The organism is Streptomyces sp. NPDC051105, from assembly GCF_040682795.1.
Classification (GTDB): Bacteria; Actinomycetota; Actinomycetes; order Streptomycetales; family Streptomycetaceae; genus Streptomyces.
On sequence record NZ_JBFBBR010000003.1, the window covers coordinates 114,194 to 155,556 of the forward strand.

37 protein-coding genes are annotated in these 41,363 nt (G+C 70.8%); 21 read left to right on the forward strand and 16 right to left on the reverse strand.

The genetic code is table 11. The annotated features are described in order from the left end of the window. Nucleotides 1-125 precede the first annotated feature (125 nt). Nucleotides 126-2,153 carry a thioredoxin domain-containing protein gene (locus AB0N16_RS07960; protein WP_365794266.1) on the reverse strand — a complete coding sequence of 676 codons (2,028 nt, stop codon included), beginning with the start codon at nt 2,151-2,153 and terminating at the stop codon, nt 126-128. Beyond that, nucleotides 2,134-2,760, reverse strand: a complete 627-nt coding sequence (locus tag AB0N16_RS07965) for a helix-turn-helix domain-containing protein (RefSeq protein ID WP_365794268.1) — start codon at nt 2,758-2,760, stop codon at nt 2,134-2,136. The genes AB0N16_RS07960 and AB0N16_RS07965 overlap by 20 nt, the downstream gene beginning before the upstream one ends. A 197-nt stretch (nt 2,761-2,957) precedes the next feature. Here AB0N16_RS07965 and AB0N16_RS07970 point away from each other — a divergent pair, with 197 nt between their 5' ends. Then, nucleotides 2,958-3,356 carry a hypothetical protein gene (locus AB0N16_RS07970; RefSeq protein WP_365794270.1) on the forward strand — a complete coding sequence of 133 codons (399 nt, stop codon included), beginning with the start codon at nt 2,958-2,960 and terminating at the stop codon, nt 3,354-3,356. A 93-nt stretch (nt 3,357-3,449) separates the two neighbouring features. Next, nucleotides 3,450-6,650, forward strand: a complete 3,201-nt coding sequence (locus AB0N16_RS07975) for a tetratricopeptide repeat protein (protein ID WP_365794272.1) — start codon at nt 3,450-3,452, stop codon at nt 6,648-6,650. Nucleotides 6,651-6,656: 6 nt separating this feature from the next. Here AB0N16_RS07975 and AB0N16_RS07980 read toward each other — a convergent pair whose 3' ends face one another. Then, nucleotides 6,657-6,896, reverse strand: a complete 240-nt coding sequence (locus AB0N16_RS07980) for a hypothetical protein (RefSeq protein ID WP_365794274.1) — start codon at nt 6,894-6,896, stop codon at nt 6,657-6,659. Beyond that, nucleotides 6,889-7,770: a mycothiol conjugate amidase Mca gene (gene mca / locus AB0N16_RS07985; RefSeq protein WP_365794276.1), complete on the reverse strand. Its 882-nt coding sequence runs from the start codon at nt 7,768-7,770 to the stop codon at nt 6,889-6,891. Before mca ends, AB0N16_RS07980 begins: the two co-directional genes overlap by 8 nt. A 138-nt stretch (nt 7,771-7,908) precedes the next feature. On the opposite strand from mca, the gene AB0N16_RS07990 reads away from it, so the two are divergent. Then, complete coding sequence (locus AB0N16_RS07990) at nt 7,909-8,307, forward strand: DUF4307 domain-containing protein (RefSeq protein ID WP_365794278.1); 399 nt, start codon at nt 7,909-7,911, stop codon at nt 8,305-8,307. A gap of 168 nt (nt 8,308-8,475) precedes the next feature. Next, nucleotides 8,476-8,976: a transcription elongation factor GreA gene (greA, locus tag AB0N16_RS07995; RefSeq protein WP_365794280.1), complete on the forward strand. Its 501-nt coding sequence runs from the start codon at nt 8,476-8,478 to the stop codon at nt 8,974-8,976. A gap of 200 nt (nt 8,977-9,176) precedes the next feature. Here greA and AB0N16_RS08000 read toward each other — a convergent pair whose 3' ends face one another. The 3 genes from AB0N16_RS08000 to ilvA all read right to left on the reverse strand — a co-directional run bounded on the left by AB0N16_RS08000 (nt 9,177) and on the right by ilvA (nt 12,482). Further along, nucleotides 9,177-10,028: an ABC transporter permease gene (locus tag AB0N16_RS08000; protein ID WP_365794282.1), complete on the reverse strand. Its 852-nt coding sequence runs from the start codon at nt 10,026-10,028 to the stop codon at nt 9,177-9,179. Further along, the gene (locus tag AB0N16_RS08005) at nt 10,025-11,038 is read right to left on the reverse strand and encodes an ATP-binding cassette domain-containing protein (RefSeq protein ID WP_365794284.1); all 1,014 of its coding nucleotides are present in this window, start codon (nt 11,036-11,038) and stop codon (nt 10,025-10,027) included. The genes AB0N16_RS08000 and AB0N16_RS08005 overlap by 4 nt, the downstream gene beginning before the upstream one ends. Before the next feature lie 214 nt (nt 11,039-11,252). Then, nucleotides 11,253-12,482, reverse strand: a complete 1,230-nt coding sequence (gene ilvA / locus AB0N16_RS08010) for a threonine ammonia-lyase (RefSeq protein ID WP_365794286.1) — start codon at nt 12,480-12,482, stop codon at nt 11,253-11,255. A 161-nt stretch (nt 12,483-12,643) separates the two neighbouring features. Here ilvA and AB0N16_RS08015 point away from each other — a divergent pair, with 161 nt between their 5' ends. From AB0N16_RS08015 to AB0N16_RS08025, 3 genes are all read left to right on the forward strand, one after another. Further along, nucleotides 12,644-13,144 carry a MarR family transcriptional regulator gene (locus AB0N16_RS08015; protein WP_365795197.1) on the forward strand — a complete coding sequence of 167 codons (501 nt, stop codon included), beginning with the start codon at nt 12,644-12,646 and terminating at the stop codon, nt 13,142-13,144. A 525-nt stretch (nt 13,145-13,669) separates the two neighbouring features. Continuing rightward, the gene (locus tag AB0N16_RS08020; RefSeq protein WP_365794288.1) at nt 13,670-14,176 is read left to right on the forward strand and encodes a sigma factor-like helix-turn-helix DNA-binding protein; all 507 of its coding nucleotides are present in this window, start codon (nt 13,670-13,672) and stop codon (nt 14,174-14,176) included. Continuing rightward, nucleotides 14,173-14,421, forward strand: coding sequence for a hypothetical protein (locus AB0N16_RS08025; RefSeq protein ID WP_365794290.1), 249 nt, complete (start codon nt 14,173-14,175; stop codon nt 14,419-14,421). The genes AB0N16_RS08020 and AB0N16_RS08025 overlap by 4 nt, the downstream gene beginning before the upstream one ends. A gap of 6 nt (nt 14,422-14,427) precedes the next feature. On the opposite strand, the gene AB0N16_RS08030 is transcribed toward AB0N16_RS08025, so the two are convergent. Then, nucleotides 14,428-15,582 (reverse strand): cystathionine gamma-synthase, encoded by a 1,155-nt coding sequence (locus AB0N16_RS08030; protein WP_362563321.1) that lies wholly within the window; start codon nt 15,580-15,582, stop codon nt 14,428-14,430. Between the two features lie 153 nt (nt 15,583-15,735). On the opposite strand from AB0N16_RS08030, the gene AB0N16_RS08035 reads away from it, so the two are divergent. The 6 genes from AB0N16_RS08035 to AB0N16_RS08060 all read left to right on the forward strand — a co-directional run bounded on the left by AB0N16_RS08035 (nt 15,736) and on the right by AB0N16_RS08060 (nt 23,348). Continuing rightward, complete coding sequence (locus AB0N16_RS08035) at nt 15,736-16,854, forward strand: hypothetical protein (protein WP_365794292.1); 1,119 nt, start codon at nt 15,736-15,738, stop codon at nt 16,852-16,854. Nucleotides 16,855-17,149: 295 nt separating this feature from the next. Further along, entirely contained in the window at nt 17,150-18,784 is a 1,635-nt protein-coding gene (locus AB0N16_RS08040) for a M48 family metallopeptidase (RefSeq protein WP_365794294.1), read from the forward strand. An 18-nt stretch (nt 18,785-18,802) separates the two neighbouring features. Then, nucleotides 18,803-19,930, forward strand: a complete 1,128-nt coding sequence (locus AB0N16_RS08045; protein WP_365794296.1) for a hypothetical protein — start codon at nt 18,803-18,805, stop codon at nt 19,928-19,930. 320 nt (nt 19,931-20,250) lie between these two features. Next, nucleotides 20,251-21,528 carry a GNAT family N-acetyltransferase gene (locus tag AB0N16_RS08050; RefSeq protein ID WP_365794298.1) on the forward strand — a complete coding sequence of 426 codons (1,278 nt, stop codon included), beginning with the start codon at nt 20,251-20,253 and terminating at the stop codon, nt 21,526-21,528. 94 nt (nt 21,529-21,622) lie between these two features. Next, the gene (locus AB0N16_RS08055; protein ID WP_365794300.1) at nt 21,623-21,766 is read left to right on the forward strand and encodes a hypothetical protein; all 144 of its coding nucleotides are present in this window, start codon (nt 21,623-21,625) and stop codon (nt 21,764-21,766) included. Between the two features lie 184 nt (nt 21,767-21,950). After that, nucleotides 21,951-23,348, forward strand: coding sequence for an FAD-binding oxidoreductase (locus AB0N16_RS08060; protein ID WP_365794302.1), 1,398 nt, complete (start codon nt 21,951-21,953; stop codon nt 23,346-23,348). Between the two features lie 419 nt (nt 23,349-23,767). Here the strand turns inward: AB0N16_RS08060 and msrA are convergent, their stop codons facing one another. After that, nucleotides 23,768-24,280, reverse strand: a complete 513-nt coding sequence (gene msrA / locus AB0N16_RS08065; RefSeq protein WP_351741452.1) for a peptide-methionine (S)-S-oxide reductase MsrA — start codon at nt 24,278-24,280, stop codon at nt 23,768-23,770. Between the two features lie 391 nt (nt 24,281-24,671). On the opposite strand from msrA, the gene AB0N16_RS08070 reads away from it, so the two are divergent. Together AB0N16_RS08070 and AB0N16_RS08075 are read left to right on the forward strand one after the other, a co-directional pair. Continuing rightward, nucleotides 24,672-25,778: a serine hydrolase domain-containing protein gene (locus tag AB0N16_RS08070; protein ID WP_365794304.1), complete on the forward strand. Its 1,107-nt coding sequence runs from the start codon at nt 24,672-24,674 to the stop codon at nt 25,776-25,778. Beyond that, complete coding sequence (locus tag AB0N16_RS08075) at nt 25,775-25,987, forward strand: hypothetical protein (protein ID WP_365794306.1); 213 nt, start codon at nt 25,775-25,777, stop codon at nt 25,985-25,987. Before AB0N16_RS08070 ends, AB0N16_RS08075 begins: the two co-directional genes overlap by 4 nt. On the opposite strand, the gene AB0N16_RS08080 is transcribed toward AB0N16_RS08075, so the two are convergent. Then, a complete protein-coding gene (locus AB0N16_RS08080; protein WP_365794308.1) occupies nt 25,969-26,352 on the reverse strand; it encodes a VOC family protein in 384 nt (127 codons plus the stop codon). The two genes, AB0N16_RS08075 and AB0N16_RS08080, sit on opposite strands and share 19 nt — an antisense overlap. 630 nt (nt 26,353-26,982) lie before the next feature. Here AB0N16_RS08080 and AB0N16_RS08085 point away from each other — a divergent pair. From AB0N16_RS08085 to AB0N16_RS08095, 3 genes are all read left to right on the forward strand, one after another. Further along, a complete protein-coding gene (locus AB0N16_RS08085) occupies nt 26,983-27,492 on the forward strand; it encodes an ABC transporter substrate-binding protein (protein ID WP_365794310.1) in 510 nt (169 codons plus the stop codon). Continuing rightward, nucleotides 27,493-28,479, forward strand: a complete 987-nt coding sequence (locus AB0N16_RS08090; RefSeq protein WP_365794312.1) for an iron ABC transporter permease — start codon at nt 27,493-27,495, stop codon at nt 28,477-28,479. It abuts the gene before it with no gap. Between the two features lie 251 nt (nt 28,480-28,730). After that, a complete protein-coding gene (locus tag AB0N16_RS08095) occupies nt 28,731-29,774 on the forward strand; it encodes an iron ABC transporter permease (RefSeq protein WP_365795199.1) in 1,044 nt (347 codons plus the stop codon). A 1-nt stretch (nt 29,775) separates the two neighbouring features. Here AB0N16_RS08095 and AB0N16_RS08100 read toward each other — a convergent pair whose 3' ends face one another. Further along, nucleotides 29,776-30,819 carry an NAD(P)-dependent alcohol dehydrogenase gene (locus AB0N16_RS08100; protein WP_365794314.1) on the reverse strand — a complete coding sequence of 348 codons (1,044 nt, stop codon included), beginning with the start codon at nt 30,817-30,819 and terminating at the stop codon, nt 29,776-29,778. A gap of 170 nt (nt 30,820-30,989) precedes the next feature. Here AB0N16_RS08100 and AB0N16_RS08105 point away from each other — a divergent pair, with 170 nt between their 5' ends. After that, complete coding sequence (locus AB0N16_RS08105; protein WP_365794316.1) at nt 30,990-31,883, forward strand: helix-turn-helix transcriptional regulator; 894 nt, start codon at nt 30,990-30,992, stop codon at nt 31,881-31,883. Nucleotides 31,884-31,967: 84 nt separating this feature from the next. Here the strand turns inward: AB0N16_RS08105 and AB0N16_RS08110 are convergent, their stop codons facing one another. From AB0N16_RS08110 to AB0N16_RS08130, 5 genes are all read right to left on the reverse strand, one after another. After that, nucleotides 31,968-35,261, reverse strand: a complete 3,294-nt coding sequence (locus AB0N16_RS08110) for a S8 family serine peptidase (RefSeq protein ID WP_365794318.1) — start codon at nt 35,259-35,261, stop codon at nt 31,968-31,970. Nucleotides 35,262-35,519: 258 nt separating this feature from the next. Continuing rightward, nucleotides 35,520-36,203, reverse strand: coding sequence for an ABC transporter ATP-binding protein (locus tag AB0N16_RS08115; protein ID WP_365794320.1), 684 nt, complete (start codon nt 36,201-36,203; stop codon nt 35,520-35,522). 264 nt (nt 36,204-36,467) lie between these two features. Beyond that, a complete protein-coding gene (locus tag AB0N16_RS08120; protein ID WP_365794322.1) occupies nt 36,468-37,958 on the reverse strand; it encodes an ABC transporter permease in 1,491 nt (496 codons plus the stop codon). A 135-nt stretch (nt 37,959-38,093) separates the two neighbouring features. Further along, a complete protein-coding gene (locus AB0N16_RS08125; RefSeq protein WP_365794324.1) occupies nt 38,094-39,338 on the reverse strand; it encodes an Ig-like domain-containing protein in 1,245 nt (414 codons plus the stop codon). A gap of 223 nt (nt 39,339-39,561) precedes the next feature. Then, on the reverse strand, nt 39,562-39,906 hold the full coding sequence (locus AB0N16_RS08130) for a hypothetical protein (protein WP_365794326.1): 345 nt from the start codon (nt 39,904-39,906) through the stop codon (nt 39,562-39,564). Between the two features lie 109 nt (nt 39,907-40,015). Between AB0N16_RS08130 and AB0N16_RS08135 the strand changes: the two genes are divergently transcribed. Then, nucleotides 40,016-40,333, forward strand: a complete 318-nt coding sequence (locus tag AB0N16_RS08135) for a hypothetical protein (RefSeq protein ID WP_365794328.1) — start codon at nt 40,016-40,018, stop codon at nt 40,331-40,333. Between the two features lie 41 nt (nt 40,334-40,374). Then, on the forward strand, nt 40,375-41,172 hold the full coding sequence (locus tag AB0N16_RS08140) for a hypothetical protein (RefSeq protein WP_365794330.1): 798 nt from the start codon (nt 40,375-40,377) through the stop codon (nt 41,170-41,172). The last annotated feature ends 191 nt before the right edge of the window (nt 41,173-41,363 follow it).

Here is a 41,363-nt window from a genome sequence, read left to right on the forward strand (position 1 = left end):
AAGGGCGGCAGCCGTTCCGATAAATAGCATGTTTCGGAACGGCGCCGTAGTAAGCGGCATCTACCCGAACAGACGCACAATTCCGGCGACTTGTTCTACCCGATGGGTGGGCTTGTCCCTGTTCCTCAGCCTCTGAGCACCGCTTTCAGCCGCTCCGGGTCGGTGGTCGGGGCGTCGCACGTGAAGTTACGGCAGACGTACGCGGCCGCCTCGCCGCCGACGAGCGGCCGGCCCGCGAGGAGCGGGAATTCGTCACTCTCCGGAGTACCCACGGCCACGACCGCACCGGGGGCGACGCCCAGAAGTGCGGTGCGGTGCAGAGCGGTGGTGCGGCTGTCCCGCTGGTCGGGTCCCACGATCGCGATCTCACGCGGACCGTCGAGGAGCGCCTCGGCGACGGCGAGCCCCCACCCGATGAAGCGCGGCACCCGCGGCCCGAGCGTCCTGACGACGCCCAACGCCCGTTCCGCGGCGGTGCGATGAGGCTCCGACCCGGTGTGGGCCGCATAACCGAGCAGGGCACCGGCGGCCGCGGTCCAGCCCGAGGGCGTGGCGTTGTCGGTCGGGTCCTGCGGCCGGCGGATCAACTGCTCCGCGTCGGAGGCGGTGTCGTAGAGGGCGCCGGTCTCCGGGTCGGCGAAGCGGACCCGGACATGGTCGAGCAGCAGCCCGGCGAACTCCAGCCAGACGCCCTCGCCGGTCACGGACGCGAGCGCCAGGAAGCCCTCGGCGACGTCGCCGTAGTCCTCCAGGACACCCGCGTTGGCGCCGGCCCTGCCGTCCCGGCTGGTGCGGGCGAGGCCTGCGTGGTCGTCGAGATGCAGCCGCACGAGGAGATCGGCGGCGCCGACGGCGGCCTCGACCAGGTCGGGCCGGTCGAAGTAGGCGCCGGTCTCGGCGAGCGCGGCGACGGCGAGCCCGTTCCAGGCGGCGACGACCTTGTCGTCCCGGCCGGGCGCGGGGCGTTCCGCACGCTTCGCGAGCAGCCGTCGCTTGACGGACTCGACCTTCTCGGCGTCGAACACGCCCTCCTGCTGCGGGAGTTGCAGGACGGACTGGCCGTGCTCGAAGGTGCCGGCCGCGGTGACCCCGAAGTACTGGGCGGCGAGATCCGCGTCCGCGCCGAGGGCTTCGCCGAGCTGTGCGGGCGTCCACACGTAGTACGCGCCCTCGACGTGCTTGCCGGTGCCGTCGTCGCTGTCGGCGTCGAGCGCGGAGGCGAACCCGCCCTCGTCGGTGCGCAGTTCGCGGACCATGAAGTCGGCGGTCTCCAGAGCGACCCGGCGGGCCAGCTCGGACCCCGTGGCCCGCCACAGGTGGGCGTACACCCGGCAGAGCAGGGCGTTGTCGTACAGCATCTTCTCGAAGTGCGGCACGATCCAGTCGCGGTCGACGGAGTAGCGGGCGAAGCCGCCGCCGAGCTGGTCGTAGAGGCCGCCCCGGGCCATCCGCTCACAGGTGTCGGCGGCCATCTGCAGGGCGCCCTCGGAACCGGTCCGGGCGTGGTGGCGCAGCAGGAACTCGATGACCATGGACGGCGGGAACTTCGGGGCACCGCCGAACCCGCCGCGCTGCGCGTCGTATTCGCGGGTGAGCCCCAGCAGGGCCTGGGCGAGTTCCTGCTCACCGGGCGGCTGGGCGCCCTGGTGGCTGATCTCCCGCTCGGCGAGATCACGGACGATCTTCCCGGCGACCTCGGCGACCTCGTCCCGCCGGTCGGTCCAGGCGGCCCTGACACCCTCCAGCACCTGCCGGAAGGAGGGCATGCCGTGGCGCGGGGCGGGCGGGAAGTACGTACCGAAGTAGAAGGGCTCGGCGTCGGGCGTGAGAAACACGGTCATGGGCCAGCCGCCCTGCCCGGTGGCGGCCTGCACGGCCTCCATGTAGACGGCATCGACGTCGGGCCGCTCCTCACGGTCGACCTTGATGGAGACGAAGTGCTCGTTGAGGTACTCGGCGGTGACCCGGTCCTCGAAGGACTCGTGAGCCATCACATGGCACCAGTGGCACGAGCTGTACCCGACGCTCAGCAGGACGGGTCTGCCGGTCTCGCGGGCCCGGTCGAAGGCCTCGGCCGACCAGGGCCACCAGTCGACGGGGTTGTCGGCGTGCTGGAGCAGGTACGGGGACGTCTCATGGGCCAGTCGGTTCACCCTCCCACTCTCCCACGGTGTCCGGAGCGGCGTAGAAGCGCAGGTTGACCCGGCGCGCCCCCTCGGGGACCGCGTCGTCCGGGTGGCCGTAGCGGTCGAGGAGTTCCCGGTAGGCCCGGACGAAGGCGTGCAGGTCGTCCTTAGTCATCCAGGTGCCGGCGCGCTGCACCTGGGCCCAGCCCTGCGGGCCCCGGTACTCCTCGTGAGCGCGGCGGAACAGCCTGGTGTCGACCTCGATCTTGAGGAGCGCCAGGTGCTCGGCCGCCGCGTACTCCTCGTGCGTCATCGTGGCCGGGTCGGGTGTGGTGTGACTGAAGGGCAGGCTCCGCCACCAGCGTTCCCGGCCGCCGGACTTCTCCGGGATCTCCTCGATGAGCTTCTGCTCGGCGAGTTTGCGCAGGTGGTAGCTGGTGGTGCCGGAGCTCTCGCCGAGTTCGCGGGCGAGCCCGGTGGAGTTGGCCTCGCCGTGCCGGCCGAGGTAGTCGAGGATCCGGCGGCGCAGGGGATTGCCCAGGGACTTGTAGAGGGCGGTGCGTTCGAGGCTGGTCAGCTCGGCGTGCGCGGCGGGGTCGGGCGCCGCGGCCGTCCTGGGCGTGCCGTCGGTCATGCGATCACCGTAACCCGGAGAACCCTGAGAGAGCCCTGACCCTTCCCCGATGTCTGCCGAATTTTCTTTGCAGAATTTTCTCTGCGGTCTAGCGTGGGGGCATGGCGGGTACCCGTGAGATCCACAGGTTCCGCGGAGCCGGAACAAGGCGAGGGGGCCGAGGTGTTGGAGCGGTTGGCGGCGAGGAGGCACGGAGGATGAAGCGGACGAGGCAGTTGAAGCGGTGGGCGCTGATCCTTCTCGGGTCGTCCTCCGTGCTGCTCATGCCCTGGACGGTGGTGCTGGCGCTGACGCTGCCCACCAAGACCGAGGTGCACAACTGGTCGCTGGCCTGGATCGGGCTGGACGTCCTGATGGCGGCGGGCTGCGCGGCGACGGCGGTGCTGGGGTTGCGGGGCGACGCCCGGGCCCGCCTGACGGCTTCGGCGACGGCATCGGTCGCGATCCTGGACGCGTGGTTCGACATAACGACGTCGGCGGTCGGCACAGAACTGCTGGAAGCGCTCGGCAGCGCCGTGGCGGAGGCGGGGCTGGCGGCGGCGTGCGTCTTCCTGGCCCTGTCGAAGGGACGGCAGAGCGAGCCCGTGCCGCGCTAGCCCCCGTTCTTCGATGATCCGGCCCTCTCGCAACTTCGCCCTCTCCCAAGGACACTCATAAACAAAGGAGTTACCGCTGGAGGGGGACGGGACATGCGGGACGCCCATCGGGCGGAAGCCGACCGGCTGCTGGTCCAGGCCGTGGAGGAGGAGGTGCGCCGCTCCGGCGGCCGCGTCGACGGACAGCTGCTGCTGTCCCGGGCCCGCGCCGGCCTGGAGACGATGGCACAGAGCGCCGCCGAGGAGTACGACGCCTACACCCACGCCCTCGACGAGTCCGAGGCCGGCCGGCAGAGCTTCGGCCAGCGGTACGCGAGAGAGGGCGCCGGAACGCCCCTGCTGGTCGCGGCCGTCGCCGCGGTCGCCGCCACCGTCGCCGACCTCTCCCTGGGCACCGGTGCCGGTACGGCGCTCGGCGCGGGCGTGGCCGCCGGAGTGATCGGCGCGGCCGCCACGGTCGTCAAGGTCGCCGGTACCCATCTCCCCGCCGCTCATCACCAGGCCGGCGCGGCCGGGCAGCCAGGCGGCCCCGAGCAGCTGCGCCTGCAGTGGCTGACCGCGTTGGAGGTGCGCGGCATCCGGCCGTTCCTCGATCAGCAGCGGGTGCTCAGCGCCTCCACGGGACCCAAGAAGCAGGGCCCGGGGCTGCGTGGCGCGGACAAGAGCGCGGCGGCCCGCAGGCGTTCGGTGCTTCAGCAGTCGTTCGGTCAGCTGCCCGACCCGGCCGGCCCGTTCGCCGGCCGTCATCAGGAACTGGCGCGGATCCGGCAGTGGGCGCAGGCGGCGCGGGCGACCACGGAGACCCGTCCGACGGTCGTGGTCCTGCACGGGGAGCCCGGCTCCGGGCGTACGACGCTCGCGATCCGGGCCACCCACGAGCTGAAGGACCTCTTCCGGGGTGCGGTCGTGGTGGATCTGCGGGGCGACAGCCGGGGCGAGCCGCCGTTGCCCACCCGGGACGCGCTGCTGCATCTGCTCAACCGGCTGGGTGCGCCCCGCGAACAGCTGCTGTTCCGTGAGCGTGCCTCGGCGGACCAGCAGGTCAAACGGCTCAGCGAGCTGTACCACCAGCACCTGACGGGTCTTCCGGTGACGATCGTGCTGGACGACGCCTCGGATGCCGAGCAGGTGCGCACGCTGATCCCGGAGCGTTCCGACAGCCTGGTCCTGGTCACCGCCCGGGAGCAGCTGAACCTGCCCGCGGACCTGCCGGCCTGGGTGCACCAGCTTCCGGTGACGGCGCTGGACGCCGCGGGCGCGGAGGAGCTGCTGGACGCGGCGGCGCAGGACATGTCGGGGCCGTACGACGCGCAGTCCGCGGAGCGGATCCGGGAGTTGTGCGGCGGCCTGCCACTGGCGCTGCGGGTGGCGGGCTCGTCGCTGGGTTCGCGTTCGCCGCTCCAGCTGGCCACGGACCTGGGCGCGTACGGGCCGGTCGAGCCGGTGGAGCGGGTGCTGTGGCTGCGCTACACCGACCAGTCGGAGACCGGGCGCCGTCTGTTGCGAAGGCTTGCGCTGGCGGGCCGCGCCTCGCTCGGCGCGGCGGCCGCGGCCGCCCTGCTGGCCACGGACGAGGCGGAGGCGACCCGGCATCTGGTCGCGCTCGCGCAGGCCGGGCTGCTCGACCATGTCCGGGGCAGCCGCTACCGGCTGCACGACCTGGTCCGCGCCTTCGCCCAGGCCCGTCTCGCCGACGAGGAGGAACCGGCCGACCGCACGGCGGCGCAGCAGCGGCTGATCGTCAACTACGGGGAGCTGGCCGACTCGGTGCTACGGCTGGTGGACGGCAACGTGTCGACCCGCTCGGACCGGTTCAGCCCGCACGGTTTCACCTCTCTGGACGAGGCGCTGCGCTGGCTGGACGACGAGTCGAGTTTCATCACGGCGGCGCTGCGGCATGCGGAGGGCGTCGACCAGGCGGCCGTGCAGAATCTGCTGGGCGCCCTGTGCGACTACTGCCTGCTGCGCGGCGACCTCTACCGGCTCGGTGAGATCAGCGAGTTGGCACAGGCGGTGGACCAGGGCCTGCTGGTGCGCTCGGTGCAGTGGCGTACCGGTATCGCGGCCCGCCAGCTGGGCGAACTGGACAAGGCCCGCACCACCCTCACCTCCGTCGTGGACCTCTACATGGAGGCGCATCACGACGCCGGTGCGGCCCGCGCCCTGTGCTCCCTCGGGATCACCCTGCACCACCAGGGCAACCTCACCGAGGCGGCGGCCAAGCTCCAGGAGGCGCTGGATCTCCAGGCGGCCCCCCAGCTGGCGACCGACCGGGCCTGGACGATGCACGCGCTGGCGGCGGTGCAGCGCGACCGCGCCCGGCTGCCGGAGGCGATGGACCTGCTGACCCGCTCGCTGGTGCTGCACCGGGAGGGCGGTTCGGTGCACGGCGAGGCCTGGGCGCACTTCCAGCTCGGCCAGCTGGCGCTGCGGATGGGTGACGTACCGCGTGCGGAGCGGGAGCTGGGGGCGGCGCTGGAGCGTTACGGCCGTACCCGCGACGCCCGTGGCGAGGCCTGGGCGCTGACCCAGCTGGCACGGGCCCGGCTGGTGGACGGTGACGCGTCCCCGGCGGTCGACGCACTGCGACAGGCGGCCGCCCGGCACCGGGAGAACGAGGACGCGCGCGGCGAGGCCTGGACGGTCTACTACCTGGGTCAGGCCCTGGAGGAGACCGGCACCCTGGACGTGGCGGTCCGTGAGCTGGAGCGCTCGCGGACGATGTTCTCCCGGATACGGGACGTCTACGGCCTGGCCTGTGCCCGCCACCACTCGGCCCGGGTGACCCGCGACCAGCGGGCGGCCCAGACCGGCTCGCTGCGCAACTCGGGTTTCGCCCGTCAGCTCCTGGTCGACGCCCGCGCCGACTTCCAGCGCATCGGTGTCGTCCATGGCGAGGCCTGGACCTGTCTGGAGCTGGCCGTCGTGGACGCCGGCAACAACCGCACCCAGCAGGCCCTGGCCCTGTGCGACGAGGCGGTCACCCTGTTCTCGTCGTACGGCGACCGCCGCGGCGAGGACTGGGCGCGCTTCCTGCGCTGCACCCTGCTCCCCTACGCCGCGCCGGGCGGTGTCGAGGTGGGTACGGCGGTCGCCCAGGAGGACCTGGCCCAGCTCTCCCGGGCGGCCCATCCGCTGCGCGACGAGAAGCTGACCGAGTACCTCACGGCGTACGGCCTGCTGCTGGACCGCGGGGTGACCCTGGAGTCCGGCTGGCAGGCCTGGCGGCTGGGCATGGTGCCCAGCCGGCACGCCCGTGAGGTGATGGGGGTGCCGGTACCGGCCGGGGCGTGACGCCGGTCAGCCCTTGGAGTCGGCTGCGGGAGTCCCCGGGTCCGCCTTGGCGGTCGGGGACTCCTTGAAGTCGACCTTCTGCATGTGCTTGTTCATGGACTTCATCAGGCCCCAGACCGCCACGGCCATCACCGCGAAGACGATGAAACCGAGGACGCCGGGGGTCACCTTGTTCTCGTCGACCTCCTTGGCGAGGGGGACGAGATGCGTCAGTGCCAGACTTGCGCTTGCGCTCATGTCAGGCATTGTCGCGGATGCCCGCAAAGAGGTCGTCCTCGGGGAGGGAGGTATCGACGAGCGACTTCGCGAGCTCGTACTCCTCGGTCGGCCAGACCTCCTTCTGGAGGTCCATCGGCACCTTGAACCAGCCGCCGTCCGGGTCGATCTGCGTGGCGTGGGCGATCAGCGCCTTGTCGCGGATCTCGAAGAAGTCCGCGCACGGGATGTGCGTGGTCAGGGTGCGCTCGGTGCGCTCGAACTCGTTCCACCGCTTCAGCCAGTCCCCGTAGGGCGACTCCATGCCGCGCTCCAGCAGCGCCTTGTGCAGCGCCTCGGTGCGGGGACGGTTGAAGCCCTGGTTGTAGTAGAGCTTCTGCGCCTGGAAGACGGGACCGAACTCGCCCTCCGGGTACTTCTCCGGGTCGGCCGCGCCCTCGAAGGCCACCATCGAGATCTTGTGGGTCATGATGTGGTCGGGGTGCGGGTAGCCGCCGTTCTCGTCGTAGGTGGTGATCACCTGCGGGCGGAACGCGCGGATCTTGCGGACGAGCTCGCCGGCCGCCTTGTCGACGTCCTCCAGGGCGAAGCAGCCCTCGGGCAGCGGCGGCAGCGGGTCCCCCTCGGGCAGGCCGGAGTCGACGAAGCCGAGCCACTCCTGCTTGACGCCGAGGATCTCGCGGGCCTCGTCCATCTCCTTCTTGCGTACCTCGTGGATGTGCTCCTCGATGTACTTGTCACCCTGCAGCTTGGGGTTGAGGATGGAGCCGCGCTCCCCGCCGGTGCAGGTCACCACCAGCACGTCCACCCCCTCGGACACGTACTTCGCCATGGTGGCCGCGCCCTTGCTCGACTCGTCGTCGGGGTGGGCGTGGACGGCCATCAGTCGCAGCTGGTCAGTCAAGACTCAATCCTCAGTAAGTCAGCGCCCCGGTGTCTTCGGGTGCGATCGGCGCTTCTATAGTGACCGAATCAGGGGGCGAATAATTCCGGGGTCCGGGTCTGGCCGGGTCCGGGAGTGGTTCTTGCCGGGAGGACGATCATGAGTACCGCGAGTACGCGGTTGCCCGAGGGCCGCTACGGCCGCTCCTCGGACGAGGTCGCCGACCGCAGGCTCAAGATCACCGGTGCCGTCCTCGGTGCCCTGCTGCTCGCCCTGGTCGGCTATTTCGCCTACCACTATGTCGTGAAGAGCGAGATCAGCGCCCAGGTCGTCGCCTTCGACGCCTCGGACAGCGCGGTCCAGGTGCATCTGGAGGTCCACAAGGACTCCGGCGCCTCCGGCTACTGCACCCTGCGTTCCCAGGCGGCGGACGGCTCCGAGGTGGGCCGGGCGGACTTCCGCTTCACCGGTTCGGCCACCGAGATCGACCGGGTGGTCACGCTCCGTACGACGGCCCGGGGCACCACGGCGGAGCTGCTCGGCTGCCACGCCGACTGACGTCAGCCACGAATACGCCGCCGTCACCTGCGTTGACGTGATTCTGATGCCATATGTCCTCCCCCTTCCGCCGTTGAATTGTTAGGCTCGTGGTTTCGCCCTTCCATGGAGGAACATGCTTCTGGGTAGGGCGATGCTTTGTATTCCCAGTACCGACGAGGAGCACCTGTGACCCAGACCAGCGAGAACGTCACCTGGCTGACCCAGGAGGCGTACAACCAGCTCAAGGCCGAGCTGGAGTACCTGTCTGGTCCTGCGCGCACGGAGATCGCCGCCAAGATCGCGGCCGCGCGCGAGGAGGGCGACCTGCGCGAGAACGGCGGGTACCACGCGGCCAAGGAGGAGCAGGGCAAGCAGGAGCTCCGTGTGCGCCAGCTGACCCAGCTTCTGGAGAACGCCAAGGTCGGCGAGGCTCCGGCCTCCACGGACGGCGCCGTCGCGCCCGGCATGGTGGTGACCATCGCCTTCGACGGTGACGAGGACGACACCATGACGTTCCTGCTGGCGTCGCGCGAATACGCCAGCGCCGACGTCGAGACCTACTCGCCGCAGTCCCCGCTGGGCACCGGTGTCATCGGACACAAGGTGGGCGAGGACGCGGAGTACGAGCTGCCGAACGGCAAGAAGGCCTCGGTGAAGATCCTCAAGGCCGAGCCCTACTCCGGCTGACGCGAACAGACACCCGCCCCCGGCGCCCGTGGGACGCCGGGGGCTTTGTCATGATCCGCATCACGCGGTCGCGGTCCGCATCACGCGGTCCTGGTCCGGGTCACGTGGTCCTGGTCCGGGTCACGTGCTCCTGGTCCGGGTCACGTGGTCCTGGTCCGGGTCACGTGCTCCTGGTCCGGGTCACGTGGTTATGGTCCCGGTCACGCCGTGGCCGAGCGGTACTTGCGGACCGCGAGCGTGCGGAAGGCCAGGATGATCACGACCGACCAGATCAGCGAGGCCCACACCGGATGCTGCATGGGCCAGGCACCGGACGCGTTGAAGCCCGGCGGCAGGTTGCCGAACAGCTCACGACTGGCCTGGACGGTGGCGCTGAACGGGTTCCACTCCGCGATGTGCCGCAGGAACGTCGGGAGGTGGTTCGCGTCCACGAAGGCGTTGGAGATGAACGTCAGCGGGAAGAGCCAGATCAGACCGCCCGAGGTCGCCGCTTCCGGAGTACGCACGGACAGACCGATCAGCGCGCCGATCCACGAGAACGCGTACCCGAGCAGCAGGAGCAGACCGAAGCCGGCGAGCACCTTGCCGAGGTTCTCGTGGGTGCGCCAGCCGACGATGAGGGCGACGACCGCCAGCACGACGAGGGTGAGCGCGGTCTGCACCAGGTCGGCGATGGTCCGGCCGGTCAGCACCGCACCGCGCGCCATGGGCAACGACCGGAAGCGGTCGATGAGGCCCTTGTGCATGTCGTCGGCGATGCCCGCGCCCGCACCCGCGGTGGCGAAGGTCACCGTCTGCGCGAAGATGCCGGCCATCAGGAACTCGCGGTAGGCCTGGGTGGAGGTGGACGAGCCGACCTGGATCGAGCCGCCGAACACGTAGGTGAACAGCACCACGAACATGATGGGCTGGATGAGCCCGAAAATAAGCATCTCGGGGATCCGGGACATCCGGATCAGGTTGCGTTTGGCGACCACCATCGAGTCGCGGAAGGACTGGCTGATGGCGTTGCCGGGAGCGGCTACCCGCACGGTGTCGGTGACGGCACTCACTTCACGGTCTCCTTGCGGCTGTCCTTGCCGGTGTCCTTCTGGTCCTGTTCGCCGCTGTCCTCGGTCTTCTCCTCGGCCGTGTGTCCGGTCAGGGACAGGAAGACGTCGTCGAGGGTGGGACGGCGCAGTGCTATGTCGTCGATCTCGATGCCCCGGGTGTCCAGCTCGCGGATGACCTCGGCGAGCAGCTTGGCGCCGCCGGTGACGGGGACGGTGAGCTTGCGGGTGTGCTCCTCGACGGTGGTCTCACCCTTGCCGAAGCCGTGCAGCACCTCGGCGGCGGTCCGGATGTGATCGCGTTCGTGGACCACGACCTCGACGCGCTCGCCGCCGGTGCGGGCCTTGAGCTGATCGGAGGTGCCCTGGGCGATGACCCGGCCTTGGTCGACGACGGCGATGTCGTGGGCGAGGTGGTCGGCCTCCTCCAGGTACTGGGTGGTGAGCAGCAGCGTCGTACCGCCGGAGACCAGCTGTTTGATGACCTCCCACAGCTGCTGGCGGTTGCGGGGGTCGAGGCCGGTCGTCGGTTCGTCCATGAACATCACGGGCGGCGAGACGACCAGGGCGGCCGCGAGGTCGAGGCGGCGGCGCATGCCTCCGGAGTAGGTCTTGGTGGGCCGGTCGGCGGCGTCGGCGAGGTGGAACTGCTCCAGCAGCTCGACCGCGCGGGCCTTCGCCTGCTTCGCCCGCATCTGGTAGAGACGGCCGACCATCTGCAGGTTCTCGCGGCCGGTCAGGTATTCGTCGACCGCCGCGAACTGTCCGGACAGGCCGATGGAGCGGCGTACGGCGTCCGGTTGCCTGACCACGTCCAAGCCCGCGACGACCGCCTTGCCGCTGTCGGGGCGGAGCAGGGTCGTCAGGCAGCGGACGGTCGTCGTCTTGCCCGCGCCGTTCGGCCCGAGCAGTCCGAGGACCGTGCCTTCGGGGACATCGAGGTCGACGCCGTCCAAGGCCCTTACGTCACCGAAGGTCTTCACCAGGCCTTCGGCATAGATGGCGCCTGGCATATGAGTCTCCACGTCGTCGGGGATGCTTCGAAAAAGGCTAGGTATGCGCGCTTCGGTCCGCCTATGGTTTTCGCCGGCACGACGGCAGGCGGGCGCGACCTCGGCCACGCGACACATCATAACGCGATGTATCGCGTCCGTCGACAGGTTTTCCCGGACGAGTGAATGAACGGATCCCGACCTGGCCGTTTCCCGCCGGGAACGTCGGCAGGGATCAGTCGATGACCGTGTAACCGGCCTCGCGCAGGGCGTGGCCGACCTCGCTGCAGTGTGCTGGTCCCTTGGTTTCAAGGTGCAGCTCGACCTCCGCCTCCGTGAGCCCGAGCCGAGGGTCGGTCCGGACGTGGCTCACGTCCAGGACGTTAGCGTCGACCACTGACAACACCCCGAGGAGCGTGGCGAGGGCGCCCGGCCGGTCGGTCAGCCGCAGCCGTACGGCCAGGTAGCGGCCCTGGGCGGACATGCCGTGCCGCAGCACCCGCTGCATCAGCACCGGATCGACGTTGCCGCCGGACAGCACGGCGACGACCGGCCCGGCGAAGGCGCCGGGTTCGGCGAGCAGGGCGGCGACCGGGGCGGCGCCGGCCGGTTCCACGACCAGCTTGGCCCGCTCCAGGCAGAGCAGCAGGGCGGCGGAGAGCTGGTCCTCGCCGACCGTGCGGACCTCGTCGACCAGCTCCTCGATCAGCGCGAACGGCACATCGCCGGGCCGTCCGACCTTGATGCCGTCGGCCATCGTCACCGGGTTCCGCACGGAGACCGGGCGCCCGGCCGCCAGCGAGGGCGGATACGCGGCCGCGCCCTCCGCCTGGACGCCGACGATCCGCACGTCCGGCCTGATCGCCTTCACCGCGACCGCGATCCCGGCCGCGAGCCCGCCGCCGCCGATACCGACGACGATCGTGCCGACCTCCGGGCACTGGTCCAGGATCTCCAGGCCGACCGTGCCCTGACCGGCGATGATGTCGGGGTGGTCGAAGGGGTGGATGAACACCGCGCCGGTCTCGGCCGCGTACTCCTGGGCGGCGGCCAGCGTCTCGTCGACCACCTGGCCGTGCAGCCGCACCTCCGCGCCGTACTCGCGGGTCGCGCTGATCTTGGGCAGCGGGGCGCCCTTGGGCATGAACACCGTGGCGTGCACGCCGAGCAGCGCGGAGGCCAGGGCCACGCCCTGGGCGTGGTTCCCGGCGCTGGCCGCCACGACTCCGGCGGCGCGCTCCTCGGGCAGCAACCCGGCGATCCGCACATAGGCGCCGCGCAGCTTGAACGAACCGGTCCGCTGGAGGTTCTCGCACTTGAGGTGCACCGGCGAGCCGGCCAGCTGGGACAGGTGTCTGCTGCCCTCCATCGCGGTCACCCGCGCCACGCCCGTGAGCATCTTCTGAGCGCCGCGTACGTCGTCGAGGGTGACAGGGCGCAAGGAGTCAGCCGTGCTGTAGCTCATGACCCAAGTCTCGCAGTTCACAGGCCAAAGGCTCGGGTGTGACCAAGCTCCGAGACCGGTTTGCGCAGCGCCGGTACGGCTCGCCCCCTGTCCGCGTACTCTGTCCCCCACACCAGCACTCTTCATGAAGTGAGCCCCCGGCCATGCCCACAACACCTGAAATGTCGATGGACATGACGACCCTCGGTGACACCGGTCTCCTCGACACGCTGCAGCACGAGGTGGCGGTGTTCGCCCGGCGTGCCGAACAGACCCGGCTCGGCGGCGTCGGGCAGGTGCGCAACTCCATGGACCGCGCCGCGTATCTGCTGCTCAACCGCCTCGACAAGGAAGGCCCCATGGGGGTCAAGGCGCTCGCCGCGAGCATGGGGATCGACTCCTCCACGGTCACTCGGCAGGTGGCTCCGCTGGTCGACACCGGTCTCGTGAAGCGCACCTCGCACCCCGAGGACGGGCGGGCCGTGGTGCTCCAGTTGTCCCCGCGCGGGCTGTCGCGGCTGGACGAAGTGCGTTCGTCGCGGCGGCAGTTGATGGCGGAGCTGACCCAGGACTGGGAGCCGGAGGAGCGCGAGGCGTTCTGCGCGCTGCTCACGCGCTTCAACAGCGCCCTGTCCGCGCGGATGGCCGTCCCGCCCGGCTCGGACACGCCGTCCGCGTCCTGACCCCGGCCGGCCTGCACCGGCGTCCTGAACCTCCGGCCGACGCCCATCGGCGTCCCTGGCCCCCCGGTCGGACCCCATCGGCGTCCCTGGACCTCCGGACCAGCGCACACCGGCGTCCCTGAACCTCCGGTCGGACCCCATCGGCGTCCCTGGCCCCCGGACCAGCGCACACCGGCGTCCCTGAACCTCCGGCCGGCGCACACCGGCGTCCCTGGACCCCGGCCGGCCTGCACCGGCGTCCCTGAACCTCCGGCCGACGCACACCGGCGTCCCTGGACCCCGGCCGGCCTGCACCGGCGTCCCTGAACCTCCGGCCGGCGCACACCAGCGTCCCTGAACCTCCGCCCGACGCCCACCGGCGTCCCTGGACCCCGGCCCCGCGTCGGCCCGGGGAACATCCGGCACGCGTGCGTGCTGCCCGGCTCTTGACCGTGGGGGCACCCCTGGCCTCATATGAGACCGGGCCCCCGTCGTATCCGCGTCCGGGTCCCGGACGTGGTGGGGCCCCGCAGACGGGGAGGCACGGTGCGCGATCGGCAGGCGTTCCAAGGCGCCCGCCGGGCCCGGGAGTTCGAGGCGTTCGTCGCGGGCGCGGCAGGCCGGCTGCTGCATGCCGCGACCCTGCTGACCGCCGAGTCCCCGGACACCAACCCGCGCGCGCGGCGCCTGCTGACCCTCGCGCTCGCGCACACGTACCCGTGCTGGGACCAGCTGCGCGGCGAGGACCCGTACGACCGCGCCCGCCAGCACCTCGCCCTGCGCTTCGCGAACTCCGCCTGGCACCAGTACGGCGGCCCGCTGAGCCGCACCCGCCCGCACCCGCACAGCGCCCTCGCGGTCCTGACGCCCCAGGAACGCCTGGTCCTGGTGCTGCGGCTGTACGAGGGGGTCGCCGAGGAGCAGGCGGCTGCGCTGCTCGGCCTGCCCACGGACCGTGTGCGCGTCATCTGCGACCGGGCGATCACCGCCCTGCTGCACCCGCCGACGAAGGCCGGGCCCACGGTGATGGAGACGAAGGTGGCGCCGTCGTGAACCGCACCGAAGGCGAGGCCGCCGCCCGGCGGCTCATGGAACAGAGACCGCCACGGGTACCGCCGGACCTCTACGGCGAGGTGCTGCGCCGGGGCGGCCGCCTGCTGCGCCGCAGACGTGCTGCCCGCCGCCTGCTGTGGCTGCTGCTGGGCGCGGCGGCGGTGGCCTTCACCGTCTGGGCGGCACTGGTCCGGCCATGGGCGCAGCCGCCGTCCACGACGACTCCGCCCGTCGTCGGCTGGTGAGCCGACCTAACCGAGCGCCTGCTTGAGGTCCTCGAGCAGGTCGTCGACGTTCTCGATGCCCACGGACAGGCGCACCAGGTCGGCGGGCACCTCCAGCGCGGAACCGGCCGCCGAGGCGTGGGTCATCCGGCCCGGGTGCTCGATCAGCGACTCGACACCGCCCAGGGACTCGCCGAGGGTGAACACCTTGGCGCGGTTGCAGACCTCGACCGCCGCCTCCTCGCCACCGGTGACCTGGAAGGAGACCATGCCGCCGAAGGCCTTCATCTGCTTGGCGGCGGTCTCGTGACCGGGGTGCTCGGGCAGGCCCGGGTAGAGGACCCGCGTCACGCGCGCGTGCCGGCTCAGCATGTCGGCGACCCTGGTGGCGTTCTCGCTGTGCCGGTCCATGCGCACCGCGAGCGTCTTGGTGCCGCGCAGCACCAGCCACGAGTCGAACGGCCCGGCGACCGCGCCCATCGCGTTCTGGTGGTACGCCAGCTCCTCGCCCAGCGCCTGGTCGGACACGATCAGCGCGCCGCCGACCACGTCCGAGTGACCGCCCATGTACTTCGTCAGCGAGTGCACGACGACGTCCGCGCCGAGCGAGAGCGGCTGCTGGAGGTATGGCGTGGCGAAGGTGTTGTCGACGACGAGGCGGGCGCCCGCGTCGTGGGCGACCTGCGCGACGGCCGCGATGTCGGTGATGCCGAGCAGCGGGTTGGACGGGGTCTCCACCCAGACCGCCTTGGTCTTCGGGGTGATCGCGGCGCGCACGGCCGACGGGTCGCTGGTGTCGGCTACGGACCACTCCACTCCCCACCGGGAGACGACCTTCGCGAACAGCCGGAACGTGCCACCGTACGCGTCGTTCGGGATGACCACGTGGTCGCCGGGGCTGAGCAGGGTGCGCAGCAGGGCGTCCTCGGCCGCGAGCCCGGACGCGAACGCGAGCCCGCGGCGCCCGCCCTCCAGCGCTGCGAGGTTCTCTTCCAGGGCGGTCCTGGTCGGGTTGGCGCTACGGCTGTACTCGTAGCCGCCGCGCAGGCCGCCGACGCCGTCCTGCTTGTAGGTCGAGACCTGGTAGATCGGCGGTACGACCGCACCGGTGAGGGGGTCCGCCGTGTTGCCCGCGTGGATGGCGAGCGTCTCGAAGTGCTGACTGATGTGCCTGTCGCTCATGGGTACTGAGCCTAGTGCTCACGCGCCCGGAAGGAGCGGGGGGAGCCGTGCGGCGAGCCCCCCGCGGCCCGTGGCCGCGCCCCGGACCCACGTTGTCCACAGGTCGCGACCACCGGTTGGCCAATTGTCGGCGCTGTCTGGTTCGCTTGACGCATGGCGATTCTCTGGGCCCTGATGGCGCTGCTCCTGCTGAGCTTTGTGCTGCTCCCCGTCCTGCGGCGGCGGCGCGGCATGATCGAGCAGGTGCACCCGGGCCACCCGGACGCCGCCGACCCGGCGGACTACGGCTTCGTGCGCGAGGAGGACCTGGACATCCGGATGCCCGGCCCCGACCAGGACCTGCTCGACGTCCTCGACGTCGTGCAGCGCACCCAGGACTACCGCGCGGCCTCGCAGCTGCTCGCGGGCACGGAGATCGCGGGCGAGCTGCGCTGGCAGCGGGTGCAGGCCTTCGCCGGTGCGGCGGCGCTGGAGCTCCAGCAGCGGCCGGGCGGGGTCAGCGAGACGCCGGGCGGGCAGTGGCTGCGGGTGTGGCGCGCGGAGCAGCCCAAGGACGCGGGCGGGGCGGCCGTGCACGCGGAGTTCCTGGTCCAGCAGGCGTGGCGGACGTCGACGCCGGGCACGGACGACTTCCGGATCATCATGGAGGAGGCCAGGGACGCCTGCGGGCAAGCGGCGCTGCTGTCCCCGGGGGACCCGGTGCCGTACCTCGTCGAGCTGTCGGTGGCGCGCGGGCTGAACTACTCGCAGCCGGAGTTCGAGAAGCTGTGGCTGAAGATCCTGGACCGGGCGCCCACGCACATGGGGGCGCATCTCGCGGCCCTGCACTACTGGTGCGAGAAGTGGCACGGCTCGCGCGAGCTGGCGTACTCCTTCGCCGAGGCCGCCGCCGCGCGCGCCCCGCAGGGGTCGCTGCTGGCCGCGATGCCGCTGTTCGCGGTCTTCGAGCACCTCCCCGAGGTGAATCTGGTGGCGAGCTTCTACCAGAGCGAGGTCGTCACCAAGGCGGTCCACGGCGCCCTGCACGCGGTGCACTCGGCCCGCCAGGACGACCCGATGCTCGCGCACGTCCGGCATCTGCTGGTCTTCTTCCTGGTCCGTTCCGAGCGCTGGGCTGAGGCCATGGGCGAGCTGATACGCGTCGACGGGCATGTGGGGGCCCTGCCGTGGACGCTGTCCGCGAACCCGGCCGCCGAGTTCGCCCTCTACCGCGCGCTGGCGGTGGCGGGCTACGAGGCGAACGGCGGAAGCCCGGCGTCGCTGCTCAGCTGAGGGCGCCGGCCGAGAGACACGTCGGACGCCGGCTGCGGGCGAGTGGCGGGCTGGGCGCGCCAGGCGGCGGCAGCCGCCGCTGCTGCTGCCGGACGAGGCTCCACACTCCTTGCGGGGCGCCTGAATTGCCGTCCTGACCTGCGGTACGGCATACTCCGGCATCCCCCCACACCTGCACCACCGCACGAAGCACCCATCCCTTTCCGTCCGTTTCCGTCCGCTTCTGTGCGATCCCGTTCGTTCTTCATGTCGTCGTCGGTTCCCCTTTCTGGGGTCCTGTGGGGGGATCTGCCCGATGGGCGCAACTCTGCGGGCGCTGCGCGCCCTTGTCCTGCTCTGCGGTTTCTATCTGCTGGGACTCGTTCTGCTGACGGCGCTGGCCGCGCTCGACGTGGCCGCGGTCACCTGGGCGCACGGGGCCGTCGCCGGAAAGATCGTGCTGGTCTCGGTGGTGCTGGCGATCCCGGTCGTCCGCGGCATGTTCATGCTCCGCACACCCGAGGGGGACGGTCCGGTCGGCCTCGCCGTCACGGAGGCCGCCGAGCCCCGGCTGTGGGCGCTGGTGAGGGAGCTCGCGACGGCGACGGGCACGCGCGCGCCGGACACCATCGTGCTCACCGGTGACGTCAACGCGGCGGTGAGCGAGCGCCCCCGGCTGCTCGGCCTGCGCCCGGGACCGCGCAGCCTCTACCTGGGCGTACCGCTGCTGACCGGGCTGACCGAGGCCCAGCTCAAGGCCGTACTCGCCCATGAGTACGGCCACTTCACCGGCGGCGACACCCGGCTGTCGGCCCTCGTGGTACGCGGCCGGGTGCAGATCGGCCGGACCGTCGGGCACTTCCACGCGAAGGCCGACGGCAAGGAGGCCGCCGAGCGCGCCCGGCAGCAGCAGGCCGCCGCCAAACGGACCGCGAAGGGCAAGAAGGCCAAGGAGATCGACACCGCCGGCGCCGGGGTCACCTACCGGCTGATGGCGGCGATCTACACGGCGTACGCGAAGCTCTACATGCGGGCCACGCTGTCGACGGCCCGCGCGCAGGAGTACGCCGCCGACCTGGCCGCCGCGCGGATCGCCGGCCGGGACGCCACCGCCTCGGCGCTGCGCGAGATCCCGGTCCTGGCCACGGCGCACGACTTCTATCTGGAGTCGTACGCCACGCTCGGCATCACGGCCCGCCAACTGCCGCCGAGCGGCCAGTTCTTCGGCGGCTTCGGCCGGATGCTGACGGCACGCGAGGCGGAGCTGACGAGGCTGCGGGAGAAGCTGCCGACGGAGCCGACGTCACCGTACGACTCGCATCCGCCGATCGCCGACCGGGTGCTGCGGATCGAGGAGCTGCCCGCCGACGGGCACGGCGGCCGGGACGACGGTCCGGCGCTCGCGCTGCTCGCCGACCCGGCCCGGACCCTGGCGGCGCTGGAGGACGCGGTACTGACCGACGAGGTACGGCAGTTCGAGCGCGCCGGGGAGTGGGAACAGCTGCTGGGCTCCTCGATGGCCGTGGGGCTGGCCTCGCTCGACACCCCGCTGCACCGGGCGCTCGCCTTCTACACCAAGGACCGGCCGACGCTGCCCGCGCTGCTCACGGTGATCGACGACGGTCAGCTGTGGCAGCTGGCCCAGCGGCTGCCGCTGTCCGAGCAGGCGGCGGCCGCGAAGGGCCGGGCGTTCCGGGAGTTCGTACGGCCGGTGCTGCGCGACTCGTTGCAGAGCATGGTGCTGGCGGAGTTCAGCGCGAGGTCGCTGCTGCACTGGGAGTTCTCCTGGTCGCGGCCGGCGTCGGTACGGCTGCCCGGTTCGGCGTCCGACCTCGACGGGGAGGCGGGCACGGAGGCCGCGCTGGCCGCCGCCGTGGACGCCGCGCTGGCCGACCACCCCGACACCGCCCCGCTGCGCGCACTGCTCCCCCCGGCCCCGCAGCCGGCCTGACCCCGAAAGCGACCTTCGATGACTGTTCTGCTGTGGATCCTCGGCATCCTCGCCGTCCCGACGCTGCTCTTCGTGCTGTGGCTGGCCGGGGTGTTCCTCAAGGAGTTCTTCTCCTCGAACCCGTCCGGGTCCGATACCGGGTCCGACAGCGAGGAGGTCCTGGGCGGCCAGGCCGCCGAGCAGGCCGGCCTGCTGCCCGCCGAGCGGCAGAACACGGAGCTCTCAGGGCCACTGCCCGCCGAGTGGGCGACGGCGCTGACGGCCGTGCCCGGTGGTGACTGGCGGCCCGGCGCCGCCCTGCTGGAGGCCATCGGCCGGGACTGGGAGCGCCGCTCGGCCGTCACCTATCTGCTGGCCGAGCGCGCCGCCGAGGCGGACGACTGGCTCCTGGCCTGGGAGAAGGAGCGCCCCGAGGACCCGGACGCGGCGGTGGTGCGGGCGCGCAGCACGGTGATCCTCGCCTGGGAGCTGCGGGGTGCGAAGCGGGCGCGGCACACCACGGAGGAACAGTTCGCGGCGTTCCACCGCACACTGCGGTCGGCTCGTGAGGAGATCACGCGGGCCGCTGCCCTCAACCCCGACGACCCGACGCCGTACATCGCCGAGATATGGGTCGCGCTCGGCCTGGGCTACCCGCACTCCGAGATGGACAGGCTGTGGACGGAGATCACCGCGCGGGCGCCGTACCACTTCGAGGCGCACTTCTCGGCCCTGCAGTTCTGGTGCGCGAAATGGCGTGGTTCGCAGCGGCTGGCCGCCGACTTCGCGGAGCGGGCGGCGGCCGGGGCGCCGCTGGGCAGCCTGCTGACGGCCCTTCCGCTGATAGCCCACTTCGAGCACGACGAGTCCGAGGACACCGCCGCCGACAACACCCCCGAGATGGTGGCGAGGGTGGACGCGGGCCTCACCGACGCGGCGGCGGCCGACCCGGCGCACCCGCGTCTCCCGGAGCTGCGCCATCTCCTTGCCTTCTACCTCCACCTCCAGGATCGGGACGAGGCGGCGCTCGAACAGTTCAGGCTGGTCGACGGGTATGTGAACGCGTTGCCGTGGCGCTATCGGGGCGACCCGGCGGCGTACTACTGCCGGGTCCGGAACACGACGGCGAAGCTGGTGGCGGAGGCGGCCTCGGCGGCGCCGGCGTAAGCGGAATCCGGACGGCACCGGACCCAGCGTGGCCGCTGGGCCGGATGCCGTGTCCGGGACGCGTACCGGGTCGGCCCGTCGGGAAGCCCGGCCGATCGCCGGCCGACGTCAGGCGTCAGGCGTCAGGCGTCAGGCGTCAGGCGTCAGGCGTCAGGCGTCAGGCGTCAGGCGTCAGGCGACAGCGCTCTTCCCGGCCCTCGTTTCTGTCACACCCATGCCACTCCCGGGGATCCCGCGGTCCGCCTGGAGCCCTCCTGGGTTCGTCACGCGGCGCCACGGAGAGAACAATGGGACCCCCGGCGCCGTGTGAGGTGAGGGTGATGCCCGCTTGGCACCTGCGTGAATATCACGAAGACGATCTTGACCAGGCCATCGACATCTGGGATCAGAGCCGCCGGGCCGACGAGGACCAGGTGTTCGCGGTTTCCGAGGTCATGACGGCGGCCAAGGCCGGACAACCGGCGGTCGTCGCAGTTGTCGGCGATGAACTGGTCGGCATGGCCGTGGCACAGGCGTACGGAAAGCGGGGGTGGATCCTCCTGGTGGCGCTCGCCTCCCGCTGGCGCGAGCGCGGGATCGGGAGCGCCCTGCTCTGCGATCTCGAGCGGCGCCTGCGGGCACTGGGCGTGCGCCACATCAGCGCACTGCTGCCCGCCGACGCGGCAGGGGCAAAGGCTCTGGAGAACTCCGGCTACCGATTCCGCGACGGGCTCACCTACTACGAGAAACTCGAACCCGTCGAGACCGCCAACGCGGAGGTCCTCACGGCGCTGGGCGGGCGCATGCTGCCCGAGGGGCTCTGGAACGCCATGGCCGGCATGGAGCAGGAGAAGCAGGTCGTCGAACGCCGTGTCGTGCTCCCGCTGACCGAACCGGTGCTGGCAGACCGTTACGACGTCGTCCCACCCAAGGCGATCATCCTGTTCGGCCCGCCAGGTACCGGAAAGACAAGTTTCGCCAAAGCGGTCGCCTCACGGCTCGGCTGGCCGTTCGTGGAGCTCTTCCCCTCACGGCTGGCGGCCGACACGAGCGAGGGCCTGGCCGTGGCACTGCGGGAGGTCTTCGCGGACCTGGCGGAACTGGACTCGGTCCTTCTCTTCATCGACGAGGTCGAGGAGATCGCCGGTGCGCGCTCCGGCAAGGCGGTCGATCCCGGGCACGGCGTGACCAACGAGCTGCTCAAGCTCATCCCCATCTTCCGCGAGCACGACGCGCGGCTGCTGGCCTGCGCCACCAACTCGGTTCGCTCTCTCGACGCGGCGTTCCTGCGGCCGGGCCGGTTCGACTACGTCATCCCCATCGGCCCGCCGGACGCGACCGCCCGCGCGGCGATCTGGAGCCGTTATCTCAGGTCCTCCGCCGGGTCGGTGGATATCGCCCAACTCGTCCGGGCGAGCGAGCTGTTCACCCCGGCCGACATCGAATTCGCCGCCCGCAAGGGCGCCCAGGCGGCATTCGAGCGCGAAGTCACCCATCGTCAAGACCGACCGGCCACGACCGACGACTACATGACCGCCATCGCCGACACGCGACCGACCCTCACCGCCCAGGCCATCCGGGAGTTCGCGGAGGACATCGACAAGTACCGCCGCCTCTGACACGGAGCCCACGCCCGGCCGACGTCAACAGCGGTGGCCTTCCACTCCGGCCTGTCCCCCATGTGCCCGACGAGCCTCACGCCGACTCCCCCGGATGACCGATCGCTTGGCGATGTACGCGGCAGTACGGCGGTACGAAGAGGTGGCCGATTCAGCCGAGGCCGCACGTCTCGTGAACGAGGGGTTCGTGCCGCTCATGCGCCAGATCTCCGGCTTCGTGGCCTACCGGATCGACTGAGCGTCGTTCGGGCCGACGGCCGACGTGCGGGACGCGGCGGGCGGCCGGACAATAGTGGGGCGGGGCGCTTGAACTCTGCTGCCGGTCCTCGTCGCAGGGTCACACGGATCTGCGTCGTACGCCCCTCGCAGCCCTCCCGGTCAGCGCTCCGCTTCGCGGCGCGTGAGCAGAAGGGTGCTCGAGCATGGGCGGCATCAACGGACCGGCTCTTGAGAGTCTGCGTGAGGCACTGCGGGGACCCGTCCTCGCTCCGGGAGAAGCGGGTTATGACGAGGCCCGCAGCATCTACAACGCCATGATCGACCGGCGTCCGGCAGTGATCGCGGGGTGCGTCGACGTGGCGGACGTACGGACGGCGCTCTCGTTCGCCCAGGACACCGGGCTGGAGCTGACGGTGCGTGGCGGCGGACACAGCGGTCCGGGGCTGTGTGTGGTCGACGACGCGCTGATGCTCGACCTGACGCCGATGCGCTGGGTGGACGTCGACCCGCAGACGAGGACCGCGCGCGTGGGCGGCGGAAGCCAGTGGGGCGACCTCGACCACGCGACCCACACGTTCGGCCTGGCCACTCCGGCCGGGATCGTGTCGACCACCGGCGTCGGCGGTCTCACCCTCGGCGGTGGGCACGGGCATCTGACCCGCAGGTACGGCCTGACCATCGACAACCTGCTGTCCGCCGACGTGGTCCTCGCCGACGGCACGTTCGTCACCGCATCGGAGAACGACCACCCGGACCTGTTCTGGGCGCTGCGGGGCGGCGGCGGCAACTTCGGGGTGGTCACGTCGTTCACCTTCCAGCTGCACCCCGTGGACACCGTCGGCCTCGGGGTGACCGTCTGGCCCGTCGACCGCACCCGTGAAGTGCTCCAGTGGTACCGGGAGTTCCTGCCCGGTGCGCCCGAGGAGCTCAGCGGCTTCTTCGCCCTCATGACGGTGCCGCCCGGGCCGCCCTTCCCCGAGCCGATCCACGGACGGAAGGTGTGTGGCGTGGTGTGGTGCTACACAGGTGACCTGGAAGGGGATCGCCTGGAGAAGGCGTTGACCGTCGTGAACGCGCCCGGGCCGCCGGTGTTCCACTTCACCACTCCCATGCCCTACCCCGCCCTGCAGAGCATGTTTGACGGGCTGATGCCGAAGGGGCTGCAGTGGTACTGGCGCGGCGATTTCTTCGACGCCGTCCCCGACGACGCCATCGCCGTACACGAGACGTACGGCCAGAACCTCCCAACCGGCCTGTCCACGATGCACCTGTACCCGATCGACGGGGCCACCCGCCGGGTCGATGCCGACGACACGGCCTGGGCCTATCGACATGCCACGTGGTCCGGCGTCATCGCGGGCATCGACCCCGAGCCCGCCAACGCCGGCCTGGTCCGCCAGTGGTGCACCGACTACTGGAGTGATCTGCACCCCTATTCCATGGGCGGCGCCTACATCAACTTCCTTGGCGAGGAGGAAAGCGCCGACCGGGTCCGGGGTACGTACCGTGAACACTACGACCGGCTCGCCGCGATCAAGCACACGTACGACCCCGACAACTTCTTCCACGCCAACCAGAACATCCCACCCGCCACCTCGTGAGGATCAACACGCGACGGCCTTCTGGTCCAACGAGCTCGTGGGGGACGACCTCCGAAGGCGAGGTCATCCGGCAGTACCTCGTGACCGCGAGTGAGCCGGCACGAGTCGAGTTGGCCGAGTTCACCCTGCGCCCTGCGCTGTGCGCGCCCACCAGCCCCTGAGGGGACCGGAACCGGTCCGCGGGCAGCCGGGCAGGAGCGGCGCTGGTGGCAGCGACGCAGCTGACGCCGCGCAGCACGCCGGGCCTAGACCAGCCTGGACACCGCCGGAGGGAAAGGGCCGTGAACACGGCTTGAGGTGGATCAAGCCGTCGTTCCTGCGGCTGGCGGCGGGCGCACCCGGCCCCGCAAGCGCGGAGACGGCCCGGCTGCGGGGCGTCGGCCGGTCGGCCTCCGCCCTCGTGCCGGGCCGTCTCGTGGTCAGCTCTCCGTGCGGGCCGGGAGGCGCCAGCCCGGGCGCGGGAAGTGGCAGGTGTAGCCGTCCGGGTAGCGCTCCAGGTAGTCCTGGTGCTCGGGCTCGGCCTCCCAGAAGGGTCCGACCGGCTCCACCTCGGTGACGACCTTGCCCGGCCAGAGTCCGGAGGCGTCCACGTCCGCGATGGTGTCCTCGGCGATCCGCTTCTGCTCGTCGTCCACGTAGTAGATCGCCGAGCGGTAGCTGAGGCCGATGTCGTTGCCCTGACGGTTCTTGGTGCTCGGGTCGTGGATCTGGAAGAAGAACTCCAGGATCGCGCGGTAATCGGTCTTCTCGGGGTCGAAGAGGATCTCGATGGCCTCCGCGTGCGTGCCGTGGTTGCGGTACGTCGCGTTCGGCACGTCACCCCCGGTGTATCCGACGCGGGTCCCCGTCACGCCGGGGAGCCGGCGGATCAGGTCCTGCATCCCCCAGAAGCATCCGCCCGCCAGTACGGCCCTCTGCGTCTGCGCAGCCATTACGGACCCTCCAATTTCTGTCAGCTCGGTCACTCGGGCTGTTCGGCTCGCACATCACCGGCGTCCCGCGCCCACTCCCCACAACGCGCGAGGGCCCTGGGCGATTCCGCGCCCGCCCCGCCCGGCCTCGCGGCCCCCGTCCCCCGGTCCCCGCGGTCATGCAGTGAGTGAGCACCGTTCACGCCGCCCCCCGGACCGATCCTGCTGGAAGGCCCCCTTGTGACAGCGCCGATGCTCTGCGTGACGGGTTCTGGCCGGTCTGGTTCCGGGCCGCCTTCCGGGTCCGCGCCGACGGTGAGCCCCGGAGAGACCGGAGAGACCCGGGGACCGTGGTCCCGCCGCGCCGGGAATTGGGTTGCGTCGCTGTGTGCCGGGGGGCTGAATGGCCGGTATGGCCGACATTCATGGCTCCTACGACGAGTTGTTCGCCGCTGTGCCCACCATGCTCCTTGGACTGCTGGACGAGGGGGATGTGGGAGGTGCCGTCGCCGTCTTCGTGGACGGGGAGGCCGTGGTCGACGTGTGGGGCGGGTTCGCCGACGCGGGCCGGAGTGTGCCCTGGGAGCGGGACACGATCGTCAACGTGTTCTCCGTGACCAAGACGATGACCGCGTTGTGCGCGCTCGTCCTGATCGACCGGGGTGAGCTGGATCCCGACGCGCCGGTCGCCCGGTACTGGCCCGAGTTCGCCGCGGCGGGGAAGGAGCGCGTGCTCGTACGGCATCTGCTCTCGCACACCGCCGGGCTGCCCGACTGGGAGGGGCCGACAGAGGAGCTGTACGACTGGACGACGGCCACGGCCCGGCTCGCCGGGACGGCTCCGCAGTGGGAGCCGGGGACGGCGGCCGGGTATCACTCGCTCACCCAGGGGTTCCTGGTGGGTGAGGTGGTGCGCCGGATCACCGGGCGGACCCTGGGCGAGTTCTTCGCCGCCGAGGTGGCCGGCCCGCTGGACGCCGACTTCCATATCGGGCTGGTCGCCGAGCACGACCGGCGGGTGGCGCTCACCGTGCCGCCGCCGGGCAGGGACGAGGACTACGCGGCCGGTGCACGGGACAGCGACGTGAAACGCCCCGGCGTCGCCACCCTGCGCGTCCGGGACGGCAACAGCCTGGCCTGGCGGCGCGCCCAGATCCCCGCGGCCAGCGGCTTCGGCAACGCCCGCGCCATCGCCCTCGTCCAGTCCCTGCTCGCCTGCGGGGGAACGGTCGGCGGGGTGCGGGTGCTGTCGCCGGCGGGGTGCGAACAAGCCCGGGAGGTGCAGTTCGACGGTGCCGACCGCGTCCTGGGCATGCCGTCCCGGTACGGCCTGGGCTACGGCCTGTTCGGGAGCGCCCTGGGCTGGGGCGGCTGGGGCGGCGCACTGGTCTGGGTCGACCCGGACGAGCGGATGACGATCGCCTACGTGACGAACCAGATGCGCGAACCGGCGACCGACAACCGGGCTCTCGAGCTGGTCATGGCCGCGCAGGACGGGATCAAGGGCCTGCGCGGGTGACCGCGTCGCACCGCCGTGACGGCGAACCCCGGGCCCTGACCGGCGGGGTCTTTCTCGTCGGTGGGGGCTGGGACGCGCCCGAGGTGTACGCACCGCTGCTGCGGGCCGCGGGTGCGGGCGGCCGTCGTATCGGGTGCCTGATCGTCGACGAGGGGGACGGCGAGGAGCAGTTCGCGCGGTACGCGCCGGGTCAGCCGCCGCTGCCGTAGGGCCGGGTGAGGATTTCCAGGCGGTGGCCGTTGGGGTCGTCGAAGTAGGTGCCGCGGCCGCCGTCGTTGGTGTTGATCTCGCCGGGTCGGCTGTGGGACGGGTCGGCCCAGTAGGTGAGGCCGGTGTCCCGGACGCGGGTGAAGATCTCGTCGAAGTCGTCCTCGGAGACCAGGAACGCGTAGTGCTGCGGCGGGATGTTCCCGGGGCTCTCCATGTAGTCGAGGGTGACGCCGTTCGGCAGGGCGACCGGGACGAACGGGCCGTATTCCGGGCTGACTTCAAGACCGAGGATGTCGGCCAGGAACCTCGCGGACGCGTGCTTGTCGTGTGCGGCGACGATGGTGTGGTTCAGGTTCACGGTCATCGTGGGACCTCCTCCTGTCCAACGTACCCCCGGCACCGGTTAAGGTAAGGCTTGCCTTAGCCGTTGATCGGGAGACCTGGTTGTGCGTGCGTCGAGAATGAAGGCCGTCCTGGCCATATCCGCCGTGTCCGTGGTGGGCGGCCTCCTGGCCGGCTGCGGCTCCTCCGCCGCTGACGACGACGCCGCCTCGTCGCATGCCGACGGGACCGTCAACAAGGTCGCCGGCGCCTCCGAAGGCCCCTCCGCCGCGCCGAGCGCCCTCGCCGACGGCATGGGCTCGGACACCGCGACCGACGGCCTCTTCCCGCGCACGGTCACGCACTTCGAGGGCCGGACCACCATCAAGGCGCGGCCGAAGCGGATCGCCGTGCTCTCCACCGGACAGCTCGACGACCTGCTCACCCTCGGCATCGTCCCGGCCGCCGGCACCCGCGCCGAGAACGCCGGGCTCGTCCCCGACTACCTGGCCGACGCCTTCCCGCAGGACAAGCGGAACCTCGCCGCGATGACCGACGCGGGCACCCGCAACGCGCCCAACCTGGAGTCACTGGCCACCGCCAGGCCCGACCTGATCCTGGCCAACGACTCGCTCGGCGACTTCTACCCCAGCTGTCGAAGATCGCGCCCACCGTGGTCACCGCCGGCCAGGGCATCAACTGGAAGCGCGACCTGCTGCTGGTCGGGGACGCCGTCGGCAAGGGGCAGGAGGCGCGGGAACTCCTCGACGACATCGTCGGCAACGCGAAGAAGAGCGGCACCGCTCTCGACTCCGCCACCACGGTGTCCATGGTCCGCTTCACGCCCGACCGCACCCGGATGTTCGGTGTGTCCTCCTTCACCGGCTCGATAGCCGTCGACATGGGCCTCTCCCGCCCCAAGTCCCAGCAGTTCAACGCCATTTCGCAGGACATCAGCGCCGAGAAGGTCGATGTCGCCGACGGTGACTGGATCTTCTACTCCGTGCAGGGCGACGCCGCCAGGACCGACGCGGGCAGCACGCTGGCCGGGCCGCTGTGGAGGTCCATGAAGGCGGTCAAGGCCGGTCACACCGTGCAGGTCGACGACGACCCCTGGTACCTCAACGCCGGTCCCACGGCCGCGCGTCTGGTCGTACGACAGCTCGCCGAGCGCCTCCGGTAAGTGCGCCGCGCCCTCGTCTGGCCGACGGCCGCCCTCGTGGTGGCCGTCGTCGCCGTACTCAGCCTCGCCGTCGGCACCCGTGCCGTATCGCCGGCGACGGTGTTCGACGCCCTGCTGCACGGCGGGAACTCACCCGACGCGCTCGTGGTGCGCTCCCTGCGGCTGCCCCGCACCGAGATCGGCCTCACCGCGGGCGCCGCGCTCGGCCTGGCCGGCGCCGCGCTCCAGGCGGTCACCCGCAATCCGCTCGCCGACCCCGGGATCCTCGGGCTGAGCCAGGGCGCGGCGGCGGGGGTCGTGCTCGCCATCGTCTTCGGCGGCTCCGCGTACGGCTTCGGGGCGTACGTCTGGTACGCCTTCACCGGCGCCGTCCTCGCCGCGTGCCTGGTGTACGGGATCGCCTCGCGCGGGCGGGGCGGGGCGTCGCCGGTGAAGCTGGCGCTGGCCGGTACGGCCCTGTCCGCGATGACCGCGGGGGCCACGACGGTCGTCCTCACCTCCAGTTCCGCCACGCTGGACGAGTTCCGGTTCTGGCAGGTGGGGGCGCTCAGCGGACGGGACACGGGGACGGTCGTACGGATGCTGCCGTTTCTGGCGGTGGGGGCGGGGCTGGTGCTGGCCTGCGCCAGGGGGCTCGACGCGTTGGCGCTGGGCGACGAGACGGCTCGGGCGCTGGGGCATCGGGTGCATGTCGTACGGGGGTGCGCGGCGCTGGGGGCCACGCTGCTGACCGCTTCCGCGGTGGCGGCGGCCGGGCCGATCGCGTTCGTGGGGCTGGTGGTGCCGCATCTGGCGCGGCGGGTGGTGCGGGGCGGGGGTTATGCGCGCGTGCTGCCGTTGTCGGGGCTGCTGGGGGCGGGGTTGTTGCTCGCCGCGGATGTACTGGGCCGGGTGGTACGGGCTCCTGCGGAGGTGCCGGCCGGGGTGATGACGGCGTTGGTGGGGGTGCCGGTGCTGGTGGGGCTGGTACGGAGGAAAGGGGCGTGAGGCGTACCCGGGGTGGGGGGCGGCGGGTGTCGCTAACCGGCGTCGGCCGGGTGCCGCCGCGCCCACCCTCCCCCACTCTCGGCTTCGCTCGAGCGGGGGGACCCCCATCGCCCTGCGGCATGCCTGCCCGCAGCTGGGTGGCTGAAGAGGAGGCGGCTGGGCAGCGCCCCTTCAGGGGCGCGGGGCTGTACCGGTCTGCGGGTCCGCCGCGGGGCGCGACCAGCCCCCACCGGCCCGCAGGGACGTTCGAGCTGCGCCCCCACCGGCCCGCAGGGACATACGTGCTGCGCCCCCATCCCCGCTTCTCCCTCCTCCTCCACAGGCGGTCCATGATCGTCGCCCTCGCACTGCTCTTCGGCCTCCTCCTCGCCATGGCCTCCTCCGCCTCCCTGGGCCACAGCTACATCCCCCCGGCCGACGTCTGGCGCACCCTCCGCGGCGCTCCCACCCCCTACGACCTGGTCGTCAACGAGCTGCGGGTCCCCCGGATCGTGCTCGGCGCCCTCGTCGGTGTCTGCCTGGGCCTCGCCGGGGCGCTCGTGCAGACCGTCACCCGGAACCCGCTCGCCAGCCCCGACGTCATCGGCGTCGGGCACGGCGCCGCCGCCGCGACCGTGCTCGCGCTGGCCACCGGAACCGTCGCCTCGCCCGGCGCGATGCCGCTCGTCGCCGTCGGCGGCGGGCTGGCCGCCGCCGCTCTGGTGTACGCCCTCGCCTGGCGGCACGGCATGCAGCCCAGCCGCTTCGTGCTCACCGGCGTCGGTATCGGCGTCGCGCTGTCCGCCGTCGTCCAGCTGTATCTCACCGACAGCGAGCTGGACGCGGCCGAGCAGGTCAAGCTGTGGCTGACGGGCAGTCTCAACGGCCGCGGGTGGGACCAGGCCGGCCCGCTCGCCGTCGTCCTGCTACTCGCCCTGCCGGGGCTGGTGTGGGCGGCCCGGGCCGCGCGGCCCCTCGGTCTCGACCCCGACACCGCCGCCGCCCTCGGCCTCCCCGTCGACCGGGCCCGCCTCGGCCTCACGCTTCTCGGCGTGGTGCTCGCCGCCACCGCCACCGGGGCCGCCGGGCCGATCGGGTTCGTCGCGCTGACCGCGCCGCAGCTGGCCCGGCGGCTCACCCGCACGCCTCAGCTGCCGCTGGTCTGCTCGGCGTTGACGGGCGGCCTGGTGCTGGTGACCGCCGACCTGGTGGCCCGCACCCTGGTGCCTCCGCTGGAGATCCCGGTGGGTGCGCTCACCTCCCTGGTCGGCGGTCCCTATCTGCTCTGGCTCCTCGGCCGGAAGCAGAGACGGTGACTCAGATCGTCGCCGTGTCGATCACGAAGCGGTAGCGGACGTCGCTGTTGACGACCCGCTCGTAGGCCTCGTTGACCTGGTCCGCGTCGATCAGTTCGATCTCGGCGCCCAGGTTGTGCTCGGCGCAGAAGTCCAGCATCTCCTGGGTCTCCTGGATACCGCCGATGCCGGAGCTGCTCAGGACGCGACGGTTGCCGAAGACGGAGGAGAGCAGGATGTGCACCGGCTCCTCCGGGATGCCGACGTTCACCATCGCGCCGTCGGTGCGCAGCAGCGACAGGTACGCGTCGAAGTCGAGCGGCGCCGACACCGTGTTGAGGATGATGTCGAACGTGCCCTTGAGGTCCTCGAAGGTCTTCGGGTCGCTGGTCGCCCGGTAGTCCGTGGCGCCCAGCTTCAGGCCGTCGTCCTTCTTGCGGAGCGACTGGGACAGGACGGTGACCTCCGCGCCGAGGGCAGCGGCGATCTTGACGCCCATGTGTCCCAGGCCGCCGAGGCCGACGACCGCGACCTTCTTGCCGGGACCCGCGTTCCAGTGCTTCAGCGGGGAGTAGGTGGTGATGCCGGCGCACAGCAGCGGGGCGGCGACGTCGAGGGAGAGGCCGTCGGGGATGCGGACGACGTAGTTCTCGTCGACGACGATCTTCTGCGAGTAGCCGCCGTAGGTCGGCTGCCCGTCCTTGCCGACGGCGTTGTACGTCCAGGTCGGACCGCCGCCGGTGCAGTACTGCTGGAGACCGGCCTTGCAGTTGTCGCACTCACGGCAGGAGTCGACCATGCAGCCGACGCCCACCCGGTCCCCCACCGCGTACCGGGTGACACCCGGGCCGACCTCGGAGACGACGCCCGCGATCTCGTGGCCGGGCACCATCGGGAAGATCGCCGTGCCCCAGCCCTCGCGGGCCTGGTGGATGTCGGAGTGACAGATACCGGCGAACTCGATGTCGATGAGGACGTCGAATTCACCGACCGCGCGCCGCTCGATCGTGGTCCGCTCCAGCGGGGCCTTCGCGGCGGGCGCGGCGTAAGCAGCAACAGTGGTCATGAGGGGGGTTCTCCTAGGGGTGTGTTCGTACCCGGTCGCCTTCTTCCCGGGCACACATCCAGGCTCCTCCACGCTACGTCCGCCACCCAGCCCCCGCGTCTGCGTACGTCTGGCGTGCCTACCACTGGCGGGGTCAGGTTCGCGTGCGTACGACCGTGAATACTGGACGTATGGAAGAGCAGCCCCCGACCTCCCCCTCGCCGCCCCTGGACCGGCGTGCCGAGCTCAGCGAGTTCCTGCGCACCCGGCGGGCCCGGCTGCGTCCCGGCGACGTGGGGCTGCCGGACTTCGGGCGGCACCGCAGGGTGCCGGGGCTGCGGCGCGAGGAGCTGGCGCAGCTGGCCGGGGTCTCGGTGGCGTACTACACGCGCCTGGAACAGGGCAACGGGCGGAACGTGTCGGCGGAGGTGCTGGACGCGATCGCCCGCGCGCTGCGGCTCTCCGACGCCGAGCACGCGCATCTCATGCACCTCGCCAAGGGCAAGCAGCACAAGAAGAAGGCGTCGGCGCGGCCGCAGCAGGTGCGGCCGGCGCTGGGGCAGCTGCTGGAGGCCATGGAGGGTGTGCCGGCGTACGTCGGGGGGCGCCGCTCGGACATCCTGGCGTGGAACGGGATGGCGGCGGCGGTCTTCGGTGACTGGTCGCAGCTGCCGGTCACGGAGCGCAACTGGGCGCGGCTGGTGTTCCTGCGGCCCGAGTACCGCGATCTCTTCGTCGAGTGGGAGCAGAAGGCGATCGACATCGTCTGTCTGCTGCGGATGGACGCGGGCTGCTTTCCCGACGACACCCGGCTGTCCGCGCTGGTCGGCGAGCTCTCGGTGAAGAGCGAGGAGTTCCGCCGGCTGTGGGCGACGCACGACGTCAAGGAGAAGAGCCACGGGGTGAAGCGACTGCACCACCCTCTGGTGGGCGAGCTGTACCTCAGCTACGAGTCGTTCCGGATGCCGGACGACCCGGACCAGTGCCTGGTCACCTATCACGCGGAGCCGGGCTCGGCGTCGGCTCAGGCGCTGCGGCTGCTGGCCAGCTGGGGCACGGACGCGACCCGGGTCGCCGCCCCCTGACCCGACCCCGGGCAGGAGGAACGGCCCGCCGGAAGCCGCGCTTCCGACGGGCCGCTCGCTGTGGACCCACTCAGCGGCTACGGCTCACTTGGCGTAGTACGCGTTGTAGATCGAGATCGTCGACTTGTTGCCCTTCTTGTCGGCGATCTTGGCGTGGAACGAGATGGCCTTGCCCTTGGCCGGGTTCTTGACGGTGATCTTGCCGTGGCTGACCGTCAGCTTCTTCCAGGTCCGGCCGTAGTCGTACGACACGTAGACCGAGAGGGACTTCAGGTTGCGGCCGGCGGCCGAGCCCTCGACGGTGACCGGGAAGGTGACCTTCTTGCCCGCCTCGACGCGGCTGTCCGACCCGGTGTTGGCACCGAAGTGGACGGTGGAGGCCGGGAGCTTGGCCGGGACGCCGCCGGCCGGCTTCTTCGAGTGGAAGGTCCAGCTCGCGTCGATCCGCGTGGAGGCGGCGGCGACCTTGACCGAGCGGATGACCGAGGTGGTCAGCTTGTACTCGGCGTCGGCGGACGGCACGGTGAAGGCGTCGCCGCCGAACAGCGGGTCCTTGTTGGAGCCCACCTTGGTGCCGTTGCGGTACAGGGTGGTGTTCACCGACAGGAAGTCGGAGGACCCGGCGTGCTTGGCGCTGTCGGAGAACAGCGGGACGAAGCCGGAGATCTGGTTGGCGTCGCGGTACAGACCGAAATCGCTGGTCAGATGCGGGCCGAAGATCGCCCTGTTGAAGGTGTTCTGGTAGCTCTTGCCCGCCTTGAACTTCTGCGGATCGCTCGTGTAGAAGGCGTCGGCGATCGGCAGGCCCTGGGCGTCATGGCCGCTGAACTGGGTGAAGTCGAAGCCCCACAGGGCGCCGTCGACGGTGGAGACGTGGACGGTGCGGGTGCCGGGCAGCTTCTGCTCCACGGCACCGCCCATCACCATGTCCTCACCGACGATGCCCCACGGGCTGACCGAGCCGGTCTTGCCGGGAGCGGAGCCGCCGAGGCTGTTCTTGACCGTGGCGAACTCGCCGGCCTTGAAGTGCCGGACCTTGCCGCCCTGGATCTTCTTGACCTGGGCGCTGGTGGCGACGTCGTACTCCTCGCCCGCGCCCTTGGTGAACTGGCCGCTCCAGGTCTGGAACAGACCGCTCGCGACCTCGCCGCCCAGCGGGGCCATCCGGATCTTGTCGAAGGTGTCGAAGCCGACCCCGAACCCGATGCCCGCCGGGTCGTACATGTAGTCGATCGTCGCGAAGCCCGGCTTCGCCTGCGCGTCCGGCACGGTGATGTCGGCCGCCTTGGTGGTGCGGGCGTCGACGGTGACCGTGAGGTCATGGGTGACGCTCAGCTTGGGCTGGACCAGCCAGTCGAGACCCCCGTCGAAGGTGGTGAGGTCCTTCGCGATCCAGGCGTCGAGCAGGTACGTGCCCTTCGGCACCCGGATCGTGGTGGTCCCGGAGTCGGCCGGCACCGCGTAGGCGCGGCCGTCGCCGAGTCCTGAGTAGCCCACCAGGGCGGTGTCGTGGACACCGGTCGGATTGCCGTCGCGCCCGATGTGCTTGACGGTGACGCTGTACGACTGCACCTCACGCTGCACCGCGGCCGCCGTACGGACGCTCTGGCCGTCGCCGGTCGCCGTGACGTACGCCGAGTAGGCGCCGTCCAGGGTGCCGCCCAGCTTGGTGTTCACGGTGACGTCGACGGCGGCCGTGCCGCCCGCCGGGACGGTCACCTTGGTCGCGCCCAGCTTGAAGAAGCCGGCCGGGGCCGCCGCGCCCTTGGGGTCGGTGCCGCTCGCCGCGAGGCTGAGGGTGACGTCCTTGGTGCCGAGGTTGCGGTAGGTGAGCTGCTTGGTGACCGGGGTGTCGTCGGTGTGCGGCCACTGCTGCACGCCGAAGTTGACCGACACCGGCTCGGCGACCACGGTCTGCTTGATGGCCTTGTCGACCGCGATACGGCCCGAACCCTGCTCGAACGGCGTGTACTTGCCGCCCTTGGCGGAGCCGGTCAGTGCGGCCTTCAGCTGCTGGTAGCCCCAGTCGGGGTGCTCCTGCTTCAGGATCGCGGCGGCGCCGGCGACATGCGGGGTCGCCATCGACGTACCCGAGATGGTCAGGTAGCCGGGCGGGTTCTCGCCGACCTCCTGGTCGATGAGACTCCCCTTGGCCGCCGCCGCGGTGATGTCGACGCCGGGCGCGGTGACGTCCGGCTTGATGGTGCCCTCGGCGCTGGGGCCGGTGGAGGAGAAGTCGGCGAGCTTGTCGTTGCCGTCGACGGCGCCGACGGTGAGCGCGGCCTCCGCGCTGCCCGGCGAACCGATGGATTCGGGGCCCTCGTTGCCCGCGGCGATCGCGAACAGGACGCCCTTCTCGTTGGAGAGCTTGTTCACCTCGGCTTCGAGCGGGTCGATCTCCGGGGTGTCGTAGCCGCCCAGGCTGAGGTTGACGACATCGGCGCCCTCGGCCGCCGCCCACTCCATGCCGGCCAGGATGCCGGAGTCGTCACCGGAGCCGGAGTCGTCCAGGACCTTGCCGTTGAGGATCTTCGCACCGGGCGCGACACCGGTGTACTTGCCGTGCGACTTGGCGCCGGTGCCCGCCGCGATGGAGGCGACGTGCGTGCCGTGACCGAAGTGGTCCGAGGCGTCGGCCGCCGTGGTGAAGTTCTTGGACTCGATCACCTGGTCCTTGAGGTCCGGGTGGGTCGCGTCGACACCGGTGTCCAGGACGGCGATCTTGACGCCCTTGCCGTTGTAGCCGGCCGCCCACGCCTTGGGGGCGCCGATCTGCGGCACGGACTTGTCGAGGCTGGCCTTGCGGACGCCGTCGAGCCAGACGTGCGCGATGCCGGCGGCGGCCTTGTCCCCGTTGGTGACCGCGTCCCACAGTTCCGGCGTGTCCTTGACCGGGGTCTGCACGGCGTCGGCGTTGAGCGTCTTGAGGCTGTGCCGCAGGGTGCCCGCGTCGCGGACGTCCGCCTTGGCGGCGCCGGCGGCGCCCTGGTACCCGACGATGACCTTCACGCCGTTCTTCTGCGCCTTGCGGGTCGCGGCCTTGTTCAGCTCGGTGACGTCGAACAGCCGTTGGTCCACCTTGCCGGAGGAGACCAGCCGGACGGCGTCACCGGGGACGACGAGGGTGTGCCCGTCGACCTTGCGGATCTGGAAGGGTATGTGCTCGCGTCCCTCGGCCCGCTCCAGGCCGACGACCCGGCCCTTGGCGTCGAGTGCGACCCGGTCACCGGTGATCAGGGTGACGTGGTTTCTGCCGGCGAACGACGAGGCGGCCGCGGCGGTGCGCTGCTCCGGCTTCGCCGACGCCGGGCTGGTCATGCCTGCGGCGAGGGCGACGGCTGCTGCCGTGGCCACCGTGGCCGCGGCAGCTCTTTTCACTTGTCTGCGCAAGACTCCCCCTGGGAGACGGTGTACCGGGCGAATTCCCCATTCACCCGGCCGGGGGCAGTCCCGTACGCATATACGTCAACCCCCCGGAACACGGAGTATGCCGGGGGGCGATCAGTGGGCTCAATAGATGAGAGACCGGTAAGAGATGTACAGGAGAACTGTTACGCGCCGGGGCAGACACTGTTACCCAACTGCGCGGTTGTGCGCGGGAGTTCGATGCTAGGTGCCGTCAGCCCGTGACGCACCTCACGCGCCCGCGTTCTCCTTGACGGTGATCTTTCCCTTGCGGATGGTCGCCAGCCGCGGGGCCTTCTTCGCGATCGCGGAGTCGTGGGTGACCATGATGAAGGTCAGCCCGTGCTCCTTCCACATGCGCTCCAGTACGTCCATGATCTCGTCACGCATGCCCTCGTCGAGGTTGCCGGTGGGCTCGTCGGCGAGCAGCACCTTGGGCTGCTTGACGAGGGCCCGGGCGATGGCGACGCGCTGCTGCTGGCCGCCGGACATCTCGCCGGGGAGGTGGCCGAGGCGCTCGCCGAGACCGACGGAGGTCAGTGCCTCGGCGGCACGCTCCCGGCGGTCCTTGGCCTTGACGCCGAGCGGGACGAGGGCGGTCTCGACGTTCTCCTGGGCGGTGAGCGTCGGGATCAGGTTGAAGGACTGGAAGACGAAACCGATGTTCTCGCTGCGGACCCGGGTCAGCTTGGTCTCGGAGAGCTTGGCCAGGTCGGTGCCGTCCAGGACGATTTCGCCGGAGGTCGGCCGGTCCAGGCCGCCGAGCATCTGCAGGAGGGTGGACTTGCCGCCGCCGGTGGGGCCCTGGATGACCAGGCGGTCGCCGTCGGAGATGGTGAGGTCGATGCCGTCGAGGGCGCGGACGGTGTCCTTGCCTCGGGAGTAGAGCTTGGTGACGTTTCTGAGTTCGTACATGGTGACTCCTGGAGGGTTTGGAGTGGGGCGGCTTCGTCATTGGCTGCGGGTGGGTGGGGGCTGGTCGCGCAGGTCCCCGCGCCCCTTACGGGGCGCTGCGGTTGCGGGCGCCTTGTCAGCTCACCCAGCTGCGGGCAGTCGTGCCGCTGGGGCGATGGGGGTCCCCCCGCTCGAGCGAAGCCGAGAGTGGGGGAGGGTGGGCGCGGCGGCACCCTGCCGGCGCCGGTAAGCGACACCCCCCGCCCCAGCCACAACCGGCGCCGGCTACTCCACGCGCCGCAGCGCATCCGCAGGCCGCAGCCTCGACGCGCGCCAGCCGCCGAACGCACCCGCGATCAGGCCGCCGGCCACCGCCAGCCCCACCGCGACCGCGATCGTCGTCACGCTGACCGGTGCCGTCAGGGCGACCTCCAGCGTCTTGGCGGCCTGCCGGCCGCCGCCGAAGCCACCGCCACCGCCGCCGCCGAAGCCGCCTCCGCCGCCGGGACCGCCGGCGGCGTTGCCGCCGCCACCGCCACCGCTGCCGAGGGAAGCGTCCAGGGTCGGGCTGATCTCGGTGACGACGTACGCGCCCGCGAGACCGAGCGCGATACCGAGCGCGCCGCCGACCAGGCCGTTGACCATGGCCTCGCCGATGACCTGCCCGGTGACCCGGCGGGACTTCCAGCCCAGCGCCTTCAGCGTGCCGAACTCGCGGACCCGGCGGGAGACCGCCGAGGAGGTCAGCAGTCCGGCGACCAGGAACGCGGCCACGAGCACCGCGATGGACAGCCACTTGCCGACGTTGGTGGCGAGCGAGGACGCCGTGGAGAGGGAGCCGGAGACGGTGTCCGCGAGGTCGGCGGAGGTGGTGACCGTCGTACCCGAGACGTTCTTCTGGATGGTCGACTTGACGGCCGAGATCTGCTTGGAGTCGGTCGCCTGGACGTAGATCGTGGTGACCTTGTTCTTCTCGTCTGCCAGCGTCTGCGCCTGCTTCAGCGGCATGTACAGGTTGGCCGCCGCGTCACCGCTGTCGGCCGTCGCGATGCCGATGATCGTGTACTTGACCTTGTTGATGGTGACGGTCGAACCGACCTTGTACTTCTTCTCCTTGGCGTACGCCGAGTCGGCGACCAGCACCTTGGCGTTGGTCTCGGTGGTCTTGAAGGTACGGCCGCTGGTGATCTTCGACGAGGTCAGCGGGCCGATCCCGGTCTGGGTGACGTCGGTGCCGTAGACGGTGTACGAGTTGACGTCGAAGTTGGCGCCGCCGCCCTGGACTTCACCCTGCGGCGCGCCGGTGCCACCACCGCCGCGGCTGCCGCCGGTGCCGCCGGAGCCCTGGTTCTGCTGGAACTGACCCCGGGTGAACTGGCCGCTGATCTTGACCACGTTGAGGTTCAGCCCGCCGACCGCGGTCGCGACGCCCTTCTGGTCGCCGACCTTGGTGACGGTGGAGGAGGCGAGGGTGGTGAAACCCTGCACCATGACGCGGTCACTGCTCTGCGTGCTCGACGAACCGTTGTTCTGCGCGTCGAAGTTGAAGCGGGGCCGCTGGGAGGCGCTCGTGGACGCCGACGCGGCCTTGGTGACGGTCATGTCCGTACCCAGGCCGTAGAGCGACTGGAGGACCTTGTCCTGCGCCTTCCCCATGCCGTTGGACACGGAGTTGACCACGATGACCAGTGCGATGCCCAGCGCGAGGCCGGAGGCGACGACGAGAGCCGCCTTTCTGCGGCGGCGCAGTTCGCGCCTCAGGTAGGTGAAGAACATGACCGCAAGGTAGGGACACACCGTGATGGCTCGATAAGGCCGAAATAAGAGAAGCATGAGAAGGCTGTGGCGGCCCCCAGAAATGCCGATGCCGCCCCGGGGGGCGGCATCGGCGAGCTGTGTGGCGACTGTGCGTCAGACGGCCGAACCGGCCTTCCAGTCGGCCCAGTTCAGGTTCCAGCCGTTGAGGCCGTTGTCGGGGGCCACGGTCTTGTCGCCGGTGTTGGAGATGACCACCACGTCACCGACGATGGAGTGGCTGTACATCCAGTAGGCGGGCGTGCTGGTGTCGTTGGCGCCCTTGGTGTCGGACAGGCCGACACAGCCGTGGCTGGTGTTCACGGCACCGAAGATGGACTTGGCGCCCCAGTAGTTGCCGTGCAGGAAGGTGCCGGAGCTGGTGAGGCGGATGGCGTGCGGTACGTCCTTGATGTCGTACTCGCCCTTGCCGTCGCTGTCGGTGAAGCCCACGGTCGCGCCGTTCATGCGCGTCTCCTTGAACTTCTCGGACATCACCATGATGCCGTTGTACGTCTTGTTCTCGGGCGAACCAGCCGAGATCGGGATGGTCTTGACGGTCTTCCCGTCCTGGGTGATCTTCATCTCCTTGGTCTTGGCGTCGACGTAGGAGACCTGGTTGCGGCCGATGTGGAAGGTGACCGTCTTCTGCTGGACGCCGTAGACACCGGAGGCGCCCTGCACACCGTCGAGTGCCAGCTTCAGCGTGACGGTGGAGTTCTCCTTCCAGTAGTCCTCGGGACGGCAGTCCATGCGCTGGGTGGAGAACCAGTGGCAGGCGACCTCCTGGCCGCTGCTGGAGGTGACCGTGATGCCCTTCTGGACGGCGGCCTTGTCGGTGATCTGCTTGTCGAAGTTGATCGACACGGGCATGCCGACGCCGACGGTCGAGCCGTCCTCCGGCGTGAAGGTACCTATGAAGCTGTTGGCCGGGGAGACCGTGGTGAAGGACGCGTTCTCGTGGGCGACCAGGCCGGCGGAGTCCTTGGCCTCGGCGGCGACCTTGTAGGTGGTGGAGCGCTCCAGCTGGGCGGAGGGCTTCCAGGTCGTCTTGTCGGCGGACAGGGCGCCGGTGACCGCGGTGCCGTCGGCGGTGGTCATGGTCACGCGGGTGAGCGTGCCCTTGCTGACGGTGACGGCGGCGGAGTTGTTGATGGAGGCGTTGCTGGAGCCGTCCTTGGGCGTGATCGTGATGTCGGCCTGGGACGACTTCTTCGCCGCCGCCTGGTCCGACTGGGCCTGCGAGCTCTCACCGCTGCCGGACGCCTTGTCGTCGCTTCCGGAACACGCCGTGAGCACCAGCACACCGCCGAGCAGTGCGGACGCGGCCACCAGGCCCTTGCGCCGCTTACTGTCCGTCATCACACGCTTCTCCATCGTTGCCGAATCCGCGAACACACCGAGAGTCCCCGTCAAGAACGTTCAACGCTACGGCCGCCGCGTCCCGTTCCACATTCCAGAGAGGTGTGGGGCACACCACGTCCACCGAGGCGGCCGGTGCGGCAGGGGTCGGTCCGTGCGCTGTCCGAGACGACGAAACCCCGGACGGCGGTTGCCGTCCGGGGTCACTGGTTCCCCGGATCGTTCAGCCGATGTCGTCCTCTTCCTCGTCGCCCTCGCCATCATCTTCGTCGAGATCCCAGTCCGGCGAATCCGGATCGTAGGAAACGTGCTCGCTGGACCAGGAGGCCTGCTGGAGTTCGACCCCGGGCACCTCGCTGACCAGGTCGAACGGGTCGACCAGGTAGGCGAGGGCCTCGGCGGTGTCTTCCGTCACAGCGGCCTCGGCGTGCACACGCTCCTCGCCGGGCAGCTCGGGATCCTCCGCGATCCGCCGCAGCGCGGCCTTGGTGACCTCGCCGGCGTCCTCGACTTCGAGGACCAGCTCCACCCGAAGCCGTACAAAACGTGATGTCTCTGGAGTGCTCATGCCCGGAGCGTACGACCGAAACCTCCCGTGACTTTCCCGTGACCCGCGATTTTCACTAACATCGCCCCACACGGCCAATTCGCCAGCGTCACAAGGGGATCGATATTCCGTGTCATCCGTTCGCCGCCCGTTGCTGACCGCCACCGCCGCAGGCACGCTCCTGTGTGCGCTGTGGTTCGTCCCGTCCGCCAACGCGTCGCAGGACACCCCGGCGAGAACCGGCACGTCGGAGAGCACGACGACGCAGGTCACCCAGCAGGCCAAGGCGCTGTCCGAGGCCACCTCCGAGGCGGCCGGGGACGCCGGTCAACTCGCCGACACCGGAAGCCCGGACACCACGCCGTACGTCATCGGCGGCACCCTCTTCCTCGCCGTCGGCGCCGGGTTCGTGGTGTATTCGGTACGCCGCGAACGGCTGGAATTTTAAACGGCTTGACCGATCCTTGACCGAGGACTCACAGTCCTCTCATGAAGAGATCATCGGGCGTGCGGATATGCACCCTCGCCGCCGGCGGCGCACTGTCCCTCGCCCTCATCACGGGCTGCTCCGACGGGAGTTCGAAGGACTCGGCCGCCACCGCGGACTCCGCCTCCACGGACTCCGCCTCCGCCGTCAAGGCGTTGAGCACCGCGGAGTTGAAGCAGCGGATCCTCGCGCAGGGCGAGGTGGACGGTTACAAGGTCAACGCGATCGGCGCGGCCGCGCCGACCCGCGGCAAGATCAAGGCGAGCGACGAGAAGTGCCGCCCGCTGGCCTACGTCCTCACCGGCCTCGCACCGGCCGACGCGGCCACGGAGATCGGCCGCACGGTCCGCGAGGACAAGAAGGACCCGACCGACGACGCGACCTCCCTCGACGACTTGGCCGACGGAAAGTTCGAGGACGCGCTCAAGGACTCGCTGAACCTGGACGTCACGTCCCTCGACCTGTCGTCGTACGACGGGAACGGCGCACAGCAGGCGCTGAAGGCCCTCTCCGCGGCGGTCAAGGACTGCGCGACCGGCTTCACGGGCGGCGCGGCCGGCGACGAGCAGAAGGTCACGAAGGTCACCGCGACCAAGCCCTCGGGCACCGGCGACGAGTCGGTGGCGTTCACCGCGGTCACGGAGATGGACGGCGACAAGGGCCCCCTGCACGCGGAGGTGGTACGCCACGGCAACACGCTCGCGACGTACTACACGATGAACATCGGCGCGATGATGTCCGGAAAGACGTACACGGTACCGACCCCGGTGATCAAGGCCCAGTCGGCGAAGTTGAAGTAACGCGCAACTCCCCGCGCACTTTTGACGGCGCGGGGAACTCCGCTTTTTGGGGGCGCGGGGAACTGCGCGACCAGCCCCCACACACCCGCACCCGACGACGCGGGAGACTCCCCATCTTGGGGGCGCGGGGAACTCCGCTTCTTGGGGGCGCGGGGAACTGCGCGACCAGCCCCCACACACCCGCACCCGGC

Coding starts and splice junctions, on each gene's coding strand:
- AB0N16_RS07965 (WP_365794268.1), bottom strand. CDS start 2,760: ATGACCGACGGCACGCCCAGGACGGCCGCGGCGCCCGACCCCGCCGCG.
- AB0N16_RS07970 (WP_365794270.1), top strand. CDS start 2,958: ATGAAGCGGACGAGGCAGTTGAAGCGGTGGGCGCTGATCCTTCTCGGG.
- AB0N16_RS07975 (WP_365794272.1), top strand. CDS start 3,450: ATGCGGGACGCCCATCGGGCGGAAGCCGACCGGCTGCTGGTCCAGGCC.
- AB0N16_RS07980 (WP_365794274.1), bottom strand. CDS start 6,896: ATGCCTGACATGAGCGCAAGCGCAAGTCTGGCACTGACGCATCTCGTC.
- AB0N16_RS07990 (WP_365794278.1), top strand. CDS start 7,909: ATGAGTACCGCGAGTACGCGGTTGCCCGAGGGCCGCTACGGCCGCTCC.
- AB0N16_RS08005 (WP_365794284.1), bottom strand. CDS start 11,038: ATGCCAGGCGCCATCTATGCCGAAGGCCTGGTGAAGACCTTCGGTGAC.
- ilvA (WP_365794286.1), bottom strand. CDS start 12,482: ATGAGCTACAGCACGGCTGACTCCTTGCGCCCTGTCACCCTCGACGAC.
- AB0N16_RS08015 (WP_365795197.1), top strand. CDS start 12,644: ATGTCGATGGACATGACGACCCTCGGTGACACCGGTCTCCTCGACACG.
- AB0N16_RS08030 (WP_362563321.1), bottom strand. CDS start 15,582: ATGAGCGACAGGCACATCAGTCAGCACTTCGAGACGCTCGCCATCCAC.
- AB0N16_RS08035 (WP_365794292.1), top strand. CDS start 15,736: ATGGCGATTCTCTGGGCCCTGATGGCGCTGCTCCTGCTGAGCTTTGTG.
- AB0N16_RS08040 (WP_365794294.1), top strand. CDS start 17,150: ATGGGCGCAACTCTGCGGGCGCTGCGCGCCCTTGTCCTGCTCTGCGGT.
- AB0N16_RS08045 (WP_365794296.1), top strand. CDS start 18,803: ATGACTGTTCTGCTGTGGATCCTCGGCATCCTCGCCGTCCCGACGCTG.
- AB0N16_RS08050 (WP_365794298.1), top strand. CDS start 20,251: ATGCCCGCTTGGCACCTGCGTGAATATCACGAAGACGATCTTGACCAG.
- AB0N16_RS08055 (WP_365794300.1), top strand. CDS start 21,623: ATGACCGATCGCTTGGCGATGTACGCGGCAGTACGGCGGTACGAAGAG.
- AB0N16_RS08060 (WP_365794302.1), top strand. CDS start 21,951: ATGGGCGGCATCAACGGACCGGCTCTTGAGAGTCTGCGTGAGGCACTG.
- msrA (WP_351741452.1), bottom strand. CDS start 24,280: ATGGCTGCGCAGACGCAGAGGGCCGTACTGGCGGGCGGATGCTTCTGG.
- AB0N16_RS08070 (WP_365794304.1), top strand. CDS start 24,672: ATGGCCGACATTCATGGCTCCTACGACGAGTTGTTCGCCGCTGTGCCC.
- AB0N16_RS08080 (WP_365794308.1), bottom strand. CDS start 26,352: ATGACCGTGAACCTGAACCACACCATCGTCGCCGCACACGACAAGCAC.
- AB0N16_RS08100 (WP_365794314.1), bottom strand. CDS start 30,819: ATGACCACTGTTGCTGCTTACGCCGCGCCCGCCGCGAAGGCCCCGCTG.
- AB0N16_RS08105 (WP_365794316.1), top strand. CDS start 30,990: ATGGAAGAGCAGCCCCCGACCTCCCCCTCGCCGCCCCTGGACCGGCGT.
- AB0N16_RS08115 (WP_365794320.1), bottom strand. CDS start 36,203: ATGTACGAACTCAGAAACGTCACCAAGCTCTACTCCCGAGGCAAGGAC.
- AB0N16_RS08120 (WP_365794322.1), bottom strand. CDS start 37,958: ATGTTCTTCACCTACCTGAGGCGCGAACTGCGCCGCCGCAGAAAGGCG.
- AB0N16_RS08125 (WP_365794324.1), bottom strand. CDS start 39,338: ATGACGGACAGTAAGCGGCGCAAGGGCCTGGTGGCCGCGTCCGCACTG.
- AB0N16_RS08130 (WP_365794326.1), bottom strand. CDS start 39,906: ATGAGCACTCCAGAGACATCACGTTTTGTACGGCTTCGGGTGGAGCTG.
- AB0N16_RS08140 (WP_365794330.1), top strand. CDS start 40,375: ATGAAGAGATCATCGGGCGTGCGGATATGCACCCTCGCCGCCGGCGGC.